The following is a 57,671-nucleotide window of genomic DNA, read 5'->3' as shown; positions in this document are numbered from 1 at the left end:
TGTATCTCAAACAGAGATACAGCAACTATTACCTGATTGGGGTATACACCGATGAAGACCAGCGCCAAAAGCGCCTCATCAACAGTAAGAAATTCTCGGTGCCGGATATCAAGGCAATTGACCAGGTAGAGCAACTGCCTGAGTTCCGAAAGAATTTTGAAGGGTTAAATAAGTCTCATTCTGAATCAAACTCAGGGGAAAATGGAGCGGCAGTTCATGAGACCTCTGTAATCATTCGCAATCTGTGTGAGCGAATAAAAAAAGAACACCTGGAGTTGGTCATCCCGTTCATCGTTCAGAATGTATCAAGTTGTTTGGAGTCGGCAGATATCTTTATCAACAATTCCCATGACAATGACTCTTACCTTAACTTGAAGCAAACACTGATTCGATATATCAGTCTGATGATGAACCCAGGGTTGGTCTTGCCCACTGATGTGGAAAGATGCATGCAAACGGCTTATGTCTCCAAGGTGAACTCTGGGTGCATCTCAAGACAAGTGGGCGCTGTAGTTACTGACAGCGAGTATCACCTGCTCTCTGTCGGCTGGAACCAACAGCCTCCTGAACAACTCCCTTGCCTTTACCGGGATCTCTGCGAATTATCCGGACATTTCGATACTGAAGGATATAGCGATTATGAGAACTTTGATACGGGAGGCAAGCCCATCCACGGCGTGATCAGGCAACTTGTACAAGAGGAATACGGGTCAAAAGATTGTGCACTTAAAGTCGCCGGCAAACATGTGCCGTTCTGCTTTAAGGATATTTACAATAAGGTCGACGGGACCAAAAACCAAGTTCATACGCGTTCGCTCCATGCAGAGGAAACGGCTTTCTTGAACCTTTCTGGCGGGAACAAGGACGCTGTTCGCGGCGGATGCCTGTTTACTACATCCAGCCCTTGTGTCCTTTGTGCGAAAAAAGCGAAATACTTGGGTATTTCTAAAATCTACTATGTCGATCCCTACCCTGACATTTCGCTCAGCCATATTCTCATGGCTGGGCCGATGAATACCCGACCAGAGTTCATCCTTTTCACAGGGGCAATCGGTACGGCATACACGAGGCTCTTCACTCCGCTTTTGCCTATCAAGGATGAGCATGAATTGTGGATGGGGCACAAGATGATGTCAAGCAGCAAACCAGATGGTAATAACAAAGAGGATACCGACCAGGGTAAGGAGGATGTACCCCATGGGTGAAACAAAAAGACAAGGTGTGCTTATTGCAGATGATTATATTGAGGCCCGAAAAAATATCGAGGATGTCATCATTGTACCCTTTGATAAAGCGAAGGCCAAGGGCACGGGCTATAATCTTTCTCCGTGTACCCTCATTTACTCGGTAAACAAAAAGCGGCTTCTCAAAGTCCATCAGAACGAAAAGGAAGTATTCGTGTGGGTGGATCCGCACGATACTATCCTCACGATTTCCCGGGAATATGTAATTACCAAACGAAGCGTTGCAGGAACTATTCATTCGCGTGTTCGGATGAGTGCAAACGGCCTTGGCAATGTATCCACAACTCTGGACCCCGAATGGAAAGGGAAGCTGTTGTTTGCGATAAGCAACCCGACTAAGAGACGCATTAAGCTCTGCATTGAGGAAAAGAGTGATGGGAAAGTAAAGCCTGTCGCTCTCGTCACGATGACCTTGTATCGGACAGGATTTGATTCGGAAGGTGTTTTCGAAGATACGCTGCATCTGGATAATCCCCCGATGCGAGTAGACATTTGGCAGGACTTGACAGAGAAACCCGCTGGATTGCGCGGAGCACAGTACGAAAGATTCCAGCAAATCATCCAGCGAGTGACTGAATTCAAAGCAGAAAAAGGGACCCGGTACCATGACCTCCAGCGGATCATTGACAAGGTTACCACGGTAAAAGAAGCAATAACACGGAAAGATCCAATCGATAGCATTAAGGCTCTCACCATTAGTCTCGAAGATGAACTGGCACGAGCTGATGGCGATGAACTTCTGAAAAAGAAATTTGTGGCATGGAACGAGTTGCTGAAGAATGCAAACGATTTGGGTGATGTGAGTCAGGAAAAACGTGGTAAGGCGGAAAGCAGTCTGCTTCGGGAATGCCAGTATCTGATCATGTGTGATGAAATCGATCAGCACGATCAGTTCATCCGGCAACAAATCGATCAGTATTGGGAAGGAGGAGAGGTGACACGCTTCTTCAAAAAGTGGATCTTCCCTAATTTCACCGCGCTTTTCGCCATCGCACTTATCATTATGATCCTTTTCTGGGACAAGGACTATTCAACGGTTCAGAAGCTCATGCTTGCCTCTGTTACCCCGATTATCACAGTGCTTATGGAATGGATGTCTCGCAGATTTAATAAAAGCTGATTCGAAAGCAGCTCCCTTCCTGCACGGCCAAAGTCGTTTGATTATAACCGTATTCTTCCAGTGGACGGCAGAAGCTGAGTTTTACTTAGTTTTACTAACATCTCGTTTTTCTGAAATGCTGCATCCTTCGGTTGACTATCACAAAGGGGGATGCAGCTTTTTCTCTCCATTCAGTCAAAGAAGGGCATAAAGCCTGAAGAAAAGAGGTCGTTCAATAATGATGAGCGCAACCAAAGAATTTATGGTAGCACTTCAACAGATAGAAACAGAAACCCCAAAATCAAAGAATCACGATGCTGGGAAAACCCTTTTGGCTTTTGCTGGCGTTTTTTTCGTCGCAGCAGTGGTCATGTCAACAGACATTGTAGCACGCCCTACCCAATGCAAGGAGTGTAAAACAATACTGAGCATTTTGTTTTTCTCAATTACCGTCATACTGATGATAATCGAGCATGAGCTGAGACAAAAATCGTTCAAAGCTTTTTCCTGCACTTCGGAAGATGTTAAGAAACTGGAATGTATGTTGATGGATGATGGGCTAAATCTGAAGGTAAGCTATATTAAAATCAAGCATGATATTGAGCTGCAGCGCGATGCATGGCGAGAGAAGATTGATGCTTTGTTTCATGTAGCAACGAAAGGCATATCTCTGTTCGTTTTAACGCCCGTGGGATTCATGTTTACATTACTGTTAAATACAGCCTACAAAGATATGGTGTTCAACAGCACTGACGTACTGTCAGCAGAGACTTTAGCGATACTCTCTCTCTGTGGAACACTCTTTTTGCTTGTGCTCACAGCACTGATTTTCTACGCAGTGATTTCTTTTCTTGCCATTCCCGCATACGAGAAAAAGCGGTATGGTTGCTACTTGTCTTTTTTAGAAGATGTCGAAGTTTATTATGGACAAGCGAATAATATCGAAAGCAAGCAGGAAGAAGACAGCGCGGAAAAAGTGTGAAATACGGGATGGAAGAGCCAGCCGTTCGCACACACCCGCTGAAAAACTCAAAGCGTGGGGGCGGCCAATAAGGCCACCCCCACGCGTTTTGCAGTTCGTTTTAACAATGATTATTTCGACAAGAGGATGATAAACAGTAAATCAACTGCGCCAAGTATATACCTCAGTGTCAATCGAACCTGCACTACTCGACGAAGACGTAATTACGCGATTTTCCCCGCTTTCCCAAGTAACCGTGCCGTTAGCGTCCTTCTTAATAAATTTGAATTCGATTTGAGTTCCGGCAGGAACACTAACGGGCAAAAACCATTCGGGATAATTAGGATTAAGCATTGCCTCGGTACAGTTGTTCGGATCCCAGCTTCCCAATTCGGGTATGTTCCCAACGATGTAGATGTTTTCTCCCATTGCTGTGTTTGCTTGCACATGGAAAATGATCTGATTCTGGTCCCCAGAAAGAACACTATATACAAATGCGTTGCTTACAGAACTACCCTTTGTCACAGTAATGTTATTGTCGCCAGGCACTGCGCCGGCGGGAACTTTTGTAACGATCTGATTCGCAGAGTTGCTTTCAACGACCGCTTCCACGTCGCCAAACTTTACACTGACATCTCCATTCAAACCATCACCATAGATATAAACCTGATTACCCACGCGCCCCATGGTGGACATCACATCTCCGATTTGAGGGGTGCTCGAAGCGGGGCCTTTATATTGCCAGACACATACTGCGCCCCCAGGAAGCGTAAAGGAAGAGGTGTGATTGATGCCTTCGCCAGCGGTTACGACGGTGTTAAACCCGTAGAGCAGGCCGCCCAAGTAGTCATTGTAGTTTCCGGCAGGCAGGTTTGTTTCAACAGGGCCGATGGTATAGCTCTGATCCGGCTGCCGATTGACAGCAACCAGGACAACGTCATCGTAGAATTGGCGTTCATAAACAAGCACGTTGTCATCGCTATAACGAATTACAGTTGTTCCATAAGCGATGGCATCATTGCTCTGACGAAGCTCAGAAAGGTCGCCGATCAACTGATAAGCCGTTGTCTGTGTGTTGAATTCACTATCGGTCTCCATGAAGATACGACCCGACACATCACTGCCGTCAGCAGGAACCACATACTGTTCCGTCCCGTAATAAATGTTCGGGATCCCGCGGGAGGTAAGGAGAGTTGCAAGCGCAGCGTTGTATGGTTTTTCGTTCCGCTGCAGGTACCCAAAGCGGCTCACATCGTGATTGTCAAGGAATGTAACGGTTTGGTTCTCATATTCGTAGTCGTCCTGAGTATACATCAACATATCGCCGAAATCGGCCATAGTTGTGGAGAAATCCCCAAAAGTGGTGGACGCAGCACGGAAAAACTCAAAATCGAGGTTGTTCACGCCTGTCTGTTTGGGGAAATAAACATACTCGTCATATTTTGGATCGGGACGCCCAATAAAGAATTCGCCAAAATGAGTAACCGTGTTGCTGGAGTCAACGGCGTCCTTAAGACCTTTCACAAATGCGGGATTCAAATGGAGCGTGGCATCGTGGCGGATACCATTTACACCCATGTTGGCCCAGAAGAGAGTTGCCTCTTCCAGATACTGGGCCACCATACCATTCTCTTGAGAAAAATCAGCAAGAGACCCTAAATCTTTATAGCGATACCCGAACCGGCTGCTGTCAGAGCCACGATCGCCCAAACCATGAAACCAGCCCAAGGTGTCGTTTTGAGGATCAGCGATCAGGTTTTCCACAAGCCCGTCTCCGTTGTAGTCGTAGGGCTCTCCGTTCTCGTCAAAAGCGAAAGAACCATCTTCTTTTCTGTCCGGCTCATACAACTTGCCGTCCTCGGGAATATTCCCGGCGGTGGGATTCATTTCTCTGCTGGTATGGTTCGTTACAAAATCAATGATCAACTTGATCCCATTGTCATGAAGAGCATCCCTCAGCTCTTCAAATTCGTTAAGCGTTCCGAAATGCTTGTTTGTGGCAAAATAGTTACGCACATGATACCCGTGAAAACTTGTCCAACGGTCATAACTTCCGTCGGCTTTATAATCAAGAATCTCTGTGTCGCGATTCTCATAAGGCGCCGAAATCCAGACGGCAGTAACTCCCATTCCTTTCAAGTAAGGGATTTTGTCTATAATGCCTGCCCAGTCGCCACCTTGGTAAAGCTTAAGATCATCGCCAGTACCATCGAATAGTGTCGGGTCAAACCCGGCAGGGACATTGTTGGTAGGATCTCCGTCATAAAATCTGTCCGTGATGATTTGATAGACAACGTCTTTGGACGTTACAGGTCCCAGCTCCAGGGATTCGTCTGCACGAACCGGGAAAGCAAACAATGCAGGAGTAAGCAGTATTGTAAGTGCCAAGACAGCACTGATTGCTTTTTTGAGATAGCGATTGAACATTTCGATCCTCCTTTTAGTGTTTTTGGCGACTGAGGACAAAATAGATTTATTCCCTCTCATCTCCCTTCGTGGATCCCCGCTCGATCAAGCTGGGAAGGGTGGTGTATGACTGGACCAACAGCTGGGGATTTCTGATTCGCCGCATAACGATCTTGGCTGCCTGCTCGCCCATGTCGTACATATCCAGATTGACAACGGTGAGGGGAGGGTCAAGCACTTTCGAGAAGGGGAAATCGTCGAATGTGATCACAGCCATCTGGTGGGGGATGGAGAGGCCGCGATGCTTCAAAGCCTCAACACAGCCAAAAGCCAGATACTGATTGGCGCAGATGATCGCCTGTGGCCGCCGCTCCAGCTCCAACAGCTCCATGGTGCATTTGTATCCCGTCTCGCTGCTGGGTGCGCCTTGGCGGATGTAGCCTGCCGGGATCACTGTGTCCAGCGCGGCCAGTACGCCGTTCAGTCGGTGAAGAGAGATGGTGTCTTCTTTTTGCCCGCCGATGTAAGCGATGCGCTCATATCCTTTCTTCCGCAGATGACTTGCCGCGATCTGGCCGGCAACACTGTTGTTGGTGTCGATCCAGCACAAACGGTTCGCAAAGTCGGGCATACCGATCACCACATAGGGAAATAAGGTGTCGGTCAAAAGCGAAGCAACTTCCCTGGAAACAACAGAGGCGTGGACGATGGCCCCGTCGACGAATTCGTCGTCCATGATATCCGAAAAGCTGTTGACCAGCTCCCGGGCATTGATCCGCTTGATTAAAAGGCCATAGTCCTTTCGGGCCAGAGCCGCCTCCGCCCCCGCCAGCATCTCAAAGAGATGAGGGTTATCAAACCCCACGCCGTGCTCCAGCTCGCTCAGAAAAAGAATGTTCCGGGTCGCCTTTCGGGCAAAACTTTGGGCACGCTTGTTGGGGCGGTAGCCCAGCCGGCGAATCACCTCCTCCACCCGCTCCACCGTTGCTTGGGAGATGGAAGGGGAGTGGTTGATCACCTTGGAGACCGTGGCAGTGGATACGCCGGCAGCGCTTGCAACGTCTCGAATCGTTACGCTCATTGTTTCTTCACCTGCTTTAACACAGCAAATCCCATGGGGGCGACGGTGTGCCCCATTAATCCTTCCTGCCACAACACAGCGGAATCGAGCAGCGTAGCGGGTATTTCGGCCCCCAGCGACTGGTTGTTTAGCAGCACGCAGATGCTACTGTTGCCCAGAGAACGGCGATAGCAATACGCTCCGCTGCCGGCTTGAGCCATCACCGTGCGGAAATCGCCCTTGCGCAACTCGGGGTTTTCGTTCCGTAGCCGGATCGCGTCATGGTAGAACTGTTCCAGTGTGTCCGCCTTGGTCTCCCATGGCATGGGATGGCGGTACTCTTCCTCCAAAAGGCCGGCGATCCCTTTTTCGTCCCCATAAAACACAGAGGGTATCCCCATAAAGGTCATCTGGAACAGCACGGCAAGCTTCATGCGCTGGATGTCGTTGCCACACAGGGAAAGGAAACGGCTCACGTCATGGCTGTCCAGCAGGTTCAGCTGGCAATACACAATGGGCAGTTTATAGCGCATGCGCATATTGGTCACGCGGCCGTCGAACTGGGCGGCGTCGATGACACGCTCCGCGAAAAAGCGCCTGCAGTGTTTGCGGAAATCGTAGTTCATCGTGGAATCGAACATATCACCGTTCAGCCAGTGCTGGGCACTCTCCCAAACCTCACCGATCAGAAGACAGTCCGGCTTTGTTTGCTTCACTGCCGCGCGAAAGGCACGCCAGAAGGCGTCGTTGATCTCGCTGGCCACGTCCAGCCGCCAGCCGTCGATATCGAACTCGCGCACCCAGTATTGGCCCACGTCGCAAAAATAGCGGATGACCTCCGGGTTTTCGGTGTTCGTCTTGGGCATCATCCGCTCATAGCCGAAGCACTCGTAGGTCGGGTATTCGTCGCCTGTGGCCGGACGCTGCACTGGGAACTGCAACCCGTAGAACCAGTCTTTGTATGCAGAGGTTTCACCCTTTTCGATAACGTCCTCAAAGGCAAAGAAGTACCATCCCACATGGTTAAACACACCATCGATGATCACCCGCATACCCAACGCGTGACATGTGCTTACCAGGTTGCGGAAATCCTCGTCTGTTCCAAAACAAGGGTCGATGTGGAAATAATCGATCAAGTCGTATTTGTGGTATTCACCGGCAACAAAGATTGGGTTGATGTAAATGCAGTTGAAGCCGAGATCTCGGATGTAGTCGAGATTCTCCGTGATTCCACGGATGGTCCCCCCGAGCTTTCCGTGGGTGATTTGTCCATTCCAGTTGCTTTCGCAAGGCTGCCCGTTGATGGCACGCTTGCCGGATGCAAAGCTGTCCGGGAAGATGTTATAAACAACGGCGTCAGCCGCCCAGTCCGGGAGGGAGACGATGTCGGCCCGATGATTGAACGGTAACTGATAGTATTCGGAACGATCATCCACGCGGTGGTGAGAAAAGAAGTCCCCATAATATAAAAGAACTTCTTTCCCGTCGTCCAGTTCAAAATAGTAGCAGATCCTTTTGTAGGGGCTTTGCAGGATGACCTCATAATAGTCGAACCATTCATCCTGGGCTACCACGGCCATGGAGACGCAGGAAAAAATCACGGGGGTTTGACGACACGCCCTATCTGCATAATACAGTGTGCAGGCGCGAAGATCATCCCGGGCACAACGTAGACGAAATACAATATTCCGCGGCCCGATCCCATGGGCATCAGGCGACATTGGCAGATGCTTTACTGCGCTGAGATTCATATCGTTCACCTCACTTTGCTCAACCTTTTACGCCGCCGGCGGTCAGGCCGGAAGTCATGTGACGCTGCACCGCAAAGAATATGATCAAAATAGGTGCGCTCACCACCAGGGAGGCGGCAGCGAACACAGGCCAGCTGCCGCTGATTTCGGTCGCCTGCAGAGAGTAAAGGCCGGCAGCAAGGGTGTATTTATCGGCGCCTGTCATAAATGTGATCGCAAAGAGATACTCATTCCAAACATAGATGAGAATCATCACAGCCGTGACCAGAATACTCGGTTTGGCAAGCGGGAGAACGATCCTGGTGACCAGCTGAAGATTGCTCGCACCGTCGATGGAAGCGGCTTCTTCAATTTCGATGGGGATGGTATCAAAATAGCCTTTCATGTTCCAAAGGCCGAATACCGCCATGGTCCCAGTGTAGACAAATATCAGCCCGATGCGGCTGTTCACAAGGCCCATGGGGCTCAACAGCTTGTAGATGGCAAACATGGAAAGCACAGATGGGAAGGAGTACAGAAGCAGCAGTATCTCAAGAATCGGGCCCCGCCCGGCAAAACGCTTCCGAGAGAAAACATAGGCAGCGGGTATCGCCGCGCCCAGCGAGATCAGCACAGTGCAGACCGCCAGGATCATGCTGTTTTTGAACCAGAGCATGACCGGCTGCTCTGTGAACACGGCCTTGTAGTTGTTCAGCGTGAACTCTTTGGGAATAAAGCGAAAGTCCGAACTCAACAGGCTGTTCTCCGCGTTCAGCGAAACCGACAACGCGTACAGGATCGGCACCAGGGTGGCAAAACAAAGAAGGATAAAGAAAACATGAAGCACACTATGCATTACAAAATGACGAAGCTTCTTTTTCTGGTGCAGCGACATCCTCAACCCTCCTTTGCGCGCCGCCGCGTCAGCAGCGAAAATGCGATGAGCACAATGAAAATAATGATGGACACGGCGGAGCTGTAACCGTAATTGTTCGTGATGAAGGCGTTTTCATAGGCGTAGGTCAGAATCGTATGCAGATTGGAACCTGTCTTTGCCCCTGCCTGCTGGGTCAGCAGATAGATCACATCGAACTGCTTGAAGGTGGTGAAAACGGTGATAATAACTGCGGGTGCAATTATAGACCGGATGGAAGGGATCGTCAGATAAGCAGTCCGTTGCAGCCAGTTTGCCCCGTCCAGGATCGCACTTTCGTAGCAGCTTCTGTCCACCGCCTGGAGAGCCCCGTCCATGATCATGATCATGAAGGGCAGCGCCAGCCAGAGATTGACCACTGTGCAACAGACAAATGCCGAGAAGTCGCTGGCCAGCCAGCGCTGCGTCTCCAACCCCAACTTGGTCATCCACTGGTTTAAAAGCCCGAACTGGGAATTAAACATCCCGGTCTTCCACAGAAGGATGGAAACATAACCGGGCATGGCCCATGGAAACATAAGCAGAGTTTTGTAAACGCGCCGGAATTTGAAATCCTGGATGTTGAGCAGGCTGGCCAGCACAAAGGCGATCACCAGCTGCAACACCATGTTCACAATGGTCCAGATGACCGTTACAAACAGCGCGGAAAGGAAGCCGGAGTCAAACACAAAGAGCGCGTCGCTGTAATTTTCGAATCCGATAAAGTCAAAGTTGAACCAGTGGTACACGTTCATGTTGGTGAACGAGATATACCCCGTATACAAAATGGGGAAGACCACAATCATGAGGATCAACAACAGGGAGGGCGCACTGCACAGATACGCCCATAACGTGTCTCTCCGGCGCTTCTTCATAGTATCTCTCCTTATTTCATGGACGCGATCAGTTCAACCGCCTTTTCCTGGGCTGCCTTTGCGCTCTCCTCCACGTCCTTGCCGCTCATGTTGATATCCACCAGCAGGTTTTCCGCCACGGTCCACATAACATCCATTTCCGGGATATTCGGCATGGGAACAGCGTTTTGTGCCGTTTCATACATGGCCATCACCATGTCGTCCTGAGCAACGGCGGGGTCGTCGTAGCAGCTCTCGCGGGCGGGGGCACAGCCGCTTGCCTGGGCAATGGCGATGCCGATCTCGTCACCGGTCAGCTGCTGGAGCACCTTCACAATGGCATCGTGCTTACGCTCGGCGGCGACCTTTAGAACGTGCAGGCCCTGCACACCGGAATAGGGAGAGATCGCTTTCCCGGTCTCATCCACCACGGGCATGGGCGCAAGACCGAGGTCTATGCCACTCTCCCGGGCGGTGGGAACGAGCCAAGGGCCGCCAATTGTGGAATGGGCTTTCCCCTCGCGGAAAAGGGTGTTGACTGTGGCATATTCGCCTTCGGTGGGCATGTACTCCACAAACTTCTTGTGGTATTTTAGGGCAGCGATGGTCTCAGGGGTGTCCAGCCCAGGCTGGCCTTCCTCATTGATAATGTACCCGTCAAAAGCGTGAATCCAGCCGGCGCTGTAATAGGCGGTGCTATGCTGTTCCACGAAACCATAGTGTCCACCTACTGTGGTTTCCTGCATGTACTGGTAAAGTTCCTCAGTCGTTTTGGGAACTTCATCATCGCTCATGTACCGGCGATTGTACATATACAGCAGAGTTTCAAAATAAAGGGGCAGCTGGTACACCTCTCCTTTATATGTTGCCGCTTCGATGGTCATAGGGATATATTCTTCAAGCACCGACGTGTCGATAAAGTCGGTGATGGGAGCCAAAATGCCCATCTCTGCATAAACGCCCAGCTTATCATGCGCAAAGAAATACATGTCTGGAGCGGCTTTCGGATCATTGCCTACCATCTTCAAGGCTTCCGTCAAGCCGTCCTTCCGCTCCAGTTTTACAACGATGTCCGGCGCGAGTTTGTCCAGTTCCGCCTGCAGCGCCGCGGCCACTTCGTCTTCCTTATCATGCCAGATGGTGATCGTCACAGGACCATCCTCGGTCGCTGTGGAGGAGCATCCGGCACACAGTGACACCATCAAGCATAACGCCAAAACCAGTGCGAGTATTCGTTTCATTGCAAGGATCCTCCCTTTTCAACCGAATGAAAAGTGGCGCAGGCAAAGGCCACCCTTTTGCCTGCGCCAAATGCCGTTAGGACTTCTTCTTTTTAACAACGATTACACCAGCAACCACTACGACCACGGCAACTGCGGCAACGATAAGCACCACAGGGCTCATGCCGCTTTCCGCAGGCGCTTCTTCGGCGGCAGCAGGCTCGGAGGTCGTCTGAGATTCCGGGGCCGGGGCGGCTGCCGGTTCCTCATACGAGACCGTCGCGTTGTCAGCGTCAGTCACAACGATCCAGACGTCCTTGCCCACATCCACGGACAGGTCTGCGGTCTGGACAGTGCCTTCGTTTCCGTTCACAATAATGCTGTTGATCCAGCCGGGCACGGTCAAGGTCAGCCAGCCGTTTCCGGCGTCCTGCAGGGCCTCACCGGGCCAGGCGGAGAAGGCGTTGGTGCCGTCCGGCGCGGACCAGGCCCACAGGTGAGGCTCGGCCCAATCCGCCGGCGCCTGCACACTCACGGTGATGTCTTCCGCCACGGGAGCGTCGGGGTCATTGTAAGTAAACTCAGCAGTGCCGTCCGCGGCGACCGTGATCCATACCTCTGCGGCGTCAATGGTGAGATCCTCTGTCTGGACCTCGCCGGCATTGGCGTTGATAATCACGCTGTTGACCCAAACAGGAACATTGGCAGTATACCAGCCGTTCTCGTCAGCCGTCATTGCCTCACCAGGCCATGCCTCAAAGGCGTTCTTCCCATCGGGATCAAGCCAAGCCCAGATCCGCACGTCTTCCCAGCTGGCATCGACTTTTGCGTGGACCGCAAAGGTCTCAACGTATTCGGGGATCTCCCCCGTGGTCTTGGCGTCGTAGCTGATCTCCACGGTCTCGGCGTCGGTGATGGTGAGCCAGGCGTTTTTGGCCTCAAGCTTCTGATCTGTGGTCTGCACGGCGCCCTCGTTGGCGTTGATGATCACATTGCCCGCCGTGGCAGGGATCCAGCAGTAATACCAGCCGGGGTTGTTTTCATCCGCTTCCATCGCGCCGCCGGGCCATGCGGCAAAGGCGTTGGTGCCGTCGTCGGACCAGGCCCAAATGCAGGGATCCGCCCAATCGCTGGGGACCTGGGCGTACACAATGACCCGCTCATCATCCGCAGCAAAGGCCAAAGTGGGAATCATTAACAGGAGTAGCACAAGTGAAATTACCAGGGATGTAACTTTTTTCGCTGCATTCATAGATGATCCTCCTTATTGTTTAAGCGGGATGTAGAAAGTGGATCCCTTTTCTGCTTATAGCATAGCACCCGGAGGATATCGGTTCAACGAAAATTTAAGAAAACGGTTAACCTTAGAATTGTAATAAATATGGCCAAAAATAGTGCACCTATGTGCAAGGTGCACTATTTTTGCCGTCAAATTGAAGGATTTTACCAAATTGTAATATTTTCGTAGACGTATGGTGCACAGGTTTCGCAAACGCATGTAAAGTCGATCATGCACTTTGTGCCGACAGTTATTCGTCGTCTGGAATCGCGCCTGAATAATTGAATATGTCATCAAGAGGGATAGAAGTCCCATCGACCATGCCAACAACACGGGCGACATCATCCACATATTGAACCTGACCAGTGTGGCTGACGTATGAACCTCCATCCTTGTATAAGTCCGGAATGAAGTATGTGATGGTGACGGACGGATGACTTGTGAGATTTTCTCGAATCCATTTCAATTTTCGGTCCAAATACTCCTGCGCGTCCTCACTCAATTCAATCCTGCGATCGGTGAGCCTTGCAGTTTCGCTAATGGCTGAATCATATCCGGTAAGAGCCGCAAAGGGAGAGAACTGTGCAGCGCGGTCTCTCATTGACATTTGAGGCCGGCATGAAGACACATGGTGCGGAAGATGAAGTATGTCGTTGTATTCCGCGCTCACGCTTTATGACCTCCGATCTGCACGTTGCGGTCTTTTGCAGTTGCCCCATCCTCAAGGTTCATACCTTTTAAGATGGCATTTTTGCCGTATTTCTTTTTTATTGCAAGCACGGCCTCCTGCATTTTGCGTTCTCGAGACAGTTCGTGCTGCTCTTGCTCACGTTGTTTTTGTACAGCGGTGTAATCAGTAAACAAATCCAGTTGCTCATACTCTGGGGTTTGGTTCGGAGCTTCATCTTCTGGAACCACGCGGGCGGCGACAATGTTGATTCTCCGAACAAGTAGGTTCTTATCTACAACCTTGTCAAAGAGGGAAGAAGCAGCGGCCAGGATTTTCTTTGATGAGGAAGTATAGCTCTCAAGGCGTAATGTGCCGTGTGCATGCTTTGGGATTTGGCGTCCATAATGATCTTTTACCACCGGACCATTATATAACTGGCGACGGACAGGATCAGTAAGGTTTTCAATATCAAACCCAATCGTTACAATAATCTGGTTTGTAACCAGCTTCTTGTAAACCAGATCCAAAGCTAACATCTCGGCCATTTCCCGAAGGACGAGCAGCGCCTTCTCAGCTGAATAGGGACAATGCAGTACCTGGCCGGAACCGAGGCTGTTATTACTGGGCCGGTAAGCCTTCACTGATGCAATCGTGCAAGGCTCCCAACCCCATGCATGGTCAATAAGCAACTCAGCGTTTTTCCCAAAGAGATGATAAAGCAACTCTTCGTTGTGAACAGACATTCGCGCGACATCACCCAAGGTGAACATTCCGTAAGACTCCAACTTTTTTGCGTAACCAGGACCGATTCGCCAAAAGTCAGTGAGAGGCTGATGAGACCAAAGAGTGCGGCGAAAACTCATTTCACTGAGTTCAGCGATGCGAACACCGTTTTTGTCAGCGGGGATATGCTTAGCAACAATATCCATTGCTACCTTGGCGAGAAAAAGGTTTGAACCAATTCCCGCCGTAGCGGTAATGCCAGTTGTTTGGAGCACATCGTCGATGATTCTTATTACCAGCTCTTTCGCGGAAAGTTTGTAAGTGGCTAAATAGTTGGTGATATCCATGAACACTTCATCGATGGAGTAAACAATGATGTCTTCAGGAGCGATGTGTTTTAAATAGATGCTGTAAATGCGGGTGCTGTACTCCATGTAGTAAGCCATGCGCGGCGGAGCAATGAGATAGTCAATCTCCAGGCTGGGAGAAGAATTCAGTTCGGAAAAGGAGCAGGATTTACCGGAAAAGCGGTGCCCAGGAGCATCGTGCAAGCGGCCGCGGTTGGCTTCTTTGACCTGCTGCACAACCTCAAACAAGCGAGCGCGCCCGGAGATGCCATAGGTCTTTAAAGAAGGTGTAACAGCCAGACAAATCGTTTTGTCAGTGCGGCTCTCATCCGCGACCACTAAATTGGTGTCCAATGGATCCAAGCCACGTTCTCTGCACTCCACCGAAGCGTAGAAACTCTTCAAATCGATGGCGGCATAGGTGCGTTCTTTCACTTCGTGCCATCACCTTCTTTCAAGAAAATGCTTTGGTGGTGGTCAATCGGGTTTAAACAAATTGTGCCCGTGTTCACGGGGGTAGTTTGGACAACGGGGGATTTCTCCATTCCAAGCACGCTTGCTCAAAACGGAATCGAATTTTTGAAGGAGGCGTTCCAACATGATTGCGGCAGAATAATTGCTTCCCGAGGAGAGATACTGCTTTCTTACCACTTCTCTTTCGGATTTCAGTAAATCGATGGAGGCGACTGAAAACCACTTCTCACTATATTTCGCAGGTTCTTTCCCAGCGAGCAATTTATATGTCCCCAGGCTGGCAATAACCAGTCCAGCCGCCAAGCCAAACATTTTCTTTGCGTTCACGGTCTGACCTCCTATAACAAAGCCGATATGAATCCTTATATTTGTCGTGCGGCATTACCGCAAGAAGTCGCTTCGGTGCTCAACTGGACGTAAATCGTAGCCTAACTCTGCCAGATGAGCAATCTTTAAAGCAACCAGGTTGATATCTGTATCCATTGCACCCGCAATTTGCTCGGCAGAATAGTGGTAATTGTAGATGAAGTCAAGTAGTTCGTCAGTGTCTATCAAAATCTCGGCAGCAATAATGTTTGCTTCATACTCTGGACGTGTAGTCATATCGTAAAGCATGAATTCTTGCAAGCAATTTGTCTGGGCCAGCTTGCGATGAAGCTGGTCGTGCCCAAGCTCATGGGCACAGACGATACGCTGCATTCTTTCACCAAGATCTTTGTTTAGAAAGATGTAGCGGTTGCGCTTGATAACACGGTACATCCCTTTGAGCGAACCGAAACCATCACAGTATAGGACATTTATACCTAATCTCTCGGCGATTTGAAAGGGATCCCGAGTACCATAGCGGCGTACCAATGATGTGCCGATTTTTGAAAGCGTTATGCCAGTCATAAGACCACCTCCGTCCTGTGGATCCTCAGTGTCATTATCTCATGCCGTGAGTCCCACAAATCGGACTTACTCCTGCTCCTGACGATATTTTTTGGGTGCGTATTTCTTGTTTTTCTCTTTAGCCATCCAGTAGGCATCGTTAAGAGCACGCATTGCTCCCTCGAGTGCGTCCTCAGACAACTGGCCGCCTGCGAACAGACCGGTCACTTCGCTGACCAGTTCATCGATATCCCGTGCTGCTTTGGATCCGCCTTTTTCCTTTGCTTCAACAACAAAGACATCGGCGTTCGTCATAAGATAATCGACCGTGGTGCCAAGTGCTGTCGCAAGGTCTCCGACCACCTTCATGTTGCTCGGACGCCTTGTGCCCATCTCATAGTTTTGAATTGTTCTGGTTGTAACAGAGGCTTTTTTCGCCAACTCGGCTTGTGTTAGTCCAGCTTCAAGCCTTTTGTCTTTCAGCCGTTCTTTGAAACCCATAAAGACACCTCTTTCAATCATTCTTTGATCGACACGAACACTTTTTCTCCAAAATGGATTGACACGAAAGTCTGTTCGGAATATAATGGGGGCACAACACGAAACTCTGTTCGTGCTAATGGTAACACACGAACAGAGTATTTGTCAATCAAAAACACGAAATATTGTTCGTACAAAGAGGCCTTTCTACGAGTGGAGGGTGTCGCAATGGATGTGCAGTGCAGAAAAGAATATGTTGCGGTGAATCTTGACGTGGATCAAGACGGAGTGATTCGCCCGAGGTTTATTCGGTGGATCAATGGCCGCATTTATCAAATTGACCAACTGAAGTACAAATGTCGGGCAGCTTCCTCAAAGGTGAGCGGGGGAGGTATTCGTTACACAGTAATGATCAACGGCAAAGAAACCTTCTTGTTCAGCGAAGGAAATAAGTGGTTTGTAGAGGCGAAGGGCGCAACCCTGTAATTTATACTTATCGTCAGACCAAAGCGAGGACAGACAGGCGTTCCTGTAAGATTAGCAGCCGTTCAAAAACTGAATGTGTGGTAAAACCTCATACAAGAGGGGAGGACCAATGATAACAAATTACATATCTCGTGCGGAAGCCGACGAACTCTGCGACGAATTGATTCGACAGTTTATGGGCGAGGACGACCATGAATTGTGCGTAGATATAGACTGTTTTGTAGGAGGATTCCTCGGCTGTCCTGTGGTTTATGAGAACTTTGCCGAGGATGATCCGGACAAAATCGGATTTGCCAGCGATGGGGTGCAGCCACTGCGTGTCAGAATGAATGGCAGGATCCAAGACCAAGTCTATCCCCGGCGAACTATTGTGTTGGATCGAGTACTCCTAAACCCAGGAGAAGAGTATCGACGCCGATTCACATTGGCTCATGAAGCGGGACATATCATAGCTTCCAGAATCGATCCTAATATCCGTTCGGGTTTTCATCGGGTTCATGACGAATGCCGAATGTATACCGCAGAGGAGCTGCGTCAAAGACTCAGCATTGCAGAATGGCAAGCAAACGTGATAGCAGCTGCTCTGCTCATGCCTCGATTCATTATTAAAGATGCACTTGTCCGTTTCAATGGCGGACGGCGGCTCCCCGTTTATGGAAGCAACATCTTTGCTGTCAGAGAAAAAGTGATTTTGCAGAAAATGGCCAAATCTCTGGGGGTGTCGCATACCGCATTGATCATCAGGCTACGAGATCTGGATGCACTGAAATATCATGATCTCTCGGAGTTCATCAACAAGGAACTGAGACCGGGAGGCGTGATTGCATGACGGAATTTCAAAGGCCTAAAATGAACAGCCGCCAGTTAAGGGCCTCACTTTCAGCGATGGAGGTAGAGAAACTGGCAGAGCGGCCACTCTATTGCCCGGAGTGTGGATTTAAAATCGGAATTGCGTATTCTGATTGCACTGGGCATATGAGAGTAAAATGCCAAAAGTGCAAAACTGTTTCGATTTTAAACTTCGCATACTTTCGGCGGTCCCACAGAAATCGCCGGCATCCAATAGGAAAATTGATACCTGTTTGGGAGGATTGATACCAAGAGACAATTAAATAGACGAGTGATCAGGAGCTAGCCAGAGATGGCTAAGACTACCAGGGCCGTGTGAGCAGGATGTTCGGAGATTCCGAATGTCATGTTTCTGCGGCCCATTTTGCTGCTGCTCACACGGTTCTCGGCAGTCCAGCTCCGCAATGTCGGAAAGGATGAACGATGAGAACCAACTGGAAAGACAACGTTGCCAGGTATCCCTAAACTTCTGTTTCCATGCCCGCACCTGCCGAACAAGTGAAAAGAGAAGATAGGAGATACATCATGAATGCTACTTACCTGTTCAAAGAAGAGACCACTAACGGCCAGAAGAGGCTGCGGATTGGAACAAGGGCAGAATACGAAGAGGCCATTCAAGCCAATAAAAGTTTAGGCGTCGACGAGAGACGGTATTTCATTAGAGAAAAGTCCTTGGATCGTGATCATCCGGATGTTTTGATAATTGAGGTTGATAGAGCGGAATATGAGAAATGGCACCGGGAAAATAATGCGAGATGTCGAAATGTGAGGGCGGCAAAGCAATACAAGATGCTTTCATTGGAAGCAATGACTAAAGAACTTAGTAATGAAGGAGAAATTGATCAAACACTGATTCTCGATGAGGGCCAATTTGAAGAAATCCTAACGAATGTGTGCCTGGATGACTTTAGGAAAGAATTAAAGATGTGGAGATCCTGGGCTCCTGACCTTCTCGATGTATATTTAAAAGGTCAGGAGGACCGTGGAGCGGATATTTTGTCTGAGAAATATGGTGTGTCGAAGCAAACGACACGAAAATATGTTCGGCAATTTGAACAAAGATTAAAAAATTTTTTGGAAGGTGTTTCGTTTTGAGGGGGTCCGTGTGGCTTATATATAGTGAGGGGATATTTTTCCTCTGCCCTCAGAACATTGAAAAACACCATCCTCTCAGATGGTCATATCCGGCGATTGAATAACTTCAGCAGATAAGCCGAAAAGGAAAGCGATGCGGCGAGTGCGCCATGACCCACTGGAAAAGGAGGTGATCCGCATCCAGTGGCGAGCGACAAACACTCAGCCCAAAGCAGCTATGGCAGGCTGTTTCGCTATGACCTTATCTGCCTATAATGGTACCCCTGTCCAGCCACAGACTCAACCAATGGGGACAGCTTCGAGAGATCCTCGGAGGGGTTAGACACCCGGAGTGTGCTGCCAAGCACAGTTCAATCGACCGCCCTCGTCCGGGGATAAGTGACAAATACGGACGCTTTATCATCATGCAAAAAGGCGGCGCCACTAACAGCGCAACGAACGTGCTATCGAAACTGTGGCGCCGCCTGATGTTCGATGGTAAAGATATATGTGCAGCTGCCGAGCGGCATCTATATCTTTACCATTGAATCAATCGTGCAAGGTGCAAAAAAGAAATGGTGCGTGAAAAAAGGACCAGCCTTCCTTTCGGAAAACTGGTCCAAACAAATGGAGGTATTGTTCTGAGAAATCGAGTGGAGCGATTTGCATTAGAAGGCAAAGCAATGGTGATTGAACGGCAATATGGCCAATACAAAGTTAAGATATGTTTTACAGGTCAAGAAGATCCCAATACACCCCGAAAGGTGATGAATGCGATTACCCAGGCATTCCGCAACCGAGTTGATAGAGGATGCAATGAAACCGGAAATCACTGACTATTGTGGTGGGCATTATACAAATGAAACGTCAAGGAACAGAATAACTTGCACTAAATAGGTGCAATATCTAAAAGGAGGGGCAATAAAATAACAAAATTGAAAAGAAGACATTGGGTTTAGTAAGTGATAAAGCAAGCGTGGGATTAAGAAGTTTTTTGGAACGTCATTCGGAAATGGCTTGGTCGTTTTAACTGATAAAATAAATGAGAGTTGTTGCTTGTTCTGTCAAAATGTGATAAAATTAGCATGTCTTTGACAGGAGGAGTGGCAATATGCAAACAAGAGCTCGGCAAATTACCGACAGTATCCATGGTACGATATATATCAGCGAACTAGAACATTTGATGATGTCTACTCCGTTCTTTTATCGACTGCACGATGTGTACCAAAGTTCCACAGTGTACATGACATATCCAGCTAATAGGACAAAGAGATACGAGCACTCTTTGGGGACGATGGAACTAGCTGGACAGATGTTCTATGCGTGCGTAACCAATTCCTCGGCATCGGATCAAAGCCAATTTCTGGATCAAATTAAGGAGCTTTTCAAAGATATACTACGGTGTTTGGAAGAGCGTGAAGATTTAGCTGCTGTGGATTTATATAAAGAAGAAGCCAATGCAATTAATAATGTGATTCCACCATCGATTTGCAATTTGAATGCCTTCTTGCAACTTTTAAGGCGAACCAAGGACGAAACCCCGATAGCGGATCGTGCGCTGTGTAAACAAGACGTTTGCTTTTTTGATTTGCTTAAGGATAATGAAAAGGAACCGCTAGACACGATTGCACTAGATGCATTCTTGTATCAGTGTATTCTGGAGGCTTTACGTATAGCTGCACTGTTTCATGACATTGGCCATCCTCCATTCAGCCATATTATCGAGTTTACGCTTAAAAAGCTATATGAAAAGCGAAATGGGCAATATCAAAGAAAAAAGGAGAACGTTCTAAAGAAAAATCTCCAAAGGTATGTTGAATGTACGCCGGCCAAAGAATTACTGTTAGACATTAGTGGGCATAAAGGAACCATTGATAATCCGGATCTTCATGAGCAAATTGGTTCACATCTTCTTTACAATGCATACAGTGGAATACTGAAAAGAGAATTTGAAGAATGGGATTTACCTGAACGGAGGACTGAGAGTGACAGTTTGCGGGCCATTTATTTAATGACCGTATTAGAGTTTACTTTTGGTATACTGATGGAAAAAGCACCGGTCTTGTCGTCTGTGCATCGATTAATTGATGGTCCGGCAGATGCAGATCGACTTGACTATATTGTGCGAGATTCTGGAAATTCTGGCGTTGATTGGGGGCGAATCACATATTCTCGATTAATTAGCGCTGCTAAATTTGTTTATGATGAAGACAATGTGCTGAAAATCGCATTTCCAGAAAAAATATGTGATGATTTAGATGATATGTTCGTAAATCGTTACAAGATTTTCCAACGAATCAATTATCATCATAAATCAGTTAAAACAAGCGAGTTGTTGCAGCGTTCAGTGGAAATGCTGGCCGAGGATTATTTGATGAGTGCAGCGGGAAAGGAAATCGCTCCAGACATTCATAAATTGTGGACTTCCTTGGGTGCAGGTTTTGGACAAAATGCAGTGGAAAATCAAATCAGTCAGTGGACTGACTCCTGGCTAATATCCGTATTGAGCCAGGCTTTAAGCACTTTAAGTGATACTGCAAAGTGCCGAGAACTAGAGGATGAAAGTATTGGACGAACGAAGGATAAGCTGAATAAGCTATACAGAATGCTGGAAGAAGTTCAGCTGAATCGAAAAAGATACTTTCCGCTACTGAAGCGACAACGGGATGCCCTTTATTTGAGGGATCGAATTGTTGAAAAGGCAGGTATTGGACCAGATGCGCTGGGTAAACTCTCAATACATGAATACGAAAAACTGTACACAGGAACTGGTGTGGTTGCAGAATCTGCTAGAGAATCGCTCTATAGAATTGAGCTGTTGCAAGAAAAAATCCTTCGCGTCGCAGATTTCGGTTTGCTAGACACATTATTGCATTGTGATGAAACGTGTAAAGAAATAATAGAGACAGTATTGCGGGATGCCAGCAAAAAGGGGATAATCACGGATTTCTTTCTGTGGCAAAATAGAGGATTCACTAAATTAGGTGTTTCCCCTGATACAGAAATTGTTTTATATCGCGCAAACGGCGAATCTTACACATATGATAAAACAACATCTCTGTTTCCTAAGTTGCGAGCACAAAAGGCAGGATGTCTCTGGATGTATGTGTATGTGTGTTTGCCATCATGCTCTGAAGACGAAAGCGAAAAAATTATGAAAGAATTGTTTGATGAGATGGCAAACTGTATGGCGAAGGAGATAAAAGCGATGATGAACTCCTTGTTCGATTTTGAAAAGATTATGGCGAAGGACAAGGAAGTAAAGTGTTGAACGTGCAAATGCGTTGACAATTGGAGATAAATTTTGATATAATATATATCTCCATTTCGATGTGGAAATGAGACGCAGTTAAAGATGTGAGTCTAAGAAAGGTAGGCATACGCACGAGTCACAGAGATATTAAGGAGTGCTTGTAAATGTGCAAAATTAAAGAAGGCATTGCTGTGAAAACAACTGGTGACCTGCAGAACCTCGTTACAAGTGTCATTTTACGCCAAACGTCTACATTTTCTGTTGAAGACATATGTGAAGCTACAAGAAAAAAACTGAGCGGTTCTTCATATGATAATGAAAGCGACATAAAAAAACGGTGTGCGGAGACGATTTCCACATTGTATTTAATTGACTGCCTCAGAAATGTTGGAAATGGGCGTTATTCATTAGCTATATCGTTCCCATCAGTGAATAATTTGCGGGTGACGAAAACATAATTCAAGAATATGTAATCATATATATAAGATTTTAATGACTTTGTAGTTGGACTTGAGTTTATGTTTCTACTTGAAATGTGCTAAAGCGGAATGGATGGTATAAAAGAGAGCAATCAATAGCAACAATTGGAGGGAGCGGCATCACAGTAGTGATGCCGCTCCACTTTTTGATGAGATGTGGCAAACAATTATGCTGGTTTGGCAGGTAAATTTTCCGTTTTAGTGATAGCTTTTTTACACAAGTAACGGTAGTGTTATATATGGGAGAAATTCCGTTCCCAACAGCACCTTGACAATAGAGAAAACCGGTCTTTATTGCAGGCATGACCTACAAGGAGGACAGGGCAGTGAATTATACAAATCAATTTGGAGAATCCGTTCGGATCGCAGCAAGCGACGAAATTTGGCTCAATGATGAGTTTTTAGCAAGAGAAATGGCAAAGCTGCCGCCAGATGCGCCACGCGCAGGACTCGCTTACCGCGTGTCAACCAAAGGGCAAGTGGATCATGATGATATTCCCATGCAGAAGATTGAGTGTCGGAAATTCTGCGCACAGCATGGCTGGCGTGTCGTGCTGGAAAAAGCAGAGAAGGGCGTTTCGGGATCGAAAGTATCCGCAACCAAACGAGACGCCATCCAGGAATTGAAGGCTGAAGCAGAAAAAGGGAATATCGACATACTTCTGGTATTTCTCTTTGACCGCCTGGGACGCATCGAAAGTGAAACGCCTTACGTGGTGGAATGGTTTGTGAAACACGGCGTGGAAGTCTGGAGCACCCGTGAGGGACAGCAAAAGATCGACAGCCATACCGACAAACTCATCAATTATATCCGCTTCTGGCAAGCAGCGGGCGAGTCGGAAAAGATTGCAGAACGAGTGGCAACACGCATTCAGCAGCTCAATTCTAGCGGCCATTACAGTGGAGGCACGGTGGCCTACGGCTATCGGGCGGTACATAAGGGGCGCGTGAACAAAAAAGGACAGCCCGTAAAGGATCTTGAAATCGACCCGGCGGAAGCCTCGATTGTGCAGGAACTGTTTGAGCTGGCAGCCTATGAAGGGAAAAGCGCCTATGCGCTAGCGGAGATGCTGAATAATCGAGGACTGCGCACCCATAGCGGAGTGAAATTCACACCAGTGCATGTGCTGCGCATTTTGCGGAACGAATGGTATCTCGGATACATTGTCACCCGCAGTGTAAGATCACAGCATTTGCCGGAATTGGAGATAATAAGCCGCGAACTGTACCAAAAGGCCAATGAGATGGTAAACATGAGGTGCACAGCAAATGCAGAGGCTCGCAAGGTGGCTCATAAAGCCGACAATGAAACGCTGTTGGCCGGACTTGTGTACTGTGCGCACTGTGGAGCGAAAATGTCTGGCTTTATGCACCACGACAGATACAAGCTAAGGGATGGCACCGTAAAAGAAGCCTTGAAACCGAAGTATAATTGCTATCAGAGAGCACAGAAACTCCGAAACTGCGATGGCCAGGCGCTGTACTTGGCAGATCGGGTGGACGGAATCGTGCTGGAAGTGGTCCGAGAACTGTTTTCTTCCATCCGCCGCGCACCTCGCGATAAGCTGTTGGAACAGAAAATCCGACAAGAATACCAAGACAAGCGCAAGCAGAGAGCAAAGCTGGAAAAAAGACTGCAGGACTGCGAACATGCACTGGATCGATATGAAGCGGAAGTGCTGCGGTGCCTTGACGGAGAAAGCGGTTTTTCGCAGGAAATGCTGGCCCGGCTGATTGCCAAGGCGGAAGCAGACCTGCGAGATGCGCGGCAGGAGTATGCCAAAGTGCTGCAGGAAGCGGAAGATGATCGTGAGCTCAATCAAAAGATCAAGGAGTGCTACCGACAGTTCTGCGGCTGGGCCGAGGAATTTGAGTTGGCGCCCCTTGCTCGTAAACGAGTGATCCTGAGCGAACTTCTGGAAAAGGTTGAAGTGGGAAAAGGCTATCAGGTGACCGTCCATGTGAAACTGACATACAAGCAGTTCTTGGAACTTTGCCAGACAGAAGAATATAGCGAAAAAACTCTAAGAAACGCCGCAAACGAAAATGTGGCTTAAATCCTAGCAAAACGGCTGAATAACTGCCCTGAGCTAAGTGCGGTCGTAACAGTTGGTAGAGCAGCTGACTCTTAATCAGCGGGCCCAGGGTTCGAGTCCCTGGAAGTGCACCAAAAGAAACGAGCACCAAACGGTGCTCGTTTTTTTGTTGCCTTTTCCCCTGCGGTGCGGCTTTGCCGTTCGCGCCCTTGTGCTCCGGCTCAGCGCACAGGGACCCTCGGCCTGTTTTTCTTGACGACCTTGTCTGAAAACGTATCAGATGAGTCACTGATCAGAGAAATTTGGATAGTCATTTTTCAAAATTACTATTGATTCGGGCGATCCCCGTAGTGATTTTAATATCGCGGGGATTTTATGTCAGACTCCATATGGAAAGTGTCAGGCTGTGTGATATAATTGAAAAATAGAGGATAATCTCTAATTATCTGTCTGTGGTGAACAAAATATGATTTTACAACTAAAAATCGTTCCGGCCAAGCGGTGTTCAAAACAAGACATAACAGCGGCATTGGATATTTACTGCAAATCCACTGATCCCGGTTCCTGGACGGACACGAATCAAATATGCGACCACATTTGGAATTCCCAAGCGTACCGCGCGGAGCCGCGGCAGATGTTTTTCTACTTGCTGTATGACAATGACGGCACTGTGGAAGGTTTTTCGGAGTTTGCATACCTGCCGGAAAATCGTGTTTTGGTCCTGGATTATCTTTGTACTCGTCAGCGAAACCATGTGCTGTTTTATAATTTTTATCACATGGTTGTTTGCGAGATCCAGGAATCACTGAAGAAGGAAGGGAAATTCATCCAATTCCTTCTGACAGAGTTGTCTCTCACCAGCGCAAATGGACAATTGATTGATATCGACAGCAACTATTTCCGTCATCTTTTGTCCAACGAAAACTACAAGCTTTTGAAATATCCTTATTATCAGCCGCCGTTGCTTCCTCACGATGAGGCAAAAGAATTTAATCTTGCAATTGCTATCAATGGAGCATCTGACGAAGTTCCGCTATTTCTATCGGCGTCTCAATATCTTTCGATCGTCAAGGAACTATACATTTCACATTATTTGGCCTGGTATAAAAATTATCCGGGCATGGGAGACACCACTGATAAGTTGATTGATCGGATCGCTCATGAACTCGTGCAAAACAAGGAGTCTTATCCCATTGCTTTGGTTCAATGCAAGCTGTTTGACGAAGGGCAGTGCCCTAAGATAACGGTGGAAAACATCACGCTTGAGCGGTACAGAAAAAAGAAATGGAAAAGGATACTGCCGATCCTGATCTGGAGCGGTCTTGCGATCCTAACATTCATCGTTTGTGTTTTGCCGATTTTCTCAAATGCTGTGACGATTTTGTGTTCTTTCTTGACCATTCTGGCGGGTGTTATCTCCGTGGTCTCATTGCGGAACGACTTTTTTGGAGCATAGCAGCAAGGCATTGTGGGCAATCGGAAAAGAAAATGGTTGTAACAGCTTGTCCAGTTTTGCGTAAGACGCTGCCTTTTCGTTGGAAAATCCAAGGCGGTATAAGAGAGAAGACAGGCTGTGGATCCGCCGGTTTTGCTTTATCCCAAAACCGTAAAACCCGAGCAACCGTCGAATATATGTTTCACTATACATCCATAACAGATGTGTCTGGTCGCAGTATTTATATGATTTTAGAAAAACATCTTTTCCATAGTTATGGGTAAAAAGAAATTCTGCGCTTTCTGTTCGTTCAAACTCCAAGATGAGGAATCCATCTGGTTTGAGCACGCGCGAAAACTCCATGATGGAGCGCTGGGCATCAGTATAATTCAATACGCTCCCCACACAGACTACGCCGTCAAATGTCTGATCCGGAGAATCTATCTGCTCGACAGAACCCACCAGATATTTTTCATGGTGGCAAACATAGTTTTCAATGATGTCCAAATGCACAAAGTCCCCTGGTGAGCGATAATCAGTGCCTCCCGAGCCTGCGTTCAGGATAAGTGAATCATTCTTGGCAAGTTTTCCAAGCCAGGATTCGACAATTGCGCTCTCCTTCCGAAAAGTCTCCTCATGCCAGTTGTCATACTCAGGCCAGGGAGAATCTGAATCGGAATAGTTGGCCTGAGCAAGTTTATGCACTTGATCTTCAACCATAATGACATCTCCAAAACAGCTCTATAGTGAAGGATAATTAGAGATTATCCATCATTTCTCTGCGGACCAAAGCGGCGTCAGCTGACAAAAGGATGCCTTTCGGGGTCACGTTCTGAATTTGAGATTTTCTCTGGGGTGCATAGCAGAAAGAACTTTCTTTTGTCGTTCAAAGCCCGCGTGGACATACCGCTCTGTCGTCTTGATGGAACTGTGCCCCAGGATCTCCTTCACCTCATACAGATCGCCGCAGGCATCCCACAGGTAGGTCGCAAACGAGTGCCGGAACATATGCGGTGTGAAGTGGCCGGGCTGGCCGGTCAGCTTTGTGCATCGGTCAATGATCCTCCGCACCGACTGCTCTGACAGACGGCGGCCGTCCCGATTCAAGAAAAAGAACGGTTCGCCATCCTTGCGGGGCGTCCGCACGGCCGAATAGGCCAGCAGCGCATTTATTACCGCCGCCGACGAGAGGTAAATGCGGCGCTCCTTATTCCCTTTTCCGTGGATCAAAACCACCTGTTCGTCCAGATTCAGGCGGTCGCAGGTGATGGAACAAAGCTCCGAAACACGCACACCGCTGGCGAACAAAAGCTCCAGCACGGCCACGTCGCGCAGCGCGATCATTCTGGCGGAGCGGGATCGAGCGGCCCGCAGTTCGGCATACGCGGCGGAAAAGATGGATGCCAGGGCTCCCCGGTCTATCGTGCGCGGCAAAAGCGCTTCCTGTCGGATCCGCAGCTGTATTTTGTCAAAAGGACTGTGTTTCAAAAAATCCTCATAGACCAGGTAGCTGTAAAAGGCTTTCAGTGAGGCGATTTTCCGCTTTACGGTGGAAACCTTCCAGTGGCGCATCAGCTGTTCGATATACCGCTCCATATCAGCGCGGGAAACGTCGACCAGATGGGGATGACAACCGGAAAACTGCTCCAGGTCGGTGCGGTAGGCTTTCAGGGTCTTGGCGTCCAGGTTCTTCTGCAATGCGCAGTACCCAAAATAAGCGCTCAGCAGGCTGTGATTGGTCATCATACTGTCTCCTTTTTTTATAGTGGGTAAATCTATGCTACCGCAAAAACGGCAGACAGCAAAACAAAATGGCGGGAGTGAGACTTGAAACATCAAGTCACACTCCCGCCATTTTGCGGGCCCGGCCGAATGATATGCCCGATGGCGCGCAGCAGCCCGAAAGGAGAAAGCGGATGCCGCAAAGGAACGGTGGTTCCCGGCCGCGTTCAACTGTCCTGGAACCGGCAGCTGCCCGATGGGCGGCCGTTTTTGGGGAAGGTCTGCCGGGGCAGAATACTGTGCCCGGCGCCGCCCGCTCAGGCCAGCGCCAGCCGGAAGCCCTCCGCGTAGAAGGCGCCGCCCATGGGCACCTCCCGCAGATCCAGCACCAGCCCTTCGCCGGTGGCGCGGAGGTGCAGCGGCTCGCCGGTGCGCATGCAGAACGCCTGTTTCACCGGCAGATCCAGGTGCAGGGCGAGCCGGTCCGGCAGGCGGGGGAGCTCATCGTACCGGAAGAAGGCAAAGGCCTCCCCGTCCTTTTGGGTGTAGAACAGCCGATCCTCGAAAAACGGGGCGCAGATGCGGGTGCCGTAGATCCCATCCCCGAAAAGGTTCAGCCAGGCGCCCATCTCCCGCAGCGAGCGCACGGCGGGGGCGGGCAGCGCGCCATCCGGCTGGGGCGCCAGATTCAGCGCCAGGTTTCCGCCCTTGCTCACCACGTCCAGCAGCAGGTGCACCAGCTCCCGGCCGCTCTTGAACCGGTCGGTGTAATGGAAGGAGAACTTTTCGCCCACCGTGGTGCAGGTCTCCCAGGGCACCGACAGCGCCGTGTCGGGCACGGTCTTTTCCGGGGTGATGAAGTTCTCATACTCGCCGCCGCAGGTGCGCTCGCAGACGATCATCTGCGGCTGCGGGCCGGCGCGCAATTCCTCCACGATCTCGCCCAGGCGGATGTCCTGGCCCAGGTTGTCCGGGCGCACCCAGCCGCCGTCCAGCCAGAGTACGTCGATCTGGCCGTAGCGGGTGCACAGCTCCCGGATCTGCCGGTGGGTGAACCGGACGTATTCCTCCCACAACTCCGGGTGCTCCTGCACGTCGTAATTGACATTGCGGGTGGGGGCGGGGCCGAACTGCGGCGCCCAGTAAAAGGGGCTGTTCCAGTCCGGCTTGGAAAAATAGGTGGAGATGGCCAGGCCCTGCCGCCGGAATTCCCGGTACAGCGCCCCCACCACATCCGCGTTGGGGTCGCTGTGGAACGGGCAGTCGGGCCCGGTGATCTTGTAGTCGGTGGTGTCGGTGTCGAACATACAAAAGCCGTCGTGGTGCTTGGTGGTGAACAGCAGATACCGGAACCCGCACTCCCGGGCCAGCTTCGCCCAGCCCGCCGGGTCGAACTTCACGGGGTTGAAGGTGCGGTTCGCCTGCCGGTACTGCCGCTTGCAGGTCTCCGCGTCGGCCCAGGTGAAGTCCTCCTGGCTCCAGGCGGCGTCGCCGTCGCTCAGCGGCCAGCTTTCATAGGTGCCCAGCTGGCAGCCGGGGGCCCAGTGCATCATAAAGCCCAGCTTGAGCCCCATAAACCATTCCAGGTGTTCCCGCACCCGCTCGGAACGGGGCGGAACGTACTCTTCCGGCGGAGTGTAATTGTGGATGCCGTTGGCCACGATCTCTTTTTTCATACGCGAAAGATCCTTTCCTGTGGGGTGTGTTTCCTCCCTTTTACTATACGGGAGGCGTCCGCCGCCGCAAAGGGGGAATTCTTTTATATCCGGTGCAATTTTTTGCCCGAAAACGCCCTGTCTCCCGGCCCCGCCAACAGGCGGCGCCGGGAGACAGGGCGTGAGAAAAGGGACGTCAAGTCAGGGACGTCAAGTCGGGGGAATCGGGGCAGGCAGCCCTTGGCAGGGTGAGACGGGCCAACAGCCGGCCATTCTCATAGTTGCTGTAGCGCAGATGGCTGCCGGCGCCAAAGCGCAGCTGCAGCCGCTCGTTCACGTTCCGGATGCCGAACCCGTGGGTCACGTTCAACTCCACGTCCCGGTAGTCCAGGTAGTCGTTGAGCAGCCGGGCGTCCGCCCCGCGGCCGGTGTCCGTCACCTCAACGCAGACCCCCTCCGCTGTCTCCAGCGCCCGGATGCGGATGACGATCCCCGGGTCCTGCCGGGTGATGCCGTGGCGGATGGAGTTCTCCACCAGCGGCTGCAGCGTGAACTTGGGGATGACCACCTGAGAGGCGTCCAGGCCGGGCAGCAGCTCCAGCCGGATGTCCTGCCGGAAGCGCAGCACATACACCGCGATGTATTCCCGGATATTGTCCAGCTCCGTGGCCATGGTCACGAGGCGGTCCGGCTCGGTGATGCTGTACCGCATCAGGCTGGCGATGGAATCCACCGTGGCGGCGATGTCGTCTTCGCCCCGGGCCAGGGCCATATAGTTCACCGCGTTCATGGCGTTGAGCATGAAGTGGGGGTTGATCTGCGCCTGCAGCGCCCGCAGTTCACTCTCCCGGCGCTGGTCCTCCTTGCGGGTCACCTCCTCGATCAGGGCGTTGACGCGGCCGATCAGCTGGCCGAAGCTGCGGTTGAGCTGGCGGATCTCCCGCGGGCCCCGGGGCTCGAAATTTTCCGGACGTACGCTGCGGGTATCCTGGATGGCCTCCAGCTTGCGGGTGAACCGCACCACCGGCCGGGAGACCTGGGCCGAGAGCACCAGCGACGTGAGGATGCCCAGCACCAGAAAGACGGCCGAACAGAAGATGTAGGGGGACATCATCTCCCACACCTGGCGGGTGATGTCGGCGTAGGGGGTCAGAAAAACAAGCCGCAGCCCCCACTCCAGATCGGCGGCGGTGCAGAGGAATTGCTGGCCGCCCAGGGTCAGTTCACTGCTGGCGGCGCCGGGCACCGACAGCCCGTCGGCGGAAGGCAGGTCTGCCAGGTCCTCGGAACGGAACACCTGCTGGCCCTGGCCGTTCAGCAGCAGAAACCCGCTGTTTTCGGTGAGGGGAAACAGGGAGAGCAGCCGGGGCAGCCGGTCCAGCGGAAGGCTGCCCAGCAGCACGCCCACACCCTCCTTGCGATGGGCGCCGGTGTAGGCGCTGTTCTGCAATTTGGAGGCGAAGCACAGCCGGGTCTGGTCACTGCTGAGAAAGATATAGCGTCCATTGCCCTCCCGCACGGTTTGGTACCACTCCTGGTCGGCTACCGCCGCGCCGCTGAACACCCGGCTCACGTTGGGGATAGTGTTGTCGGGCGCGAACAGCCCGCTCACCGGCAGTTCCGGGTCCAGATACAATTCCATGCGGAACCCGTTGTTCAACAGAAGGTTTTCCGCGTTCAGATGATATGCCATGCGACTGTTGAGCAGGACCTTGGTGTTCAGATCATCCAGCGGGTCCCGCCCCACGGCGCGGCTGAGCAATTCGCCCAGTTCGGCGTCGCTGGTGTAGCGATAGATCAGCTTGTCGGTGGTCTGGGTGAACACATAGCTCAATTGTACGTTGGCCTCCGTCACCGCCTCCTGGGAGGTGATCAGCTGCCGGGTGATGGAGAAGCGGAACAAAAGATAGGTGGCGGCGTTCAGCGCCAGCAGCACCAGGCAGAACAGCCCGCAGATGCTCAGAAAGGTCCGCTTGGTGATGCTCATGGCTGCTCCTCCCCGGCGGGCGGCGGGCCGCCCGCCGCGTACAGGTTGCGAAATTCACTGGGAGTCATGCCGGCGTGCTTTTTGAACAGCTTCGCAAAGTAACGGGGGTCGTCGTAGCCGCACAGGAAGCACACCTCCCGAATGGGGATGGAGGCGTCCCGCAGCAGCGTCTGGGATTGCCGCAGCCGCCGGGCGGCGAGATAGCTGCTCACGTTCTGGCCGGTGGCGTTTTTAAACACGGTGCTCAGATAGGGCAGCGAGAGGTGCAGCGTGTCGGCCAGATTGGAAATGTTGAAGTTGGAGTCGGCGTAGTTCTGCTCGATGGCCTGCAGGCAGAAGCTGACGATGGGGTTGGCGTACTCCCCTTTGCGGGCCGCAGCGTACTCCATCAGGTCATAGTAGCGGGCCGCCAGATAGGCCCGGCGCTCGCCGGCGGTGCTCAGCGCCCAGTATTCGGCCAGGGCCTTCTGACGCAGCGCGTCCAGGCAGTCCCGGTCCTTGCCCAGCTCTTCCTGGTAGACGAACAGGTAGTTCAGCAGCTGGATGCCCAGCACGTCCCGCCGGCCGCACAGCGCGCGGAACACGTCCGGCCGGATGAGCAGCTCCCCGATGGCGGCCATGTCCCCTTTGTACAGCGCCTCGCCCACCCGGGTGCGAAGCTCTTCGTCGCCGGCGTACCAGGGGGGCACGTCGGCGGTCATCTCCTTTTGGATGGCGGCCAGTTTTTCCTCCAGGCTGTTCAGCTTGGCGCGGGTGATGGGCTTGAGCAGGTAATCCGTCACCTGATATTGCAGCGCCCGCTGGGCGTAGGCAAACTCCCCGTGGCCGCTGACCAGGATCATCCGGGTGTTGGGGAAACGCTCATAAATATGCCGCGCCAGGTCCAGCCCGTCCATGCCGGGCATCCGGATGTCCGAGATCACCACGTCCGGCCGCTCCGCTTCCAGCAGCGCCAACGCCGCCTCGCCGCTGGCGGCGCAGCCGGCCAGCTCGCCGTCGAAGGCCTCCCAGTGCAGCATTCGCTGGATGCCCTCCAGCGCAAGGGGATCGTCATCCACCAGCAGTACCTTCATGGGCACATCTCCTTTCTCCGCAAAAACACGGACGACCTGGTCCGTTCGGCCCCAGTATATCACATTTTTCTCGCCGAAGACTATGACTTGCGCAAAAATCTCGTTTTTCGCTCCGCTGCCGGGCGAAAAACGCCCGGGGGCAAATCCACCTAAAAAAATTGCACACCACTTAAAATTTGTAGCGTTGTGGCGCCGCACAGGCGACGTTTATAATAAATTCGTAGCCAAAACCCGGCCGCGAGACACGGCAGTGAGGAGGAGCCTTTTATGAAACAGACCGCACGGCGCACCAAACCTGCGCGCAGAAGATCGGGATTCCTGCGAACGTTCCAAAAGAATCTGCCGCTCACCATCATGGCGCTGCCGGCGCTGGTAGTGATGTTCCTGTTCCGCTATCTGCCCATGTCCGGCCTGCTGCTGGCCTTCAAGCGCTTCAGCGTGCGCAAGGGCATCTTCGGCAGCGACTGGGTGGCGCTGCAAAACTTCGAGTTTTTGTTCAAGACCTCCGACGCCTGGGTCATCACCCGCAACACGATCCTGTACAACGCGTTGTTCATCGTGATGGACCTGATCCTGGCGGTGGCCATGGCCATTGGCCTGAGCGAACTGCTGCGCAAGCGGCGGGCCAAGATCTACCAGACCATCTTCATGGCACCCTACTTTCTGTCGTGGGTGGTGGTCTCCTTCATGGCCTTCTCCCTGTTCAGCGTGGACGACGGCCTGTTCAACCACCTGCTGAGTTACTTCGGGTTCGCGGGGGTGAACTGGTACGCCGAGCCTGGCAAGTGGCCCTTCATCCTGACATTCTTCCAAATCTGGAAGACCGTTGGCTATTCCACGGTGATGTACATCAGCACCCTGACGGGCATCTCCAACGACTACTATGAGGCGGCCATCATCGACGGCGCGACCAAGTGGCAGCAGATCCGCCGCATCACCCTGCCCTGCCTCAAGCCCATGATGATCGTGCTGACCATCCTGGCCATCGGCCGCATCTTCTACGCTGACTTCGGCCTGTTCTTCCAGCTGCCCCGGGATTCCGGCCCGCTGTACCCCGTCACCCAGGTCATCGACACCTATGTGTATCGGGCGCTGAAGGAGACCGGCAACGTGGGCATGGCCGCGGCGGCCGGCCTGTATCAGTCGGTGGTGGGTTTTGTGCTGGTGGTGGGCGCCAACCTGGTGGTGCGCCGCATCGAGCCGGACAGCGCCCTGTTCTGACAAGGAGGAAAAACCATGCTGAAATTCAAACGGCGCCCGCGGGAGGAGGAAGATGGCGACCTTGCCATCAACCGCATCTCCAAGACCACCGACCGGGTGCTCAATGTGATCTTTCTGATCTGGACTCTGGCCTGTGTGCTGCCGCTGCTGCTGGTGGTGATCGTGTCCTTCAGCAGCGAGCAGAGCATCTTCCAGAACGGGTACAGCTTTTTCCCGAGCGGCTGGAGCCTGGACGCCTACCGCTTCTTCTTCCGCCTGGGCGACCAGCTGGTGCGCTCCTACGGCATCACCGTCTTCGTCACGGTGGCGGGCACCCTGTTCAGCCTCATCATCACCGCCATGTTCGCCTATGTGCTCAGCCGGTCCGACTACGCCTACAACCGGCTGTTCACCCTGCTGATGCTCTTCACCATGCTGTTCAACGGCGGTATCGTGGCCACCTATATGGTCAACACCCAGCTGCTCGGCCTGGGCGACAGCCTGGGGGCGCTGATCTTCCCCATGTCGCTGAACGCGTTCTATGTGATCGTGCTGCGCACCTTCTACAAGAGCATCCCCATGGAGATCATTGAGGCCGCCCGCATCGACGGCGCGGGGGAGTTCAAAACCTTTTTCCGCATTGTGACGCCCCTGTCCAAGCCGGGGCTGGCCACCATCGGGATGTTCACCACCATCGCCTACTGGAACGACTGGTTTTTGGGGATGCTCTACATCATCGACCAGAAAAAGTACCCGGTGCAGACGCTGCTGTGGAGCATGCAGAACAGCCTGGAGTTCATGAAGCAGTCCTCGGCCAACGCCCTGGAATACGCCGAGATGGCGGCCAACGCCCCCACCGACAGCGGCCGCATGGCCCTGACCGTGCTGGTGGTGCTGCCCATCCTGCTGGCCTATCCCTTCTTCCAGAAATACTTCGTAAAGGGCCTGACGGTGGGCGGCGTGAAGGGCTGAGCGATCCTTGGTTTGAAATTCGCGTCCCGCAGGGCGCGATGCACAGAGATACATATTGAAGGAGGCACATTATGAAAAAAGCGATCAAACGAATCATGGCGCTGGGCGCCGCCGCCGCGCTGGCGACCGGTATGCTGACAGGCTGCGGCGGCACGGGCGGCTCCGCCGCGGGCTCCGGTTCTGCCGCGGGCTCCGGCTCCGCCGCGGACCAGGAGATCACCACCCTGACCTGGTATATGTCCATCAACCCGGTGGCCGCCGATACCGACAAGGTCATCCAGGCGCTGAACGAGTACACCCGGGAGAAGATCGGCGTGGAGATCGACTACAAGGTCATGGCCAACCCGGACTACAAGGAGAAGATGCCCAACCTGATCAATGCGGGCGAGTACTTCGACATCTGCTTCACCTCCAACTGGACCACCGACTACCTGCAGTTCGTGGGCAAGGACGCCTTCATGGACATCACCGAGCTGCTGCCCCAGTACGCCAAGGAGACCTGGGACTTCATCCCCGAGGCCGAGTGGAACGCCGTGAAGGTGAACGGCACCATCTACGGCGTGCCCTCCTACAAGGAGATGGGCTGGCAGGGCGGCATCATCTACAACAGCGACATGGCGGAGGCCTACGGCATTGACATGACCGCGGTCAAGACCCTGGCGGACTACACGCAGGTGCTGGCCACCGTGGCCGAGAAGAGCAAGGCCGAAGGCAAGGACGTGGTGGGCGTTTCCGGCCTGACCAACGCCTGGCCCATGGCCGCTCCCTATGAGTCGCTCACCGGCAACCCGAAGCTGCCCGCCGCCGGCGCGGTGTCCGAGTTCGGCAACTTTGCCGACATGGCCGGCCAGACGGTGTTCAACCAGTACGCCAGCGAGGAGTACATGAACTATTGCCAGACCGTGCGCGGCTGGAACCAGGCCGGCTACCTGGGCGGCGACCCGGTGAACTACGACAGCGACACCGCCAACCGTGACAACGACTTCAACAACGGCGCGCTGTTCTCCTACTTCATCCAGTACGCCCCCGGCACCGCCGAGTCCATGACCGCTTCCAGCGGCCACGGCGTTGGCTTTGTGCCCCTGATGGACCCTCTGTTTGAGACCCGCAGCGCCATGGGCGGTCTGCTGGCCATCTCCTCCGCCAGTGAGTATCCCGAGAAGGCCCTGGAGTTCATCAACCTGCTGAACACCGACGAGTATGTGGGCACCCTGATCCGCCACGGCATCGAGGGCGTGCACTACACCGCCGTGGGCGACACCCAGGTGGACAAGACCATGGGCGGCACCCTGACCGAGAACGGCTACGATTACACCTACGGCTGGCAGTTTGGCACCCCCTTCAACCAGAAGTGGGACATCAGCTACCCCGACAACATCGAGGAACTGTTCCAGGCCTACAACGACTCCGCGATCATCTCGCCCAACAACGGCTTCACCTTTGACGCGGTGCCCGTGGAGACCCAGGTGGCCGCTCTCACCAACGTGATCAGCGAGTACGCCCCCTCCCTGGAGACCGGCTCGGTGGATCCCGCCGAGTACATCCCCAAGTTCCTGGAGGCGCTCAACGCCAACGGCGCCGAAGCCCTGGTGGCCGAGGTGAACAACCAGCTGACGCAGTTCAACGCGGCCGGCTGATTCCTCCGCTTTTCTGCCGTGGGCAGAGCCGCGGCGATTGAACCGACCCGCAGGGGCCGGCAGCTCCCCGGGGCTGCCGGCCCTTCCTATTTCACAGAGCAACGAGGCGATAGCATGAATCAACGACCCAATCTGCTTTTCATCCTGACCGACGACCAGGGCGCCTGGGCGCTGCGCTGCGCCGGCAACACCGACATCCACACCCCCAACCTGGACCGGCTGGCCGCCCGGGGCGTGCGGTTTGAAAACTTCTTCTGCGCCTCCCCCGTGTGCAGCCCGGCCCGGGCCTCCGTCCTGACGGGGCGCATCCCCTCCCAGCACGGCGTGCACGACTGGATCCGCAGCGGCAGCCTGGACAAAAAGGCCCTGGGCCCCCAGGCGGACCACCCCTACTTCGCCAGCGAGGATCGGCCCATCCGCTATCTGGAGGGCCTTGTCACCTACCCGGATCTGCTGGCGCAGCGGGGGTATGCCTGCGCGCTGTCGGGCAAATGGCATCTGGGCGACAGTATGCATCCCCAGCACGGCTTCTCCCGCTGGTATACCATCGGCCGGGGCGGCTGCCTGTACAACCAGGCGGACGTGATCGAGGACGGCCGGCTCCACTTTGAGGACCGGTACATCACCGACCTCATCACCGAGCGGGCGCTGGGATATCTGGACGAGCTGTCCGGCCGGGAGCAGCCCTTCTACGTCAGCGTGCACTACACCGCCCCCCACGACCCCTGGGACGAGGACCAGCACCCGAAGGAGTTCATCGATCTCTACCGGGACTGCGCCTTCACCGCCACCCCCGACGAGCCGCTCCATCCCAACCGCATCCCCACCGCCCCCGGCGGCACCGGGGAGGAGCGCAGGCGGTTGCTGCGGGGCTACTACGCCGCCGTCTCTGCCATGGACGCGGGGGTGGGCCGCCTGCTGGACCGGCTGGATCAGCTGGGCCAGACCGGGAACACGCTGGTGATCTTCACCGCCGACAACGGCATGAACATGGGGCACCACGGCATCTGGGGCAAGGGCAACGGCACCTTCCCCTTCAACCTGTTCGACACGGCGGTGAAGGTGCCCTTCATCGCCAGCTGGCCCGGCCGCATCCCCCAGGGGCGGGTGACGGAGAGCATGTGCAGCCACTACGACATCATCCAGACCCTGAACGAACTGCTGGAGCTCAAAGCGGAACTGCCCGCCGGCCTGCCGGGCCGCAGCTTTGCCGACGTGCTGCTGCAGGGGGCCGACCGGGACAACCATGTGGTCATCCTGGACGAGTACGGCAGCAGCCGGATGATCCGTGACCGGCAGTGGAAATACATCCACCGCTACCCCTACGGCCCCCACGAACTCTACTGCCTCACCCGGGACCCCGATGAGCGGGAGAACCTGGCCGGCCGGCCGGAGTACGCCGACGTGCAGGCGCGGCTGCTCAGCCGGCTGCAGACCTGGTACAATACCTACGCCGACCCGGCGGTGGACGGCACCCGGGAGGCGGTGACGGGCTTTGGCCAGCTGCGCCGCCCGGGCATCTATTCCGAGGGGCGGCCGGTCTACGCCGACAGCCCCAAATACCAGAAATGACCAGAGGAGACGAGGCGATACCATGGATATGCAAGCCCTGAAAGAACAGATGTGCGACGTCTGCCAGAAGACCTGGCAGCTGGGCTGGGTGGCCGCCAACGACGGCAACCTGTCCGCCCGGTTGGAGGACGGCACCTTCCTGTGCACCCCCACCGGCATCAGCAAGAGCTTCATCACCCCCGACAAGCTGCTGCGCATCGACGCCGCCGGCCGGGTGCTGGAGGGCGCGGAGGGGCTGCGCCCCTCCAGCGAGATCAAAATGCACCTGCGCTGCTATGAAAAGCGTCCCGACGTGGGCAGCGTGCTGCACGCCCACCCCCCCGGCGCCACCGGCTTCGCCGTGGCCCACAAGGCGATGGATATGTACAACATGATCGAGGACGTGGCGGTGATCGGCAGCGTGCCGCTCACCCCCTACGGCACCCCCTCCACCCCGGAGGTGCCCGACGCCATCGAGCCCTATCTGGAGGAGCACGACGTGATGCTGCTGGAAAACCACGGCGCTCTGGCGGTGGGCAGCGACGTCATTACCGCGTTCTACCGGATGGAGAGCCTGGAGCTGTGGGCCAAGATCACCATCAACGCGGTCATCCTGGGCGGCAGCGTGGACATCAGCCGGGAGAACATCCAAAAGCTCATCGACCTGCGGGGCTTCTACCGCGTCACCGGCCGGCATCCCGGCTACAAGAAGTTCGAAAACGGCCTGCGCTGAAAGGAGAGACCGGATGAAACGAGTTCTGGCCTTTGACTTCGGGGCCTCCAGCGGCCGGGCCATCCTGGCGGAATACCACGGCGGCCGCCTCGCCTGGGAGGAGGTCCACCGCTTCGACAACCGCCCCCGGGAACAGGACGGCCATCTCCGCTGGGACTTTGCCGGCCTGATGGCCCAGGTGTACCGGGGCATTGAAAAGGCGGGGCGCTTCGACAGCGTCGCCTTCGACACCTGGGGCGTGGACTTCGGCCTGCTGGACGAAACGGGCCGGCTGCTGGGGGACCCGGTGCACTACCGGGACGGCCGCACCGCGGGCATGGTGGAAAAGGCGCTGCGCACCCTGGATGCCGACGCCCTCTACGCCGCCACCGGCAGCCAGATCATGCCCATCAACACCCTGTTTCAGCTGCTGGCGGTGCGGGAGCAGGAGCCGGAGATCTGGGGCAGGGCAAAGCGGCTGCTGTTCATGCCCGACCTGTTCGCCCACGCCCTGTGCGGGGCGGACGCCTGCGAGACCACCATCGCCTCCACCAGCCAGCTGCTGGACGCGCGCACCGTCGGCTGGAGCCGGCAGGTGCTCAGCGCCTTCGCCATCCCTGAGACCCTCTTCGCGCCGCTGGTGGCCAGCGGCACGGTGGTGGGGGAGTACAAGGGGGCGAAGGTCATCGCGGCGGCGGGGCACGACACCCAGTGCGCCGTGGCCGCCCTGCCCGCCCCGGGGCGGGACGCGGCCTTTCTGTCCTGCGGCACCTGGAGCCTGCTGGGCTGCGAGCTGGACGAGCCGGTGCTCACCGGGCAGAGCCGGCGGCTGGCGCTCTCCAACGAGCGGGGGGCGAACGGCAAGGTGAACTACCTGAAAAACATCATTGGCCTGTGGCTGATCCAGGAGAGCCGCCGCCAGTGGCGGCGTCAGGGGCGGGAGCATTCCTATGCCGACCTGGAACAGCTGGCGCTGGCGGCCGCGCCGCTGCGCAGCTTCATCGACCCGGATGACCCGGCGTTCACCCCCCCGGGGGACGTGCCCGGCCGGGTGAGGGAGTTCTGCCGCCGCACCGGCCAGCCCGTTCCCGAAACGGAGGGCGAGGTGATGCGCTGCATCTACGAGAGCCTGGCCCTCAAATACCGCTTCGCCCTGGAGCAGCTGAGCCGGGCCACCGGCAAGACCTTCAGCAGCCTGCACGTTCTGGGGGGCGGCGCCAAGGACGGCCTGCTCTGCCGCATGACCGCCGACTGCGCCGGCATCCCGGTGATCGCCGGGCCGGTGGAGGCCACCGCCCTGGGCAACATCCTCCTCCAGCTGACGGCGCTGGGCGAGGTGAGAGACCTGACGGAGGGCCGCGCCCTCATCGCGGCCTCCGAGCCGGTGAAGCGGTCCGCCCCCGGCGGGCGGGCCGGCTGGGACCGGGCATACGAATTTTACAAGATCATCGTGAAGCCATAAGGAGGAATGAACAATGCTGTATCCCAAGATCGGCATCCGGCCCACCATCGACGGCCGCTGGGGCGGCGTGCGGGAGAGCCTGGAGGAACAGACCATGGCCATGGCCCGCAACGCCAAGGCCCTGATCGAGGAGAACCTGCGCTACCCGGACGGCACCCCGGTGCAGTGCGTCATCGCCGATTCCACCATCGGCGGCGGGGCGGAGGCCGCCGCCTGCGCCGACAAGTTCACCGCCGAGAACGTGGTGGCCACCCTCACCGTGACCCGCTGCTGGTGCTACGGCAGCGAGACCTTCGACATGGACCCCCGCACCATCAAGGCGGTGTGGGGCTTCAACGGCACCGAGCGCCCCGGCGCGGTGTACCTGGCGGCGGTGCTGGCCGCCCACGCCCAGAAGGGCCTGCCCGCCTTCTCCATCTACGGCCGCGACGTGCAGGACGCCGCCGACACCAGCGTGCCCGCCGACGCCGCCGAGAAGATCCTGCGGTTCGCCCGCTGCGCCGTGGCGGTGGGCTGGATGAAGAACAAGGCCTACGTCAATCTGGGCGGCGTGGCCATGGGCATCGCCGGCAGCTACTGCGACGCGGCGGTGTTCCAGAAATACTTCGGCATCCGGCCCGAGTGGGTGGACATGACCGAGATCCTCCGCCGCATCACCCTGGAAATTTACGACCACGAGGAGTACGATCGGGCCCTGGCCTGGGTGAGGGCCAACTGCAAAGAGGGCTTTGACTGCAACGCCGGCAAGAATTTGCCCGAGGTCATCACCCGGTCGAAGGTGGTGCCCGCCCACAAGGACTGGGAGTTCATCACCAAGATGACCATGGTCATGCGGGACATCCTGTACGGCAACCCGAAGCTGGACGAGATGGGCTGGCACGAGGAGGCCCTGGGCAAGAACGCGGTGGCCGGCGGCTTCCAGGGCCAGCGCAACTGGACCGACTGGCTGCCCAACGCCGACTTCACCGAGGCCATCCTGGCCAGCACCTTCGACTGGAACGGCCCCAAGCAGCCCACCCCCTTCGCCACCGAGAACGACACCCTCAACGGCGTGGCCATGATGCTGGGCACCCTGGTAACAGGCACCGCCCCCTGCTTCCACGACGTGCGCACCTACTGGAGCCCCGAGGCCTGCGAGCGGGTCACGGGCCACAAGCCCGCCGGCGTGGCGAAGGACGGCTTCATCCACCTCATCAACTCCGGCGCCACTGCGCTGGACGGCAGCGGCGTGGCCACCAACGACCGGGGCGAACACCTGATGAAGCCCTTCTGGGAGATGACCGAAAAGGACGTGAACGCCTGCCTGACCGCTACCGACTGGTGCCGCGCCAATTATGAATACTTCCGGGGCGGCGGCTTCTCCAGCCACTTCCGCTGCGCCGCCGAGATGCCCGTGACCCTGCTGCGGGTGAACATCGCGGAGGGCGTGGGCCCTGTGCTGCAGCTGGCCGAGGGCTGGACCGCCCCCCTGCCCGACGAGGTGCACACCCCCATCGACCTGCGCACCGACCGCACCTGGCCCACCACCTGGTTCGTGCCCCGGCTCACCGGCAGGGGCGCTTTCCGGGACGTGTACAGCGTGATGGCCAACTGGGGCGCCAACCACGGCGTGACCGTCTACGGCCATGTGGGGGCCGACCTTGTGACCCTGGCCTCCATGCTGCGCATCCCGGTGGCCCTGCACAACCTGCCGGAGGAGAAGCTTTACCGGCCCCACAGCTGGGCTGCCTTCGGCACCAGCGACACTGAGGCCGCCGACTTTGCCGCCTGCCGGCACTACGGCCCGCTGTACCGCTGACATCAACACCGACCGCACAGCCGGGCCGGGGCGCGCGCCCCGGCCCGCGCGCCGCGGCGCGAAAGGAGCGAGCCCATGCGGCATTGCCACGAATTTGAAGACCTTGCCCATCCTCACGCGGGGGTGGAGCCGGACCGCGCCTATTACATCCCCTTCGCCCCCGGGCAGGACCCGGACGCGCCCCGGGAGAGCTCGGAGCGGTTCATCCTGCTGAACGGCACCTGGCGGATGAAGCTGTACGACCGGATCAGCGCCGTGCCAGAGGAGTTCTGCCAGCCGGGGTTTGACGACGGCGGATTTTCCCCCATGCCGGTGCCCTCCTGCTGGCAGACGCAGGGGCTGGACCGGCACCAGTACAGCAACGTGCGCTATCCCATCCCCTACGACCCGCCCTTTGTGCCCCACGCCGACCCCTGCGGTGCCTACCGCACCGTCTTCCGGGCCGACGAGGCGCTGTGCGCCCGGCGGCTGTACCTGAATTTTGAAGGGGTGGACAGCTTCTACTACGTCTGGGTCAACGGCCGCCGGGTGGGGCACAGCCAGGTGTCCCACTCCACCAGCGAGTTCGACATCACCGCCTTTGTGCGCCCCGGCGAGAACCTGCTGGCCGTGCTGGTGCTCAAATGGAGCGTGGGCACCTATCTGGAGTGCCAGGACAAGTTCCGGATGTCCGGCATCTTCCGGGACGTGTACCTGCTGGCGCGGCCCCGCCGGCACATCCGGGACGTGGGCGTTCGCACCTGGGGGTGCGAGGGCTACACCAGGGCGGTGGTGCAGGTGGGCGTGGACTGGGCCGGCGGCACGGGCCGCCTGGAGTGGCAGCTGCTGGACCCGGACGGGGCGGAGGCGGCCCGAGGCGAGGCGGAGAGCGACCTCATCGTCCACCTGGACGCGCCCCGCTTCTGGAGCGCGGAATCGCCCGCGCTGTACCGGCTGATCCTGCGCACCGAAGAGGAGACCATCTGCCTGCCGGTGGGGGTGCGGGACATCGCGGTGAAGGGGCGGCAGGTGCTGCTCAACGGCCGGCCGCTGCGGCTGCGCGGGGTGAACCGGCACGACTCCGACCCCGTCACCGGCTTCACCATCTCGCCGGAGCAGGCCATGCGGGATCTGGTGCTGATGAAGCGGCACAACGTCAACGCCATCCGCACCAGCCACTACCCCAACGCCCCCTGGTTTGCCCGGCTGTGCGACCGGTACGGCTTCTACCTCATCGACGAGGCGGACATGGAGTGCCACGGCGTCACCGAGGTGTTCGGCGGCGGCGACGAGATCTCCTATGGCCTCCTCGCCCAGGACCCGGCCTTCGAGGGCCTCATCCTGGACCGGGTGCGCCGCTGCGTCATCCGGGACAAAAACAGCCCGTCGGTGCTGATCTGGTCGCTGGGCAACGAGTCCGGCTACGGGCCGGCCTTTGAAAAGGCGGGTCGCTGGGTGCGGGAGTACGACCCCACCCGCCTGGTCCACTTTGAGGGCGCCTGGCGCCAGACCGGCGGCCATGTGAACGACGACAGTATGCTGCACCTGTTCAGCCGGATGTACACCCCGCCGGACTTTGTGCGCCGGTGGCTGGCCGACCCGGCCAACGTCAAGCCGTTCCTGCTGGTGGAGTACTGTCACGCCATGGGCAACGGCCCCGGCGACCTGGAGGACTACGAGACCATGATGCTGGAAGAGCCCGGCGTGCTGGGCGGCTTCGTGTGGGAGTGGTGTGACCACGCCATCGACGCGGGCCCCGCCCCCGGCGGCGGGCGGCGGTACCTCTACGGCGGCGACAGCGGCGAGTTCCCCCACGACGTGAACTTCTGCGTGGACGGCCTGGTCTCGCCCGACCGCACCCCCCATCCCGGCCTGCTGGAACTGAAAAACGTCTGGCGGCCGGTGCGCGCCTGGCGGGAGAAGGAGGGCATCGGGCTGCGCAACACGCTGGACTTCACCGACGCCTCCCGCCTGGTGCGCTACCGGTGGGAAATGCGGCGGGACGGCGTGCCGGCAGGCGGCGGCGAGGGCGAATTGCCCGCGCTGGCGCCCCGGGGCCGCGCCTGGATGCCGCTGCCCTGCCCGGCGCCCCAGGGCCCCGGCCGCTGGGACCTGCGCCTGGTCTGGCTGGCCGCCCGGGACGTACCCCTGCGGCCGGCGGGGGAGGAACTGGGCTTTGACGAGATCACCCTGCAAGAGGACTTTCCTGCGCTGCCCCCGCTCTGTCCCGGCCGGGTGGACTGGCGGGAGACCGACGAGGAGATATGCCTCGCCGGCGAGGGTTTCCAATATCGGTTCGACCGGTTCACCGGCTGCTTCAAGAGCCTGGTGTGGGGCGGGCGGGAGCGGCTGAGCCGCCCCATGGGCTTCAACGTCTGGCGCGCCCCCACCGACAACGACCGCAAGATCCGCCGCGTCTGGGAGCAGGCGGGCTACGACCGGGCCCAGATCCGGCTGGCCGGCTGCCGGGCAGCCCGCGCCGCCGACGGCGCCGCCGAGATCCGCTGCGAGGCGGTGTTTGCCGCCAGCGTCCGCCAGCCCTTCCTGCGCTGCGCCGTCTGCTGGCGGGTGGACGCCCGGGGCGGGCTGCGCCTGACCGTGGAGGGGCGGCGCGACCCCGTCTTTCCCTACCTGCCGCGCTTTGGCGTGCGCCTGTTCCTGCCGGCGGGCTTCGAGACGCTAAACTACACCGGCTACGGCCCCGGCGAGAGCTATCTGGACAAGCGCCGCGCCAGCTGGTACGGGACGTTTTGCAGCACGGTGGACGGGGAATATGTGGATTACATCAAGCCCCAGGAGCACGGCAGCCACACGGGCTGCGCCGGCGTGCGGCTGAGCGGGCAGGACGCGGCCCTCTGGGCGGCGGCCTCGGCCCCCTTCAGCTTCCGGGCGTCCCACTATCCCCAGGAGGCGCTGGCGGCCGCCGCCCACGATTTCGAGCTGCGGCGGGCTGCGGATGTGGAGCTCTGCCTGGACTACAAGAACAGCGGCATCGGCTCCAACAGCTGCGGCCCGGTGCTGGACCCCCGCTACGCCCTGGCGGAGGAGCAATTCCGCTTTGAACTGGCGCTGGGCTTTGCCCGCCCGTGAGGCGCTTCGACCGGCAGACGAAACAGGAGGAACGCCCCGTGGGAAGGCCGCTGCCGCGGCCCCTCGCGGGGCGTTCCTGGCGCCGGAACAGGGGCTTTGGCGCCTTTTTCAACACAAGGCCGCCCGCTGAAAAAATTCCCCGGGCAATGGGCAAAAGGGGCTTGACATCTTCCTCGTATGCTGTTATAATAAATCACGCTGCACGACAAGGCAGCGTGCATATTCCTCCTTAGCTCAGTCGGTAGAGCATGCGGCTGTTAACCGCAGGGTCGTTGGTTCGAGCCCAACAGGGGGAGCCAAAAAAGAGCACGTCGTTTGACGTGCTCTTTTCTTTTTGCCCGGCCTCCGCCCGGTCCGGAGGCCGGCAATAAGGGCTGGCGGGCTTTCCTCCCTCCGCGGCTTAACGGCCCGAAGGCGCCACCCTTCGTGCGCCTCAGAACGGATACTTTCCGCCGTCCTGGGAAATGCCCGGGTTGCCGTGTGCGAGGGTGGGCGCCCCTCCGGTGAACGCGAAAAGGACGGCAGCGCCGCGTTTGGCACGGCCGACAGCGGAAGGGCAGCCGGGAAAAACAGGCCGGCCGCGTCCCTGCCTGTTTGGCCGCCCCGCCCGCCGCGCAAAAAAGCAGCGCCCCGGCCAGAATGGCCGGGGCGCTGCCCGTGTCCTGTGAAAAATCAGTCTTCCCGGTTGCCGAACTCGCTCAGCCGCAGCTGAGGGTTGTGCTCCTCGGCCCAGGTGATCGCCCAGGGGGAGGTGAACAGCAGCAGCTTGTTGCCTTTCAGGTCCTCGATGCGCCGGGTGTCGCTGGTCAGGTCCAGGGCCTTGGGGTCCAGGTCCTCGTTCTCGATCCAGCGGATGTGCTCGTAGGGCAGATTCTGCATCCGGATGTCCACGTTGTACTCGTTTTTCAGCCGGTACTCCAGCACCTCGAACTGCAGAACGCCCACAACGCCCACGATGACCTCCTCCATGCCGCCGCCCAGCTCCCGGAAGATCTGGATGGCGCCCTCCTGAGCCACCTGCTCCATGCCCTTCACGAACTGCTTGCGCTTCATGGTGTCCACCTGGGTCACCCGGGCGAAGTGCTCGGGTGCGAAGGTGGGGATGCCCGCGTAGCGGATGGGCTCCTTGCCGGTGTAGAGAGTGTCGCCGATGGAGAAGATGCCCGGGTCGAACAGGCCGATGATGTCGCCGGCATAGGCCACGTCCACGGTGGCCCGGTCCTGGGCCATCAGCTGGGTGGACTGGGCCAGCTTGATCTTCTTGCCCTCCTGCAGGTGGGTCACCTCCATGCCCCGCTCAAAGCGGCCGGAGCAGATGCGCATGAAGGCGATGCGGTCCCGGTGGGCCTTGTTCATATTGGCCTGGATCTTGAAGATGAAGCCGGAGAACACGTCCTGCGCCGGCTCCACCGGCACGCCGCCGCTGGTGCGGGGCAGGGGGGAGGGCGCCAGCCGCAAAAACTCCTGGAGGAAGGGCTCCACGCCGAAGTTGGTGAGCGCCGAGCCGAAGAACACCGGGCTTAAATTGCCGGTGTTCACCGCGTCCAGGTCAAAGTCGTAGCTGGCGCCGTCCAGCAGTTCGATGTCCTCGCTGAGCTTCTCGTGCAGCGGGGCGGTGAGCAGCTCGTCCAGCCGGGCATCGCCCAGTTCCGCCTCGATCTTGTCCAGAATTTTCACCCCGTTGGCCTTGCCGTCGCTCTGGAAGGCCAGGATGTGCCGGCTGTGGCGGTCGAACACGCCCTTGAACTCCTTGCCGCAGCCGATGGGCCAGTTCATCGGATAGGTGCGGATGCCCAGAATGTTCTCGATCTCCTCCATCAGGTCAAAGGGGTCCCGGGCCTCCCGGTCCATCTTGTTGATGAAGGTGAAGATGGGGATGTGCCGCAGGGTGCACACCTTGAACAGCTTGATGGTCTGAGCCTCCACGCCCTTGGCCGCGTCCAGCACCATCACCGCCGCGTCGGCGGCCATCAGGGTACGGTAGGTGTCTTCGGAAAAGTCCTGGTGGCCGGGGGTGTCCAGAATGTTCACGCACTTGCCGTCGTATTCAAACTGCAGCACGCTGCTGGTGACCGAGATGCCGCGCTGTTTTTCAATTTCCATCCAGTCGCTCACCGCGTGGCGGGCGCTCTGCTTGCCCTTCACGCTGCCCGCCTGCTGGATGGCCCCGCCGTAGAGCAGCAGCTTCTCGGTGAGGGTGGTCTTGCCGGCGTCCGGGTGGCTGATGATGGCAAAGGTGCGCCGCCGCGCGATCTCCTGCCGCAGATCGGCCATAGTTTCCTTCCTCCTCTGGTTATGCGCGGGGCCCGCGGGCCCCGGTCTCTTTAAAAAATCACAACATTTTAATTCTACCCGCTCAAAGGCCGCTTGGCAAGGGGAACAGGGCGTTTTTGCTCACTTTTTCAGCACAAAACAGGGCAGGGGCGCCGTGTCCGCCCAGTTGGCGAAGCGGCAGGCCAGCACCGTGTACCTTGTCAGCGGCAGGGCGGCGAAAAAGCCCTCCACCGCCGCCTTCTCGCCGCCGCCGTTGGGCCCGCCGCTGTACAGGCAGGCCGCCAGCACGCCCCCGGGCTTCAGGATGTCCAGCGCCGCCTCAAGGGCCGGCAGGCTGCTGGCCGGGGTGGTGAAGAGGGCGTGATCCGCCCCCGGCAGATACCCGAAGTTGAACACCACGCAGTCCGCCGAGGCGGGCGGTGCAAACTCCGCCAGCCGGGCGTGGTCCGCCTGCACCACCTGTGCTATGGAGCCAAAGCCCTCGGCCTCCAGCCGGGCGCGGGTGGCCGCCACCGCCTGTGGCTGCACATCCAGCGCCAGCACCCGGCCCTGCGGCCCCGCCAGCCGGCACAAAAAGGCGGTGTCGTGGCCGTTGCCGCAGGTGGCGTCGATGAAAAAGCCCCCGGGGGCAAGGCGCGAAGCCAGAAATTCGTGGGTCAGGCCCACGGCGCTGGGGTCGGGGGCGCGGCGGCGCAGCCACACATCCCCGGCGGGGGCAAAGCCGAATTTTTTCAAGAGGGCCGCGGCGGCCTCGCTTTCGGGGGGCGGCGCGGTGTGGAGGCTGGAAGTTCCAAAGCCCCCGGTGGCGTGCAGCGCCTGCTTGAGCAGGTAGCTGCCGTAGCCCTTGCCCCGCCAGCCGTCGTCGATGCTAAATCCTTGCAGTTCCACCCGGCCGGGGGCGAGGAGCAGGCGGCAAACGCCCACCGGGGCCTGTTCCTTGTAAAGGGTGAGGGAGAGACGGTCTCCCTCCCGGTGCTGGTCAATGCGCATGGGCGCCTCCTTCCGGGCAGTTGCGGCAAACGCGGTTTTGTGATAGCATATCCACGGGATGTCCTGTTCCGCGGGATATTCCCATTATAACGCGGGAGAGCGGGATTTCACAATTCTTTCACCCCCGCTTTGAAGGTTTTTCACCAATGGCCGCTATACTATGAATCAGAACGATCACAGAGGGCTTTTTTGAGGGCATATGTGCCCCGGCCCGCTGTTTCCGAAAGGATGAATCTGTATGGAAAACAAATGGGAATACGATTACTCCGGTCTGTATCAGAACGGATACACCCCCGCGCCCCCCACGGGGAGCGGGCCTTCCGGGCAGATGCCCGGTGAGGGCGGCATACCCGACGCCCCGGTGGGCGGCGGCGAGCCGCCCCGCAAGAAGCGGAGCACCGGCAAGCGGGTGCTGGCCGGCGTGCTGGCCCTGGTGCTGGTGGCCGCGGTGAGTTTTGGCGGCGGCTACGCCGGCTACCTGGTGGCCAGCAAAAACGGCGGCCAGGCGGTGATCTTCCAGTCCGCCGCCACCGGCAGCCCCACCTCCTCCACCGGCAGTTCCACCGGCAGCCTGGCCGACGTGGCCAGCGCGGTGAGCCCCAGCGTGGTGGTGGTCACCACCGAGCAGCTGGTCACCAGCAACTACTTCTGGGGCGGCCAGCAGGTGCTGAGCGGCGCCGGCAGCGGCGTCATCCTCACCACCGACGGCTATATCGTCACCAACAATCATGTGGTGGAGGGCGCCCAGCAGGTCACCGTCACCCTGGCGGATGACTCTACCTATACCGCCACCGTGGTGGGCACCGACGCCGAGAGCGACATCGCCCTGTTGAAGATCGAAGCCACCGGCCTGACCCCGGCGGTGCTGGGCGACTCCGACAACGTGCAGGTGGGTGAAGTGGTCATCGCCGTGGGCAACCCCATGGGCACCCTGGGCGGCACCGTCACCGACGGCATCGTCTCCGCCCTGAACCGGGATATCTCGGTGGAGGGCAACGAGATGACCCTGATGCAGACCAGCGCGGCCATCAGCCCGGGCAATTCCGGCGGCGGCCTGTTCAACACCAACGGCGAACTGATCGGCATCGTGAACGCCAAGTACTCCGATGAGGACGCCGAGGGCCTGGGCTTCGCCATCCCCATCAACGACGCCAAGGCCGTGGTGCAGGATCTGCTGGAGAACGGCTATGTCACCGGCCGGCCCGCCTTCGGCATCACCGTCATCACGGTGAGCGATGTGCAGACCGCCATGCAGTACGGCGTGAGCAGCCTGGGCGTTTATGTCAACAGCGTGGACGCCGGCTCCGGCGCTGAGGCTGCCGGCATGAAGGCGGGCGACCGCATCGTGAGCATCGGCACGCAGCTGGTGGAGACCACCGACGACGTGACCAACGCCCTGAAGGGCTATAACGTGGGCGACGTGGTGGAGGTCCAGGTGGACCGCGGCCGCGAACTCATGACCCTGCAGGTCACGCTGGGCGAGAAGACCGGTGCATAAAATACAACAGAATATGCAAAGGGAGGGCCCCGGCCGCATCGGCCGGGGCCCTCCTTTTTTTGTGCGCCATGGGCGGATTTCTTTGGGCAGGGGGGAGAAAAGAATCCACCAGGCGCCCGGCCCCGTTGTGCAACAAAACAAAAAAGAATAAAATTGCAAAAATATTCTTGATTTTCCGTTATTTATGCATTATTATTCAATTCAAACACAAACGCGGCGGATAAAGTACCGCACCACCGCCTCTGCGAAAGGGGAGCTTTGCATGCGACGACGACAACGGAAGGACCACTCTTTGTAGCTTCTTCACCCCGGGCCGCCCCGCGGCCCCCAGTCAGAGAAACGAGGTTTTGAACATGCATGGCAAAAAAATGATCGGCGCGCTCTGCGCCGCGTTGATGGCGCTGTCCGTTGCGGGCTGCGCCGCGACCCCCGCCTCTTCCGCGGCAGGCTCCGCCACCGCCATCACCACCGGCGCCAGCACGGCTTCCGGCTTTTCGGTCAGCGTCAAGGTGCCGGACGATTTTGAGGGCGAGCTGAACGGCCGCTGCCTGGTGGCCTTCGCCACCGACACCAGCGAGGCTCAGCCCTACGAGCAGATCGACCTGTACGGAGTGCCGGTGTTCGGCAAGACGGTGTACGGCCTGAAGGCGGGGGGCACCATCGACTTCACGGTGGACGACGAGGAGATCATCGGCTTCCCCTTTGAGATGGAGGAACTGCCCGCCCAGGAGTTCTCGGTGCAGGCCTTCTTCATCAAGTACACCAAATACGAGCGCAGCAACGGTTCTACCATCTGGGGCATGGAGGACATGGGCGGCGGCGGCAGCTTTTTGGATAACCCCGGCAACTACTACAGCGATGTGCAGACCGCCGCGGTGGACGTGACCGCCGACCAGAACATCCAGCTGACCCTCAGCGAGATGCTGCCCCTGCCCGAACTGCAGGAGGGCCAGGTGGCCCAGCAGGGCAACTATGAGGACACCGACCAGGTGAAGTACGTCAAGATCAAGAGCGAGCTGCTCAGCGAGTTCTGGGGCAGCGATGTGTACATCGGCGCCAACGTGCTGCTGCCTCACAACTACGACCCCGAAAAGGCCTATCCCACCCTCTACTACCAGGGCCACTTCCCCGGCGGCAGCGCGCCTCTGGGCTACGGCACCAACGAGGAGTTTACCGCCTGGTGGGACAGCGGCGAAGCCCCGCAGATCGTGGCCATCACCTTCCGTGACGCCAACATGTTCTATGACACCTCCTACTCGGTGAACAGCGAGAACCTGGGCCCCTGGGGCGACGCCATCCAGCAGGAACTGATCCCCTATCTGGAGGAGACCTTCAACCTCATCCCCGAATCCTGGGCGCGGCTGTTGTCCGGCGGTTCCACCGGTGGCTGGGAGAGTCTGGCCATGCAGGTGTACAACCCCGACTTTTACGGCGGCACCTGGAGCCTGTGCCCCGACTCGGTGACCTTTGAGCATTACCAGGTGGTGAACCTCTACGAGGACGACAACGCCTACTACACCGACAACGGCTGGTACAAGGTGGCCCGCCCGGGCAGCGTGGCGCTGGACGGCAACATCAAGTACGCCATGAAGGACGAGAACCTCTATGAAGCCGCGGTGGGCGGCCTGCAGTGCCAGAGCCTTGGCCAGTGGGCCATCTGGGAAGCGGTGTATGGCCCCATGGGCGAGGACGGCTATCCCCAGCGTGTGTATGATCCCCTCACCGGCGACATCAACAAGGACGTGGTGGAATACTGGGGCGAGAACTACGATCTGACCAAGTACCTGCAGGCCAACTGGTCGGAGATCGGCCCGGATCTGGTGGGCAAGATCCACATCCGCGGCGGCGATATGGACGCCTACTACCTCAACCAGGCCCAGTATGTGCTGGGCGACTGGCTGGAGACCACCACCGAACCCTACTACGAGGGTTACAGCGTGACCTTCCCCCGCAAGGGCCACACCGGCAACATCACCAACCAGGAACTGCTCACCGAGATGGTGGAGCACCTGGAGAAGTACGGCCCCGCCAACGTGGACGACATCCTGTTCGGCTGATCCCCTAAAGCAAGCAGAGAGCCCCGGCACATGTGTGCCGGGGCTTTTTTGACTCCATGACATATACAAAATGGAATATTGCTTTTTGATATTACAAAATAGCAGGGGTCAACCGTCCCAGTGCGCAAAATCCTTGAGATACACCGCCGCGCTGCGGCTCATCTCCCGGGAAAAATCGCTCTCGTACTTGCGGGCGGCAAAGGCGCGCATCCAGGCGTCGAAATCGAAGTCCCGCTTTCCGGCAGCGGCGGCCCGGGCGCTGAAGGCGGCCCGGTGCTCGGCGGGGGTGCGCTCGGCGTAGGTGTTTTCACACACCACATACTCCGCCGGCAGGCGGGCGGGCTTGGGCCGGGCCTTCTGCTGGTCGGTGGGGCGGCCGAACACCAACATGGCGGCGGGCACCACCGCCGGCGGCAGGGCCAGCGCTTCACGCATGGCCTCGCACTGCTCGATCACGTCGCCGATGTAGCAGCTGCCAAGCCCCAGGCTCTCGGCGGCGGTCACGGCGTTCTGGGCGGCGATGACCGCGTCCGCCACCGCCAGCAGCAGGTCGCCGGGGCCGGGTTCGCGGGGCGAAAGCCCCGCCGCCCGGTAGCACTGGTTCCAGCGGCGGCAGTCCGCCAGAAACACCAGCACCAGCGGCGCGGCGGCGATGAAGGGCTGGTGGTCGCACAGGTCCGCCAGCCGCTCCTTCAGGGCCTGGTCGGTCACGTCGATGATGGTGTAAAACTGCTGGCAGCCCGCGGTGGGCGCGTCGAAGGCGGCCTGCAGAATGGCCTGCTTTTCCTCGGCGGTCACCGGCTCGCCGGTGTACACCCGCACGCTTTTGCGGGCGGCCAGATGACGCAGAACTTCGTTCATGGACAATCCCTCCTTGCTGCCTCCCATTATAATGCGCCGGCCCGGCGCGGGTCAACGGGGGAGGGGAGCATGAGGACGGATTTGCCCTTGCGACGGGCAACTCGCACAAACTGCGCGGCGCCGCCCCAGGAATGCACTACATAAGCCACAATCCAGTCTGCATGTTCAATCATCCATCGGTTGCGCTGGCAGACTGCAAAGCGAGGAGGTGATTTTTCCACTTCTTCCGGGAGCAGGCTGTGCGGGTCAAAATTCTTTCCAGGCGTTGGAAGGTAGGCTAACACAATCGTGTAACGAATGTGTGGGTAACAATCGGAAAGCTCCTGCAGAACCGATAAGACCAGGCAATCAAAGTTGCCGTGATTCCCTAAATAGAAATCCGAGACATGTTTGGTCTCTATCAAATCGCGGAGCGCATTCAATAGAGATGGCCGCAGAGAGTTAGGGCAGTCACGATGGCCGAAGAATGTGCAAGAGGACATATTCAAATTCACCCCCAATATTGACCAGTATAACGGTCAATATTTGCCTTCAGTATAGCATAGGATAATATTGGCTGCAACCAATACTGGTCAATTGCTGAGCGGAGGTGGGGAAGATGGAGCAGAAGATCCGGCGGGATCGCAACATGGGCGACAACCTGCGGGCGCTGCGTCTTGCCCGCAAGATCTCGCAGGAAAAGCTCTGCGCCGAACTGCAGCGGCGCGGCTGTGACATCGGCCGCACCACCTACGCCAAATACGAGGCGGGGGAGCTGAACATCCGCGCCAGTGTGCTCATAGAGCTGCGCAGGTTCTACGGCTGCCGGTACGACGACTTCTTCGCCGGGCTGGACGGCGAAGAATAAGCGTTTTCCAAAACAGAAAAAACGGGGAGGGGCCCCGGCGGATGTTCCGCCGGGGCCCCTCCCCCGTTTTTCGTCAAAAAGCGCCGCCCGCCGCGGGGTATCATGGCATCACGGGCGGTGTGCGAACGCTATTTTTCCCAGTCAATGACGAACAGTTCGCCGGGCGTGCAGTCCAGCAGCTGGCAGAGGGTCTCGATGCGCTCCAGTTTGATGGAGGAGGTCTCGTTGTTGACCATGCGGCTGAAGTTTTGATAACTCATGCCCAGCTGCTTGTAGAGCCAGTATTTTGTTTTGCCTTTCCTTTCCAGCAGGGGGAGGATGTTTAGTTTCACCATGACGCTTTGCCTCAAACAAACAGTTCTTCATAGGGCACGGCCAGAATATCCCGCAGGGCCCGCAGTTCATCGGGGTAGATGTGCCGCTGGCCCACCTCCATTTTTGCCAGGGCGCTGCGGGTCACGTCGCAGCCGCGCAGCTGCAGATGTGCGGCCAGCTGCTCCTGAGAAAATCCCTTTTTCCTGCGCAGGGCCCGGATGTTCCGCCCCAGCGCCCGCTCGTACTCCGCATTCATTGCCAACACCTCTCGCACTTATATTGGTGCAGTATGTTGTTGATTTTAGGCGGCCTGAAGAATAAAATTGCACTTATATAGGCGCAAACACGAAAGGGGTGGACCAAATGAAGGAAATCTTGAAAGAAAAAACCTGCTGTTTCACCGGCCATCGGGTCATCCCGGCCCGGGTGCTGCCGGCACTGGCCGGGGAACTGGAGCAAACGCTGCGGCGGCTCATCGGCGAGGGGGTGCGGTATTTTGGGGCGGGCGGCGCGCTGGGGTTCGACACACTGGCCGCCGAGACGGTGCTGCGGCTGAAAGGGGAGTACCCCGACGTCCGCCTCATCCTGGTGCTGCCCTGCCGGGACCAGACCCGGGGATGGAAAGAGACGGATGTGCGCCGCTACCGGGACATCGCGAGCCGGGCGGACAAAGTGGTCTACACCGCCGAGCACTATTCGCCCGGCTGTATGCACCGGCGCAACCGGCATCTGGTGGAGAACAGTTCCGTCTGCGTGGCCTGGTGCACCCGCGAGACGGGGGGCAGCGCCTACACGGCGGCCTATGCCCGCCAGCGGGGGCTGCGCCTTGTGATGCTGGGGGCGGGGGAGTGAGCGTCCCCCCTTGCGCCGGCGGGGCTTCTTCCTTATAATGAGGGAAAGACGCCGCCCTGCGGAAAAGAAAGGAAACGCGCCATGAAACTCATCAGCTGGAATGTGAACGGCCTGCGGGCTGTTTTGAAAAAGGATTTTGCCGCCGCCTTCGCGGCGCTGGACGCCGACGTCTTCTGCGTGCAGGAGACCAAGTGCCAGCCCGGCGAGGCGGACTTTGCCCCCGAGGGCTACACCTCGTATTTTTACAGCGCCGAGAAGAAGGGCTACTCCGGCACCGCCTGCTGGAGCCGGGTGCCGCCCCTGTCGGTGACCTACGGCATCGGGGTGGAGGAGCACAGCCACGAGGGCCGGGCCATCACGCTGGAATTTGAGAAGTTTTATCTGGTGAACGTCTATGTGCCCAACGCCCAGGAGGGCCTGGCCCGCATCGACTACCGCCTGCGCTGGGAGGACGACCTGCGGGCGTATCTGCTGGCGCTGGACGCCAAAAAGCCGGTGGTGCTCTGCGGCGACCTGAACGTGGCCCACAACGAGATCGACCTGAAAAACCCCGGCCCCAACCGGGGCAACGCGGGCTTCTCCGACGAGGAGCGGGCCAAGATGACCGAGCTGCTGGCGGCGGGCTTCGCCGACACCTTCCGGGAACTCTACCCCGACCGCACCGGGGCCTACAGCTGGTGGAGCTACCGCTTCAACGCCCGCAAGAACAACGCGGGGTGGCGCATCGATTACTTCATCGTCAGCCGCCGCCTGATGGACAAGGTGCGGGAGAGCGCCATCCACACCGAGGTCTTCGGCTCCGACCACTGCCCGGTGGAACTGGACATCGACCTGTAAAATCTCCGCAAAAGCCTTGCGCGGCGGGGCATGATAGGGTATAGTGTTACCATGCCCCTTTGCGGGCGGAAAAGCGAGCGGAAAAGGAGAATCAACGCATGAAAGCAATCATGGATGTATTGCGGGGCGTGGCCATCGGCGTGGCCAACGTCATCCCCGGCGTGTCCGGCGGCACCATGGCGGTGTCCATGGGCGTGTACGACAAGATCATCGGCGCGGTGAGCGGCCTGTTCAAGCACTTCAAGCAGAGCATCCTCACCCTGCTGCCCCTGGGCGTGGGCATGGGCATCGGCATCGTGGCCTTCGGCTACGCGCTGCGCTACCTGCTGGCCGAGCACACCCTGGCCACCTGCCTCACCTTTGTGGGCCTTATCCTGGGCGGCCTGCCGATCCTGTGGGTGCGCTTTAAAGACAGCTGGGCCAAAAAGGCCCGCAAGGGCGCGCCGGTGGGCGAGGTGATCTGCTTTGCCGCCCTGCTGGCCTTCGGCGTGGGCATGGCCCTGCTCCAGGGGGGCGACGAGGCGGTGAAGAGCCTCGCCCTCACCCCCGGCACCGCCGTTTTGCTGCTGGCCCTGGGCCTCATCGCCAGCGCCACCATGGTCATCCCCGGCGTGTCCGGCAGCATGGTGCTGATGGTGCTGGGCTACTACAACACCATCCTGGACCTGGTCACCGGCTGTGTGGACGGCCTGGTGGCCGGCGATTTCGGCCTCATCCTGCACAACGTCAGCCTGCTGATCCCCTTCGGCATCGGCGTGGCGCTGGGCATCTTCGGCATCGCCAAGATCATCGAGTACCTCTTTGCCAACTTCCCCAGCCAGACCTTCGCGGGCATCATCGGGCTCATCCTGTCCAGCCCCTTCGCGGTGCTCTACTCCTCCGGCGCGCTGCAGCGGTTCAGCCTGCCCGGCCTCATCGCGGGCCTCGTGCTGGGCGCCGCCGGCGCCTGGGTCACCCTGCTCATGGGCAAGGCCGACCCGGAATAAGCCCCGGTTTTCCACCGTGCCGCCCCCTCGCGGGGGCGGTTTTTTTGTGCTTTGCCCCGGCAAAGACCCCTTGAAACGGACCATACAATTGCCCGCCATGGACTGCCGATTGTATGGTCTGAATGTATGCATTTTGTATAAAAAACAATCTGTTTTTGTTTAAAAAATATAAAAAATATACAAAAACATTGGCGTTTTTACCTCTTGTAATCCAGCCGTTGTTGCCTATAATTGATTCTTGTCCGGATATTTCCTCGAGGAAATCCCAGAGGAGTTGAAAGGAGAGAAAGCATGAGCAAGCACATTGCGGTGATCGGAAGCAGCGGCGGCAATCTGTACAACCAGGGCGGCAGCGACCCGAAAGCCATGATGAAGGAGATCTTCACCCAGGCCGACTCTGCCGGGATCGAGGTTTCGTTTATTCAGTTCATCGGCGCCGAGGCCACGATGGACAACATTTCCATGGACACCAAAGCCCGGCTCTACACCCTGGAGGGCGGGCAGGTGGTGTGCGGCGAGGCGGCCGCCCTCAAGGAGATCAACCAGCAGGCGGCGGCGCTGGACGAACAGCTGGCGAAGCTGATCGACGAGGGTGCCATCGACGGCCTTGTGCTGATGAGCAGCGACCCCAAGAGGGTCAACAGCAAGGCGGTGGCGGCCGCGGCCCGCAAAAAGATCCCCGCGGTGGGCACCGGCGGCACCTCCATCGCCAACACCCAGGCGGCGGGCGTGCGGGTGGTCTCCGCCTCCGGCACCACCGGCACCACCAACCGCACCCGCGCGGTGGCCTTTGTGTCGGCGCTGGCAAAGGAGTGGGGGCTCAAGTACATGCCGGTGATCGGCTCCTCCGCCGCCGGAAGCGCCCAGGCCCAGGGCTCGGTGTTCAAGCGCATCAACTTCCGCGGCATCATGATGGCCTCCATGCCCGGCTTCATCGCCATGGCCCTGTGCCTGGCCCTGAGCAAGATCCCCGGCCTGGGCGGCCTGGAGGATGTGTTCAACACCCTCATCGGCATCCTGCCGGTGATCCTGGCGGCCATCGCCGCCAAGCAGGTGTCCGGCCTGGACGAGGTGGGCATCGTGGCCGGCGTCATCGCGGGCATCATGTCCGTGGACGGCGGCATCCTGGGCGGCCTGATCGCGGGCATCCTGGCGGGCATCCCGGCCTATTACATCATCACCTTCTGCTTCAAGCACAAGGTGCCCGGCACCACCGCCAACATCGCGGCGGGCGGCCTGGCCGGCCTGATCGCGGGCTTTGCCGGAATGTACGCCATCGCGCCGGTGGCGCTGTGGTTCGGCAACCTGGTAAAAACCATCATCGAGGCCTGCCTCACCTTCAGCCCGCTGCTGGCGGGCGCGGTGGCCGGCCTG

Annotated in this window: 49 protein-coding genes and 1 tRNA gene (2 of these 50 cut by a window edge); 27 read left to right on the top strand and 23 right to left on the bottom strand. The window is 57.0% G+C overall.

The genetic code is table 11. The annotated features are described in order from the left end of the window. The 3 genes from ACH2A7_RS03265 to ACH2A7_RS03255 all read left to right on the top strand — a co-directional run. Window positions 1-1,205, top strand: partial view of a hypothetical protein gene (locus ACH2A7_RS03265; protein ID WP_394960041.1) — the 3' end only. It extends 1,207 nt beyond the left edge of the window; the window shows 1,205 of its 2,412 coding nt (coding positions 1,208-2,412); the start codon falls outside the window, past its left edge; its stop codon occupies window positions 1,203-1,205. Next, a complete protein-coding gene (locus ACH2A7_RS03260; RefSeq protein ID WP_394960039.1) occupies window positions 1,198-2,364 on the top strand; it encodes a hypothetical protein in 1,167 nt (388 codons plus the stop codon). Before ACH2A7_RS03265 ends, ACH2A7_RS03260 begins: the two co-directional genes overlap by 8 nt. Window positions 2,365-2,581: 217 nt before the next feature. After that, a complete protein-coding gene (locus ACH2A7_RS03255; protein ID WP_394960037.1) occupies window positions 2,582-3,325 on the top strand; it encodes a hypothetical protein in 744 nt (247 codons plus the stop codon). 141 nt (window positions 3,326-3,466) lie between these two features. Here the strand turns inward: ACH2A7_RS03255 and ACH2A7_RS03250 are convergent, their stop codons facing one another. The 12 genes from ACH2A7_RS03250 to ACH2A7_RS03195 all read right to left on the bottom strand — a co-directional run bounded on the left by ACH2A7_RS03250 (window position 3,467) and on the right by ACH2A7_RS03195 (window position 16,351). Further along, the gene (locus ACH2A7_RS03250; protein WP_394960035.1) at window positions 3,467-5,731 is read right to left on the bottom strand and encodes an alpha-amylase family glycosyl hydrolase; all 2,265 of its coding nucleotides are present in this window, start codon (window positions 5,729-5,731) and stop codon (window positions 3,467-3,469) included. 46 nt (window positions 5,732-5,777) lie between these two features. After that, on the bottom strand, window positions 5,778-6,791 hold the full coding sequence (locus tag ACH2A7_RS03245; RefSeq protein WP_394960033.1) for a LacI family DNA-binding transcriptional regulator: 1,014 nt from the start codon (window positions 6,789-6,791) through the stop codon (window positions 5,778-5,780). Further along, window positions 6,788-8,521, bottom strand: coding sequence for a glycoside hydrolase family 13 protein (locus tag ACH2A7_RS03240; RefSeq protein ID WP_394960031.1), 1,734 nt, complete (start codon window positions 8,519-8,521; stop codon window positions 6,788-6,790). Before ACH2A7_RS03240 ends, ACH2A7_RS03245 begins: the two co-directional genes overlap by 4 nt. A 19-nt stretch (window positions 8,522-8,540) precedes the next feature. Then, window positions 8,541-9,395: a sugar ABC transporter permease gene (locus ACH2A7_RS03235; protein WP_394960029.1), complete on the bottom strand. Its 855-nt coding sequence runs from the start codon at window positions 9,393-9,395 to the stop codon at window positions 8,541-8,543. A 2-nt stretch (window positions 9,396-9,397) separates the two neighbouring features. After that, the gene (locus ACH2A7_RS03230) at window positions 9,398-10,288 is read right to left on the bottom strand and encodes a carbohydrate ABC transporter permease (protein WP_394960027.1); all 891 of its coding nucleotides are present in this window, start codon (window positions 10,286-10,288) and stop codon (window positions 9,398-9,400) included. A gap of 11 nt (window positions 10,289-10,299) precedes the next feature. Further along, window positions 10,300-11,418, bottom strand: coding sequence for an extracellular solute-binding protein (locus ACH2A7_RS03225; protein ID WP_394960025.1), 1,119 nt, complete (start codon window positions 11,416-11,418; stop codon window positions 10,300-10,302). Window positions 11,419-11,584: 166 nt separating this feature from the next. Beyond that, the gene (locus tag ACH2A7_RS03220; protein WP_394960023.1) at window positions 11,585-12,739 is read right to left on the bottom strand and encodes a starch-binding protein; all 1,155 of its coding nucleotides are present in this window, start codon (window positions 12,737-12,739) and stop codon (window positions 11,585-11,587) included. Between the two features lie 277 nt (window positions 12,740-13,016). Then, window positions 13,017-13,436 carry a hypothetical protein gene (locus ACH2A7_RS03215; protein ID WP_394960021.1) on the bottom strand — a complete coding sequence of 140 codons (420 nt, stop codon included), beginning with the start codon at window positions 13,434-13,436 and terminating at the stop codon, window positions 13,017-13,019. Then, window positions 13,433-14,941 (bottom strand): DNA methylase, encoded by a 1,509-nt coding sequence (locus ACH2A7_RS03210; protein WP_394960019.1) that lies wholly within the window; start codon window positions 14,939-14,941, stop codon window positions 13,433-13,435. The genes ACH2A7_RS03215 and ACH2A7_RS03210 overlap by 4 nt, the downstream gene beginning before the upstream one ends. A 42-nt stretch (window positions 14,942-14,983) precedes the next feature. Beyond that, window positions 14,984-15,307 (bottom strand): hypothetical protein, encoded by a 324-nt coding sequence (locus ACH2A7_RS03205; RefSeq protein ID WP_394960017.1) that lies wholly within the window; start codon window positions 15,305-15,307, stop codon window positions 14,984-14,986. 54 nt (window positions 15,308-15,361) lie between these two features. Then, window positions 15,362-15,871: an ImmA/IrrE family metallo-endopeptidase gene (locus ACH2A7_RS03200; protein WP_394960016.1), complete on the bottom strand. Its 510-nt coding sequence runs from the start codon at window positions 15,869-15,871 to the stop codon at window positions 15,362-15,364. 66 nt (window positions 15,872-15,937) lie between these two features. Next, window positions 15,938-16,351 carry a helix-turn-helix domain-containing protein gene (locus tag ACH2A7_RS03195; RefSeq protein WP_394960014.1) on the bottom strand — a complete coding sequence of 138 codons (414 nt, stop codon included), beginning with the start codon at window positions 16,349-16,351 and terminating at the stop codon, window positions 15,938-15,940. 207 nt (window positions 16,352-16,558) lie between these two features. Between ACH2A7_RS03195 and ACH2A7_RS03190 the strand changes: the two genes are divergently transcribed. The 8 genes from ACH2A7_RS03190 to ACH2A7_RS03155 all read left to right on the top strand — a co-directional run bounded on the left by ACH2A7_RS03190 (window position 16,559) and on the right by ACH2A7_RS03155 (window position 25,963). Further along, window positions 16,559-16,816: a hypothetical protein gene (locus ACH2A7_RS03190; protein ID WP_394960012.1), complete on the top strand. Its 258-nt coding sequence runs from the start codon at window positions 16,559-16,561 to the stop codon at window positions 16,814-16,816. A gap of 109 nt (window positions 16,817-16,925) precedes the next feature. Continuing rightward, entirely contained in the window at window positions 16,926-17,645 is a 720-nt protein-coding gene (locus ACH2A7_RS03185; RefSeq protein ID WP_394960010.1) for an ImmA/IrrE family metallo-endopeptidase, read from the top strand. 545 nt (window positions 17,646-18,190) lie between these two features. Then, window positions 18,191-18,760, top strand: a complete 570-nt coding sequence (locus ACH2A7_RS03180; protein WP_394960008.1) for a hypothetical protein — start codon at window positions 18,191-18,193, stop codon at window positions 18,758-18,760. A 554-nt stretch (window positions 18,761-19,314) separates the two neighbouring features. Further along, window positions 19,315-19,575 carry a hypothetical protein gene (locus tag ACH2A7_RS03175; protein WP_394960006.1) on the top strand — a complete coding sequence of 87 codons (261 nt, stop codon included), beginning with the start codon at window positions 19,315-19,317 and terminating at the stop codon, window positions 19,573-19,575. Between the two features lie 275 nt (window positions 19,576-19,850). After that, window positions 19,851-22,010 carry an HD domain-containing protein gene (locus ACH2A7_RS03170; protein WP_394960004.1) on the top strand — a complete coding sequence of 720 codons (2,160 nt, stop codon included), beginning with the start codon at window positions 19,851-19,853 and terminating at the stop codon, window positions 22,008-22,010. 146 nt (window positions 22,011-22,156) lie between these two features. After that, window positions 22,157-22,450: a hypothetical protein gene (locus tag ACH2A7_RS03165; protein WP_394960002.1), complete on the top strand. Its 294-nt coding sequence runs from the start codon at window positions 22,157-22,159 to the stop codon at window positions 22,448-22,450. A 347-nt stretch (window positions 22,451-22,797) separates the two neighbouring features. Next, window positions 22,798-24,528 (top strand): recombinase family protein, encoded by a 1,731-nt coding sequence (locus tag ACH2A7_RS03160; protein ID WP_394960000.1) that lies wholly within the window; start codon window positions 22,798-22,800, stop codon window positions 24,526-24,528. A 445-nt stretch (window positions 24,529-24,973) separates the two neighbouring features. After that, window positions 24,974-25,963, top strand: a complete 990-nt coding sequence (locus ACH2A7_RS03155; protein WP_394959999.1) for a hypothetical protein — start codon at window positions 24,974-24,976, stop codon at window positions 25,961-25,963. Here the strand turns inward: ACH2A7_RS03155 and ACH2A7_RS03150 are convergent. The 5 genes from ACH2A7_RS03150 to ACH2A7_RS03130 form a co-directional block, all read right to left on the bottom strand. Then, complete coding sequence (locus ACH2A7_RS03150; RefSeq protein ID WP_394959997.1) at window positions 25,934-26,662, bottom strand: class I SAM-dependent methyltransferase; 729 nt, start codon at window positions 26,660-26,662, stop codon at window positions 25,934-25,936. The two genes, ACH2A7_RS03155 and ACH2A7_RS03150, sit on opposite strands and share 30 nt — an antisense overlap. A 105-nt stretch (window positions 26,663-26,767) precedes the next feature. Next, on the bottom strand, window positions 26,768-27,685 hold the full coding sequence (locus tag ACH2A7_RS03145) for a tyrosine-type recombinase/integrase (RefSeq protein WP_394959995.1): 918 nt from the start codon (window positions 27,683-27,685) through the stop codon (window positions 26,768-26,770). Window positions 27,686-27,981: 296 nt separating this feature from the next. Then, window positions 27,982-29,340 carry an alpha-L-fucosidase gene (locus tag ACH2A7_RS03140; protein ID WP_394959993.1) on the bottom strand — a complete coding sequence of 453 codons (1,359 nt, stop codon included), beginning with the start codon at window positions 29,338-29,340 and terminating at the stop codon, window positions 27,982-27,984. A 175-nt stretch (window positions 29,341-29,515) separates the two neighbouring features. Further along, on the bottom strand, window positions 29,516-31,306 hold the full coding sequence (locus ACH2A7_RS03135) for a sensor histidine kinase (protein WP_394959991.1): 1,791 nt from the start codon (window positions 31,304-31,306) through the stop codon (window positions 29,516-29,518). After that, window positions 31,303-32,379, bottom strand: coding sequence for a response regulator (locus tag ACH2A7_RS03130; protein ID WP_394959989.1), 1,077 nt, complete (start codon window positions 32,377-32,379; stop codon window positions 31,303-31,305). The genes ACH2A7_RS03135 and ACH2A7_RS03130 overlap by 4 nt, the downstream gene beginning before the upstream one ends. Before the next feature lie 267 nt (window positions 32,380-32,646). Here ACH2A7_RS03130 and ACH2A7_RS03125 point away from each other — a divergent pair, with 267 nt between their 5' ends. The 9 genes from ACH2A7_RS03125 (at window position 32,647) to ACH2A7_RS03085 (ending at window position 45,079) form a co-directional block, all read left to right on the top strand. Then, window positions 32,647-33,600, top strand: a complete 954-nt coding sequence (locus ACH2A7_RS03125) for an ABC transporter permease (protein ID WP_394959987.1) — start codon at window positions 32,647-32,649, stop codon at window positions 33,598-33,600. Between the two features lie 15 nt (window positions 33,601-33,615). Further along, window positions 33,616-34,551: a carbohydrate ABC transporter permease gene (locus tag ACH2A7_RS03120; protein WP_394959985.1), complete on the top strand. Its 936-nt coding sequence runs from the start codon at window positions 33,616-33,618 to the stop codon at window positions 34,549-34,551. A 71-nt stretch (window positions 34,552-34,622) separates the two neighbouring features. Beyond that, window positions 34,623-36,188: an ABC transporter substrate-binding protein gene (locus tag ACH2A7_RS03115; protein WP_394959983.1), complete on the top strand. Its 1,566-nt coding sequence runs from the start codon at window positions 34,623-34,625 to the stop codon at window positions 36,186-36,188. Between the two features lie 114 nt (window positions 36,189-36,302). After that, window positions 36,303-37,760: a sulfatase-like hydrolase/transferase gene (locus ACH2A7_RS03110; RefSeq protein ID WP_394959981.1), complete on the top strand. Its 1,458-nt coding sequence runs from the start codon at window positions 36,303-36,305 to the stop codon at window positions 37,758-37,760. Between the two features lie 22 nt (window positions 37,761-37,782). Further along, on the top strand, window positions 37,783-38,472 hold the full coding sequence (locus ACH2A7_RS03105) for a class II aldolase/adducin family protein (protein WP_394959979.1): 690 nt from the start codon (window positions 37,783-37,785) through the stop codon (window positions 38,470-38,472). A 13-nt stretch (window positions 38,473-38,485) separates the two neighbouring features. Continuing rightward, a complete protein-coding gene (locus ACH2A7_RS03100) occupies window positions 38,486-39,913 on the top strand; it encodes a rhamnulokinase family protein (protein WP_394959977.1) in 1,428 nt (475 codons plus the stop codon). 13 nt (window positions 39,914-39,926) lie between these two features. After that, window positions 39,927-41,711, top strand: coding sequence for an L-fucose isomerase (locus ACH2A7_RS03095; RefSeq protein ID WP_394959975.1), 1,785 nt, complete (start codon window positions 39,927-39,929; stop codon window positions 41,709-41,711). Between the two features lie 75 nt (window positions 41,712-41,786). Then, a complete protein-coding gene (locus ACH2A7_RS03090) occupies window positions 41,787-44,780 on the top strand; it encodes a glycoside hydrolase family 2 TIM barrel-domain containing protein (RefSeq protein ID WP_394959973.1) in 2,994 nt (997 codons plus the stop codon). 223 nt (window positions 44,781-45,003) lie between these two features. Beyond that, window positions 45,004-45,079: transfer RNA gene (locus ACH2A7_RS03085), tRNA-Asn, on the top strand. Between the two features lie 373 nt (window positions 45,080-45,452). Here the strand turns inward: ACH2A7_RS03085 and ACH2A7_RS03080 are convergent. Together ACH2A7_RS03080 and ACH2A7_RS03075 are read right to left on the bottom strand one after the other, a co-directional pair. Further along, window positions 45,453-47,054 (bottom strand): peptide chain release factor 3, encoded by a 1,602-nt coding sequence (locus ACH2A7_RS03080; RefSeq protein ID WP_394959971.1) that lies wholly within the window; start codon window positions 47,052-47,054, stop codon window positions 45,453-45,455. Between the two features lie 120 nt (window positions 47,055-47,174). Beyond that, window positions 47,175-48,044, bottom strand: a complete 870-nt coding sequence (locus ACH2A7_RS03075) for a bifunctional GNAT family N-acetyltransferase/class I SAM-dependent methyltransferase (RefSeq protein WP_394959969.1) — start codon at window positions 48,042-48,044, stop codon at window positions 47,175-47,177. A 238-nt stretch (window positions 48,045-48,282) separates the two neighbouring features. Here ACH2A7_RS03075 and ACH2A7_RS03070 point away from each other — a divergent pair, with 238 nt between their 5' ends. Together ACH2A7_RS03070 and ACH2A7_RS03065 are read left to right on the top strand one after the other, a co-directional pair. Beyond that, window positions 48,283-49,542 carry a S1C family serine protease gene (locus ACH2A7_RS03070; protein WP_394959967.1) on the top strand — a complete coding sequence of 420 codons (1,260 nt, stop codon included), beginning with the start codon at window positions 48,283-48,285 and terminating at the stop codon, window positions 49,540-49,542. Between the two features lie 353 nt (window positions 49,543-49,895). After that, window positions 49,896-51,599 (top strand): alpha/beta hydrolase-fold protein, encoded by a 1,704-nt coding sequence (locus ACH2A7_RS03065; protein ID WP_394959965.1) that lies wholly within the window; start codon window positions 49,896-49,898, stop codon window positions 51,597-51,599. 108 nt (window positions 51,600-51,707) lie between these two features. Here ACH2A7_RS03065 and ACH2A7_RS03060 read toward each other — a convergent pair whose 3' ends face one another. After that, window positions 51,708-52,460: a nitroreductase family protein gene (locus tag ACH2A7_RS03060; protein ID WP_394959963.1), complete on the bottom strand. Its 753-nt coding sequence runs from the start codon at window positions 52,458-52,460 to the stop codon at window positions 51,708-51,710. Between the two features lie 26 nt (window positions 52,461-52,486). After that, window positions 52,487-52,864: a hypothetical protein gene (locus ACH2A7_RS03055; protein ID WP_394959961.1), complete on the bottom strand. Its 378-nt coding sequence runs from the start codon at window positions 52,862-52,864 to the stop codon at window positions 52,487-52,489. 194 nt (window positions 52,865-53,058) lie between these two features. Here ACH2A7_RS03055 and ACH2A7_RS03050 point away from each other — a divergent pair, with 194 nt between their 5' ends. Continuing rightward, window positions 53,059-53,307: a helix-turn-helix domain-containing protein gene (locus tag ACH2A7_RS03050; protein WP_394959959.1), complete on the top strand. Its 249-nt coding sequence runs from the start codon at window positions 53,059-53,061 to the stop codon at window positions 53,305-53,307. 128 nt (window positions 53,308-53,435) lie between these two features. Here ACH2A7_RS03050 and ACH2A7_RS03045 read toward each other — a convergent pair whose 3' ends face one another. Both ACH2A7_RS03045 and ACH2A7_RS03040 read right to left on the bottom strand, forming a co-directional pair. Further along, window positions 53,436-53,642, bottom strand: a complete 207-nt coding sequence (locus ACH2A7_RS03045) for a helix-turn-helix domain-containing protein (RefSeq protein ID WP_394959958.1) — start codon at window positions 53,640-53,642, stop codon at window positions 53,436-53,438. 11 nt (window positions 53,643-53,653) lie between these two features. Beyond that, a complete protein-coding gene (locus ACH2A7_RS03040) occupies window positions 53,654-53,878 on the bottom strand; it encodes a helix-turn-helix domain-containing protein (RefSeq protein WP_394959956.1) in 225 nt (74 codons plus the stop codon). A gap of 107 nt (window positions 53,879-53,985) precedes the next feature. Here ACH2A7_RS03040 and ACH2A7_RS03035 point away from each other — a divergent pair, with 107 nt between their 5' ends. The 4 genes from ACH2A7_RS03035 to ACH2A7_RS03020 all read left to right on the top strand — a co-directional run. Beyond that, on the top strand, window positions 53,986-54,474 hold the full coding sequence (locus tag ACH2A7_RS03035) for an SLOG family protein (protein ID WP_394959954.1): 489 nt from the start codon (window positions 53,986-53,988) through the stop codon (window positions 54,472-54,474). An 81-nt stretch (window positions 54,475-54,555) separates the two neighbouring features. Beyond that, window positions 54,556-55,311, top strand: a complete 756-nt coding sequence (locus tag ACH2A7_RS03030) for an exodeoxyribonuclease III (protein WP_394959952.1) — start codon at window positions 54,556-54,558, stop codon at window positions 55,309-55,311. Between the two features lie 98 nt (window positions 55,312-55,409). Then, entirely contained in the window at window positions 55,410-56,297 is an 888-nt protein-coding gene (locus tag ACH2A7_RS03025; RefSeq protein ID WP_394959950.1) for a DUF368 domain-containing protein, read from the top strand. Between the two features lie 291 nt (window positions 56,298-56,588). After that, window positions 56,589-57,671, top strand: the 5' portion of a protein-coding gene (locus tag ACH2A7_RS03020) for a hypothetical protein (protein ID WP_394959948.1). The gene runs 483 nt beyond the window's last position; only the first 1,083 of its 1,566 coding nucleotides appear in the window; its start codon is at window positions 56,589-56,591; the stop codon falls past the right edge of the window.

Source organism: Candidatus Allofournierella merdavium (assembly GCF_944382735.1).
Lineage (GTDB): Bacteria > Bacillota > Clostridia > Oscillospirales > Ruminococcaceae > Allofournierella_A > Allofournierella_A merdavium.
The sequence above is the reverse complement of the archived record's forward strand: the minus strand, read 5'-3'. Positions and strand labels throughout refer to the sequence as shown.

Coding starts and splice junctions, on each gene's coding strand:
- ACH2A7_RS03050 (WP_394959959.1), top strand. CDS start 53,059: ATGGAGCAGAAGATCCGGCGGGATCGCAACATGGGCGACAACCTGCGG.
- ACH2A7_RS03255 (WP_394960037.1), top strand. CDS start 2,582: ATGATGAGCGCAACCAAAGAATTTATGGTAGCACTTCAACAGATAGAA.
- ACH2A7_RS03120 (WP_394959985.1), top strand. CDS start 33,616: ATGCTGAAATTCAAACGGCGCCCGCGGGAGGAGGAAGATGGCGACCTT.
- ACH2A7_RS03220 (WP_394960023.1), bottom strand. CDS start 12,739: ATGAATGCAGCGAAAAAAGTTACATCCCTGGTAATTTCACTTGTGCTA.
- ACH2A7_RS03100 (WP_394959977.1), top strand. CDS start 38,486: ATGAAACGAGTTCTGGCCTTTGACTTCGGGGCCTCCAGCGGCCGGGCC.
- ACH2A7_RS03030 (WP_394959952.1), top strand. CDS start 54,556: ATGAAACTCATCAGCTGGAATGTGAACGGCCTGCGGGCTGTTTTGAAA.
- ACH2A7_RS03140 (WP_394959993.1), bottom strand. CDS start 29,340: ATGAAAAAAGAGATCGTGGCCAACGGCATCCACAATTACACTCCGCCG.
- ACH2A7_RS03155 (WP_394959999.1), top strand. CDS start 24,974: ATGATTTTACAACTAAAAATCGTTCCGGCCAAGCGGTGTTCAAAACAA.
- ACH2A7_RS03110 (WP_394959981.1), top strand. CDS start 36,303: ATGAATCAACGACCCAATCTGCTTTTCATCCTGACCGACGACCAGGGC.
- ACH2A7_RS03065 (WP_394959965.1), top strand. CDS start 49,896: ATGCATGGCAAAAAAATGATCGGCGCGCTCTGCGCCGCGTTGATGGCG.
- ACH2A7_RS03245 (WP_394960033.1), bottom strand. CDS start 6,791: ATGAGCGTAACGATTCGAGACGTTGCAAGCGCTGCCGGCGTATCCACT.
- ACH2A7_RS03190 (WP_394960012.1), top strand. CDS start 16,559: ATGGATGTGCAGTGCAGAAAAGAATATGTTGCGGTGAATCTTGACGTG.
- ACH2A7_RS03175 (WP_394960006.1), top strand. CDS start 19,315: ATGGTGCGTGAAAAAAGGACCAGCCTTCCTTTCGGAAAACTGGTCCAA.
- ACH2A7_RS03195 (WP_394960014.1), bottom strand. CDS start 16,351: ATGGGTTTCAAAGAACGGCTGAAAGACAAAAGGCTTGAAGCTGGACTA.
- ACH2A7_RS03150 (WP_394959997.1), bottom strand. CDS start 26,662: ATGGTTGAAGATCAAGTGCATAAACTTGCTCAGGCCAACTATTCCGAT.
- ACH2A7_RS03115 (WP_394959983.1), top strand. CDS start 34,623: ATGAAAAAAGCGATCAAACGAATCATGGCGCTGGGCGCCGCCGCCGCG.
- ACH2A7_RS03025 (WP_394959950.1), top strand. CDS start 55,410: ATGAAAGCAATCATGGATGTATTGCGGGGCGTGGCCATCGGCGTGGCC.
- ACH2A7_RS03250 (WP_394960035.1), bottom strand. CDS start 5,731: ATGTTCAATCGCTATCTCAAAAAAGCAATCAGTGCTGTCTTGGCACTT.
- ACH2A7_RS03170 (WP_394960004.1), top strand. CDS start 19,851: ATGCAAACAAGAGCTCGGCAAATTACCGACAGTATCCATGGTACGATA.
- ACH2A7_RS03070 (WP_394959967.1), top strand. CDS start 48,283: ATGGAAAACAAATGGGAATACGATTACTCCGGTCTGTATCAGAACGGA.
- ACH2A7_RS03165 (WP_394960002.1), top strand. CDS start 22,157: ATGTGCAAAATTAAAGAAGGCATTGCTGTGAAAACAACTGGTGACCTG.
- ACH2A7_RS03145 (WP_394959995.1), bottom strand. CDS start 27,685: ATGACCAATCACAGCCTGCTGAGCGCTTATTTTGGGTACTGCGCATTG.
- ACH2A7_RS03095 (WP_394959975.1), top strand. CDS start 39,927: ATGCTGTATCCCAAGATCGGCATCCGGCCCACCATCGACGGCCGCTGG.
- ACH2A7_RS03075 (WP_394959969.1), bottom strand. CDS start 48,044: ATGCGCATTGACCAGCACCGGGAGGGAGACCGTCTCTCCCTCACCCTT.
- ACH2A7_RS03130 (WP_394959989.1), bottom strand. CDS start 32,379: ATGAAGGTACTGCTGGTGGATGACGATCCCCTTGCGCTGGAGGGCATC.
- ACH2A7_RS03040 (WP_394959956.1), bottom strand. CDS start 53,878: ATGAATGCGGAGTACGAGCGGGCGCTGGGGCGGAACATCCGGGCCCTG.
- ACH2A7_RS03105 (WP_394959979.1), top strand. CDS start 37,783: ATGGATATGCAAGCCCTGAAAGAACAGATGTGCGACGTCTGCCAGAAG.
- ACH2A7_RS03135 (WP_394959991.1), bottom strand. CDS start 31,306: ATGAGCATCACCAAGCGGACCTTTCTGAGCATCTGCGGGCTGTTCTGC.
- ACH2A7_RS03180 (WP_394960008.1), top strand. CDS start 18,191: ATGAATGCTACTTACCTGTTCAAAGAAGAGACCACTAACGGCCAGAAG.
- ACH2A7_RS03185 (WP_394960010.1), top strand. CDS start 16,926: ATGATAACAAATTACATATCTCGTGCGGAAGCCGACGAACTCTGCGAC.
- ACH2A7_RS03230 (WP_394960027.1), bottom strand. CDS start 10,288: ATGAAGAAGCGCCGGAGAGACACGTTATGGGCGTATCTGTGCAGTGCG.
- ACH2A7_RS03035 (WP_394959954.1), top strand. CDS start 53,986: ATGAAGGAAATCTTGAAAGAAAAAACCTGCTGTTTCACCGGCCATCGG.
- ACH2A7_RS03240 (WP_394960031.1), bottom strand. CDS start 8,521: ATGAATCTCAGCGCAGTAAAGCATCTGCCAATGTCGCCTGATGCCCAT.
- ACH2A7_RS03125 (WP_394959987.1), top strand. CDS start 32,647: ATGAAACAGACCGCACGGCGCACCAAACCTGCGCGCAGAAGATCGGGA.
- ACH2A7_RS03060 (WP_394959963.1), bottom strand. CDS start 52,460: ATGAACGAAGTTCTGCGTCATCTGGCCGCCCGCAAAAGCGTGCGGGTG.
- ACH2A7_RS03090 (WP_394959973.1), top strand. CDS start 41,787: ATGCGGCATTGCCACGAATTTGAAGACCTTGCCCATCCTCACGCGGGG.
- ACH2A7_RS03200 (WP_394960016.1), bottom strand. CDS start 15,871: ATGACTGGCATAACGCTTTCAAAAATCGGCACATCATTGGTACGCCGC.
- ACH2A7_RS03235 (WP_394960029.1), bottom strand. CDS start 9,395: ATGTCGCTGCACCAGAAAAAGAAGCTTCGTCATTTTGTAATGCATAGT.
- ACH2A7_RS03045 (WP_394959958.1), bottom strand. CDS start 53,642: ATGGTGAAACTAAACATCCTCCCCCTGCTGGAAAGGAAAGGCAAAACA.
- ACH2A7_RS03260 (WP_394960039.1), top strand. CDS start 1,198: ATGGGTGAAACAAAAAGACAAGGTGTGCTTATTGCAGATGATTATATT.
- ACH2A7_RS03080 (WP_394959971.1), bottom strand. CDS start 47,054: ATGGCCGATCTGCGGCAGGAGATCGCGCGGCGGCGCACCTTTGCCATC.